The organism is Scandinavium sp. UTDF21-P1B (genome assembly GCF_040750395.1).
Classification (GTDB): Bacteria; Pseudomonadota; Gammaproteobacteria; order Enterobacterales; family Enterobacteriaceae; genus Scandinavium.
The window spans coordinates 56,623-114,293 of the sequence record NZ_JBFLVD010000006.1; the positions used below are offsets into that span (position 1 = coordinate 56,623).

The following is a 57,671-nucleotide window of genomic DNA, read 5'->3' on the forward strand; positions in this document are numbered from 1 at the left end:
TGATACCGGTGCCTACGGCGCGTCAATGTCATCCAACTACAACAGCCGCCCGCTGCTGCCGGAAGTGCTGTACGACAACGGCGTGGCGAAACTTATCCGTCGTCGTCAGACGATTCAGGAGCTGATGGCGCTGGAGCTGTTCTGATAAAACGGGCCGGTGGTGACCGAGTCGCGTAGCACCAGTTTTCCGGTGAAGGGCGGCAGCGTCTCTATCGGCACATCATTGGCGAGTTTGATGGCCTGATCGATGGCGGTGGTAATCATGTTGTCGATCGGCAGATACACCGTAGAAAGCCCAGGCTCAAGCCATTTGGCGCTCGGGGCATCATCGAAGCCAAACAGCGAAATGTCCTGTGGAATCCTTAACCCCGCCTGATGCAGCGCTTTCGATGCGCCCAGCGCCATGTCGTCGTTACAGGCGAACAGCGCGCTGAATTTTACCTTCTCTTCCAGCAGCTGCTGGCAAAGCTCATAGCCGCGCGTCATGCCGGAATCACCGTATTTCACCTTGCTCTGATCCCAGGCGATGCCGTGCTTTTCCAGCGCATTACGGTAGCCCTGCAGGCGCGCTTTGCCCGTTGGCGTGTGGATGGGAACGGTAATGCAGGCGATATCGCGGTGGCCCTGAGTAATCAGATAATCCACCGCCTGAAACGCGGCGTCCTGCTGCTCGAAGAACACGCAGCGATCCCGCATCTGGCTGACGTCGCGGTTGATGACCACCACGGGCATAGGGATGGAGTTGATGAGCTTCATGATTGCTTTTTCGCTCATAAAACGGGTGTAGAGCACGATGGCATCGCACTGGCGATCGGCCAGCATTTGCACGGCTTGCTCTTCACGCTCCGGCGTGTCGTGGCCATCGGTTACGATCAGCTGTTTGCCGTGCGTTTCGGTCTGGCGTGAAGCCTGCTGAAGCAGGCGACCAAAGTAGAAACCGTCAAAAGTCGAGACCACCAGGCCAATGCTGTTGCTGGTCCGGTTCGCCAGCGATCGCGCCAAAAAGTTCGGGCGGTAACCGAGCTCTTCCATGGCTTTGTACACCTGCTTGCGGGTGCTTTCTTTGACCTGACCTGTGCCGTTCAGTACGCGGGAAACGGTCGCCTTCGACACGCCTGCGCGTAGTGAGACATCCAGCATTGTTGCCATTATTCATTCCTGATACCCGATGATGGCAGCAGTTTATCACAGACATTCAGCGCCATATCTGTCGCCATCATGACAAATAACTATCGCGATCACGCTTTTGACAGCGCTTTATCCGAATTTGTTACTATAGCCGCCACTCAGGAAGTGGTCTGGGCATTAACGGCAAGCAGAAACAGGTGAGAGGATGAAAATTCAGCCGCTGTACGAGGTTCCCCAACACGCCCGCCAGGTCACCGACTGGCTGTGGCAGGCGTTTGGCGGCGTGGCGATGCCGCGCGAGTTTTTTGCCAGCATCATCGAACACAGCCAGAAGCCCGACGCGCTGCCGCTCACTTTTGTGATGACCGAGGGCGAACGCGTGCTGGCGACGGTGGGATTATGGCGCTGTGATTTAATCAGCCGTCAGGATCTTTATCCGTGGCTGGCGGCGCTGTATGTCGATGAATCCGTGCGCGGGCAGGGCATTGCTGGGGCGCTGCAGGCGCACGTGATTGACTACGCGCGGATGAAAGGGTTTGAGGAGCTGCATCTCTACTCGGCCTGCCGTGATTTCTACGAGCGGTTCGGCTGGCAGTACATCGGTGATGGCATTGAGTATCCTGCCACCACCGTACATCTCTATCGCTATGAGCTCGGCGCTTCTACCGGGGCAATCACCGAGTGACGGCGTACCAGCGTCGGGCTGAAGAGGTGAGTGATTTCCGGTAGCGGGCGTTTGTCTGCCAGCGCCAGCGCCAGCTCTGCTGCCTGGGTTGCCATGGTGACAATTGGATAGCGCACCGTGGTCAGGCGTGGGCGAACGTAACGCGACACCAGCACGTCATCAAAGCCAATCAGCGAGATTTCTCCGGGCACGTCAATCCCGTTGTCGTTCAACACGCCCATCGCGCCCGCCGCCATTGAGTCGTTATAGCAGGCAACGGCGGTAAAGTGTTTGCCGCGCCCCAGCAGTTCTGTCATCGCCTGTTCTCCGCCGCTTTCGTCCGGCTCGCCGAAGGTGACCAGCCGCTCATTGCACGGCAGGCCGCTCTCTTTCAGCGCGTCGTAATAGCCCTGCAACCGATCTTCGGCATCCGAAATAGCGTGGTTTGAACAGAGATAGCCAATCTTCGTGTGGCCCTGCTGAATCAAATGACGGGTGGCGAGCCATGCGCCATAGCGATCGTCGAGCGCCACGCAGCGTTTTTCAAAACCAGGCAAGATCCTGTTGATCAGCACCATGCCGGGGATCTGTTTCATCAGCCCGGTAAGCTCTTCATCCGGCAATACCTTGGCGTGCACCACGAGTGCCGCGCAACGGTGGCGAATCAGCTGTTCAATGGCCTGGCGCTCTTTCTTCTCATTGTGGTAGCCGTTGCCAATCAGCAGGAAATTGCCGGTATGGTAAGCCACCTGCTCCACGGCTTTCACCATCGCGCCAAAAAACGGATCGGACACATCGCCGACGACCAGGCCGATGGTTTCCGTGGACTGCTGCGCCAGCGCACGGGCGTTAGCGTTCGGATGGTAGTTGAGCGTTTCCATGGCTGAAAAAACCGCCTGACGTGAGGCATCGCTGGCTTTGGGAGAGTTGTTGATCACCCGGGAAACGGTGGCGACGGAAACACCTGCCATCCGGGCCACATCCTTAATTGTCGCCATATAGGGCCTTATGATGAGGGAAAACGGTTACACCCGTTTAGTGTTACGGAAAACCCAGTGCTGTTCAAGGTTAAGCGCATGCAGGCTTATGCAAATGTGATGCAGCGTGGCGCGCGGTGAAAAAAGTTACACAGCACCTCACGGGCAATTGAAAACGAAAAAGGGTAATTCAAACCTTTAGTTACACTTTGCGATTGGCTGTTGCGAATGAGTGCTGGAGGATTTATCAGCGCCGTTGATACTCTGATTATCCCAGAGGTATTGATAGGTGAAGTCGACCCCCTTAGGGAAGGCCACTTGATTACACCAACCTGCGCAGATGCGCAGGTTTTTTTTGTCCTGAATTTCATATCTGTAACAGTAAAGGCTAATCGTAACAGATGGTTGCACTTCGGCTCATTCCTTTGCGTTTTCTCGCTGGCGGGAATCAGGTGCAAAAGCCACAATCTGGATCCCAGAGGTATTGATTGGTGAGAATTCTTTGGTACGATTTTCGTACTTCTCTCTTGCACCGACCTGCGCAGATGCGCAGGTTTTTTTTGCCCGAAATCTGCCGCCGCCCTGCTTTTCCTGCTGCATCTCGTGTACCCTGCAAAAAGTCATTTTTTGCCAAATGGAGTTGATATGCTGCTGGGCTTTTTCCGCTTCCTTTTCAGAGTTCTTTTTCGGGTCAGGCTGACCGGGAATACGGCGGCGCTCCGCCAGTCGAAAGTATTGATAACCCCAAACCACGTCTCTTTTATTGACGGCATTCTGCTGGCGCTGTTTTTACCTGTACGTCCGGTGTTTGCGGTCTATACCTCTATCAGCCAGAAGTGGTTTATGCGCTGGCTGGCGCAGCTGATTGATTTCGTTCCGCTCGATCCGACCAAACCGATGTCGATAAAGCATCTGGTGAGGCTGGTAGAGCAGGGCCGTCCGGTGGTGATTTTCCCCGAAGGGCGCATCTCCATTACCGGTTCACTGATGAAAATTTACGACGGCGCGGCTTTCGTGGCCGCAAAATCTCAGGCCGTGGTGGTGCCGGTGCGCATTGAGGGGGCAGAGCTGACGTTCGCCAGCCGCCTGAAAGGCCTGGTGAAACGCCGCCTCTTCCCCCGTATCCAGCTGCACATTCTGCCGCCGACCACGCTGCCAATGCCGGATGCGCCGCGCGCCCGCGATCGCCGCAAAATTGCCGGGGAAATGCTGCATCAGATTATGATGGAAGCCCGAATGGCGGTGCGTCCGCGCGAAACGCTGTACGAGGCGCTGCTGTCTGCGCAGCATCGCTATGGCGACCGGAAACCGTGCGTCGAAGATATCAACTTTCAGCCGGATAACTACCGCAAGCTGCTGACCAAAACGCTGTTCGTTGCGCGTATCCTCGAAAAATACAGTACGCAGGGCGAAAAAATTGGCCTGATGCTGCCGAACGCCGCCATCAGCGCGGCGGTCATCTTTGGTGCGATTGCCCGCGGGCGTATTCCGGCAATGATGAACTACACCGCGGGCATTAAAGGGCTATCCAGCGCGATAACGGCGGCAGAAATCAAAACGATTTTCACCTCCCGTACCTTCCTTGATAAAGGCAAGCTGTGGCATCTGCCGGAACAGCTGACCCAGGTACGCTGGGTGTTTCTGGAGGATCTGAAGGGCGACATTACGCCGGTCGACAAGCTGTGGATCTTTGGCCATCTGCTGGTGCCGCATCTGGCTCAGGTCAAACAACAGCCGGAAGATGCCGCCATCGTGCTGTTTACTTCAGGCTCTGAAGGTCATCCAAAGGGCGTGGTGCACAGCCACAAAAGCATTCTGGCCAACGTCGAGCAGATCAAAACGATTGCAGACTTCACCGCCCGCGATCGCTTTATGTCCGCGCTGCCTCTGTTCCACTCCTTTGGCCTGACGGTTGGTCTGTTTACGCCGCTGCTGACCGGGGCTGAAGTCTTCCTCTACCCAAGCCCACTGCATTACCGCATTGTGCCGGAGCTGGTCTACGATCGTAACTGTACCGTGCTGTTTGGCACCTCGACCTTCCTTGGCCACTACGCCCGTTTTGCTAACCCGTATGACTTCCATAAAGTGCGCTACGTGGTTGCCGGGGCAGAAAAGCTACAGGAAAGCACGAAGCAAATCTGGCAGGACAAATTCGGCCTGCGCATTCTGGAAGGCTACGGCGTCACCGAGTGCGCGCCAGTCGTCTCCATCAATGTGCCAATGGCGGCGAAGCCTGGTACCGTCGGGCGCATTCTGCCAGGGATGGATGCGCGTTTGCTCGCCGTGCCGGGCATCGAAGAAGGTGGGCGCTTGCAGCTTAAAGGCCCGAACGTAATGAACGGCTATCTGCGCGTGGAAAACCCTGGCGTGCTGGAGTTGCCGACGGCAGAAAACCAGCACGGTGAAGTGGAAACGGGCTGGTATGACACCGGCGATATCGTCCGCTTTGACGAGCAGGGCTACGTGCAGATTCAGGGGCGTGCAAAACGCTTTGCGAAGATTGCGGGCGAGATGGTGTCACTGGAGATGGTTGAGCAGCTGGCACTCGCAGTTTCACCGGATAAGCTTCACGCGACGGTGATTAAAGAGGATGCGAGCAAAGGTGAGGCGCTGGTGCTGTTTACCACCGATGCCGAACTGACTCGCGAGAAACTCCAGCATCAGGCGCGCGCAACCGGCGTACCGGAGCTTGCGGTGCCGCGCGATATTCGCTTCCTCAAACAGCTGCCGGTGCTGGGCAGCGGCAAACCCGATTTTGTCACCCTCAAACAGCAGGTCGATAAGGCGGACGCTACCGATGAGTGAGTCAGTACACACTAACACTTCGCTGTGTTCGAAAGGCATGATGGCGGTGCTCTGCGCCCAGTTCCTCTCGGCCTTCGGCGACAACGCGCTGCTCTTTGCCACCCTTGCTCTGATGAAGCAGCAGTTCTACCCGGACTGGAGCCAGCCGGTATTGCAGATGGTGTTTGTGGGTGCTTACATTCTTTTCGCGCCGTTTGTCGGGCAATTTGCCGACAGCTTCCCGAAAGGCCGGGTGATGATGGTTGCCAACAGCCTGAAGCTGATTGGCGCGGCGTCCATTTGCGTTGGCGTGAACCCGTTTATCGGCTACACGCTGGTGGGGGTTGGTGCTGCGGCTTACTCTCCGGCGAAGTACGGCATTCTCGGTGAACTCACCACCGGCGATAAGCTGGTGAAGGCGAACGGGCTGATGGAGTCTTCGACCATTGCTGCGATCCTGCTGGGCTCCGTGGCGGGCGGCGTGCTGGCTGACTGGCACGTGCTGGCGGCGCTTGGCGTTTGTGCACTGGTTTACGCGGGTGCCGTGGTGGCGAACCTGTTCATTACGCGTCTGCCTGCGGCAAGAGCGGGACAATCCTGGCGCTTCAACGCGATGACCGGCAGCTTCTTCGCTGCCTGTAAAACCCTGTGGCGCAATCGCGAAACGCGTTTTTCTCTGGTCGGCACGAGCCTGTTCTGGGGCGCGGGCGTAACGCTGAGATTCCTGCTGGTGCTCTGGGTGCCGGTGGCGCTTGGCATCACCGACAACGCCACGCCGACCTATCTTAATGCCATGGTTGCCGTCGGGATTGTTGTGGGGGCAGGCGCTGCGGCGAAGCTTGTCACGCTGGAAACCGTTGCCCGCTGTATGCCTGCGGGCGTGCTGATTGGCGTTGCGGTGGTGATTTTCGCGCTACAGCACACGCTGCTTCCGGCCTATGTCCTGCTGTTCCTGCTGGGCGTTTGCGGTGGTTTCTTTGTCGTGCCATTGAATGCGCTGTTACAGGAGCGAGGTAAGTACACGGTAGGAGCCGGGAATGCGATAGCGGTGCAGAACCTCGGTGAAAACAGCGCGATGCTGATAATGCTGGGGCTCTACTCGCTGGCGGTGATGGTGGGTATTCCTGTTGTCGGCGTCGGGATTGGCTTTGGTACGCTGTTTGGGCTGGCGATTATTGCGCTGTGGGTATTTGGAAAAAACGCCCGGTAAAACATTGCCCGGCGGCAAAGATAGAAGTAAGGCCTTCTTTTTGGAAGAAGGCCTTTAGTGTGTGCTCCCTCTCCCTGTGGGAGAGGGCACTCGTTCGCACTTCACGCCGATCATAAAGGCGCCGGGTAGCGTGTAGGCCGGATAAGCGTCAGCGCCATCCGGCATGTCCTTGATTAAGGTGCCGGGTAGGTATAAACCTGATGCACCGCTTCGATTTCTGCTAACACCTCTTCACTCAATTCCAGATGCAGGCTTTCCACATTGGTTTTCAGCTGCTCCATGGTGGTTGCTCCCAGCAACGTGCTGGCGACAAACGGCTGTCGGCGAACAAACGCCAGTGCCATCTGGGCCGGATCGAGGTTGTGGCGCTTCGCGATATCCACGTATGCCGCCACGGCCTTCTGCGACTGCTCGCTGCTGTAGCGCGTGAAGCGGCTAAACAGGGTATTCCGCGCCCCGGCTGGTTTCGCACCGTTAAGGTATTTACCGGTCAGGGTACCGAAGGCAAGGCAGGAATAGGCCAGCAGCTCGATGCCCTCATACTGACTCACTTCGGCAAGGCCGACCTCATAGCTGCGGTTCAGCAGGCTGTAAGGGTTCTGAATAGTGACAATGCGCGGCAGATCGTGTTTATCCGCCAGGTGCAGATAACGCATCACGCCAAAGGCTGTTTCGTTCGACACGCCGATATAGCGAATTTTGCCTGCGCGCTGGAATTCGGTCAGCGCTTCCAGCGTTTCCAGCAGGGTGATCACCGGCTGGGATTCCGTCCACTGATAGCCGAGCTTGCCGAAGCAGTTGGTCGCGCGCTGCGGCCAGTGCACCTGGTAGAGGTCGAGATAATCGGTTTGCAGACGGGTCAGGCTGTTGTGCAGCGCATCGCGGATGTTTTTGCGATCGAGCGCCTGGTTCGGCCGAATGCCGGCATCGTTATTGCGCGACGGGCCGCTGACCTTCGAGGCCAGTACCAGCTTTTCACGGTTACCGTGCTTAGCCAGCCAGTTGCCGACGTAGGTTTCCGTTAAGCCCTGGGTTTCCGGACGGGGAGGGACAGGATACATTTCAGCGACGTCGATCAGGTTGATGCCCTGAGCCACGGCATAATCAAGCTGTGCATGGGCGTCGGCTTCGCTGTTTTGTTCACCAAACGTCATTGTGCCCAGCCCCAGGGTACTGATTTCAAGAGAGCTGTGGGGGATACGGTGATAGTGCATAGCCGCCTTCCTTCATACATTTATATCAACAGCGTCAGGCGCGACGGGCGACCCGACAAAGGAGTATAAACATGGCAGAAGCGGGGAAAAAGCGGAAGTAAAAAATCAAAAGGCCAGCATGGCTGACCTGTTTTCTTTTAGCGTTTAATAATTTGGGAGACGTCGTCACGGTTGATCTGCATTCTGTTTCCCTGCTGATCTTCGTAGCTGATCAAACCGGTATCATCATCAACTTCCGGCTTGCCGTCCGTGAGGATCATACGGCCATCTTTGGTTGCCATAACGTAATCGCTGCTGCAACCGGACACCGCGAAAGCCAAACCAACGGCGGAAATCAATACTGCCCATCTTGTCATCGTTATCACCCTTATATGACCGCAACTCCTATCATTCTAGTAATAACCCGCTGGGCAGTAAGTAAAAAGCAGTAAAATCTTAAAAAGATTGTGGGGCAGCCCTCAATTTGCGGTCTGCCCTTGAATTTAAAGCGGATTCTTTTTGTTTCGCAGCAAATTGAGGCTTTCCACGGCGATGGAGAAAAACATCGCGAAATAGATATAGCCTTTCGGGACATGAATCCCAAAACTTTCTAACATCAGGGTGAAGCCCACCAGAATCAGGAAGGCCAGCGCCAGCATTTTGACGGATGGATGTCGATCAACAAACTCGCCGATAGGCCTTGCGGCAAACATCATCACACCCACTGCGATCACGACGGCCGCCATCATGATAAACAGATGATCCGACAAGCCGACGGCGGTGATCACCGAATCGAGACTAAAGATAATATCCAGCAGCATGATCTGCACGATAGCGCCGAAGAAAGAGTGGACGTTGGTTTTAAGCCCTTCCTCTTCCCCTTCGATAGTTTCGTGGATCTCTTTACTCGCTTTCCAGATAAGGAACAGGCCGCCAAACAGCAGAATCAGGTCACGTGCGGAAAACGCGTGATCGAACAGGCTAAACAGCGGGTGAGTGAGCCTGATGACCCAGGCAATAGAGGCCAACAGCGCCAGACGCATCAGCATTGCGGCGAACAACCCTAAGCGACGGGCGTGATTCCGCTGTGCTGTCGGGAGTTTAGCCACCACCAGAGAGAGAAAAATAATATTATCGATACCCAGCACGATCTCGAGGATCGTCAGCGTGCCAAGCGCCATCCAGGCGTTGGGATCGGTTACCCATGCAAATAACATTGTAAGTCCTGCCAAAAACCAAAACCGCGATTATAAGCCTTAGCGCGGCGTTCCCCCAAACGAATCGTGTCAGAGTAAAAAATGGCGCGAGAGCAGGGCAGCGGTGAAGTTCTTTTTCAGATAAAAGCCGCGCGGAAGGGTCAGGATGGATTCACCTTGCGTGCCAACGGCTTCGGTAAGCGCTTTGCTGTTGGCGGCTTTAGGGCGAAGCTGCAACACTTCACCATGACGGGCGGTTATGCGCTCAACCTGGCCGAGCACGATCAAATCCATCAGCTCTTCCCAGTCCATCCTGAGTTGATTTTCCTCATCTTCGCTCGGGCTCCACAGCAGCGGAGAGCCAACATGGCGCTCGGCCAGCGGGATCTCGCGTTCGCCTTCCACCGGGATCCACAGCACTCTTTTGAGCTTATGCCGAACGTGGCTGGTTTCCCAGGTGACGCCACTGTTCCCTGTCAGCGGTGCGACGCAAACAAAGGTGGTTTCCAGCGGGCGACCAAGCCTGTCGATGGGGATGGTTTTCAGCTCCACGCCGAGCGCTGCAAAGTCCTGCTCCGGCTTACTGCCTGCGCTGGCGCCCAGCCAAATCTCCAGCAGCACGCCGATCCAGCCTTTGTCCCGTTTCAAATCTGGGGGAATGGGCAGATTTGCCATTGCCGCCAGCTCACCCAGCGTATAGCCCGCCAGCTGCTGCGCCTGGGTAAAAAGCTGGGCTTCAGAGTGAGGAGAATGACGCAGCGGAGAGAGTGCAGACATAACAACACGCCTTTGGTTGAAAAATGAGCGGGGTTTATCCCCGTTGTGGAAAGAGTTTACTCCTTTCGGGATAACTAAGCCAATGTGATGATTTTATAGCTTTTTTTGTTTAAATGTGGCGAACATTTTTCGCGCTGAAAAAGCTTTCCCCATTCTGGTCACTGACAATGAACAGGATCTTACACCCTGTTATCCACAGAAAAATGGGATAACTGTGAAAAACCCCCACTACTGTTTCCATTTACAGGCTTGACGTGCGACGAAAATCCAATTTTCACACAAAATGTGTTTAAGTTAGTGGCACAATCTGTGGATAAAAACGACGTTGCTCGATCTTTCATCAGGGCAAGGATCTCCTGTGTGACGATCGTCACGTTGTGGTAGATATCATGAAAAAGAACTATTCTAAGGTTATGAATATCATCACCTTATTTATCTGGTGTCGAACATGCTTTTTAGGCGTGTTCAGGGTTTTCCCGTGGTAATTCCTGACTTCTTCACAACTCTATCCACAGAAAAAGTGAATAAAATGGGCTCGGGGAGCCGGTCTCTGTTTATAACTTTGATGATTACTGTGAGTTATTCAATTGTTATCCGGTGTTATCGCCGCAAGAGAGTGGTTTACCGTTTCCGGCGAGTGTGAAACAATCATTCACATTGAAAATTGTTTAGAGGTAGTCCGGTGATTGATGACGATGGCTACCGCCCAAATGTTGGAATTGTAATCTGCAATCGTCAGGGCCAGGTCATGTGGGCCAGACGCTATGGTCAGCACTCCTGGCAGTTCCCTCAGGGAGGGATCAACCCAGGCGAATCCGCTGAGCAGGCGATGTACCGGGAATTGTTTGAAGAGGTCGGGTTAAGCCGCAAAGATGTGCGGATCCTGGCGTCTACCCGAAACTGGTTGCGATACAAATTGCCAAAACGTTTGGTGCGTTGGGACACAAAGCCGGTTTGTATCGGCCAGAAACAGAAGTGGTTTCTTCTGCAGTTGATCGGTAACGATGCCGATATCAACATGCAAACCAGCAGTACACCGGAATTCGATGGCTGGCGCTGGGTAAGCTACTGGTACCCGGTGCGTCAGGTTGTGTCGTTTAAACGCGATGTCTACCGTCGGGTGATGAAGGAGTTTGCAGGGGTTGTGCTGGCGCTGACGGAAAATACGCCCAGGCCACAAAATACAGCCCCTGCTTATCGACGTAAAAGAGGTTAAGCCACGCACATTATGCTCACCCGGTTGCGAGAAATAGTCGAGAAAGTAGCAAGCGCCCCCCGCGTGAATGAGGCGCTTGATATTCTGGTCACCGACATCTGTCTGGCAATGGAAACCGAAGTCTGTTCGGTCTATCTGGCTGACCACGACAGACGCTGCTATTACCTGATGGCGACGCGCGGGCTAAAAAAGCCGCGCGGACGCACGATTACTCTCGCATTCGATGAAGGCATTGTTGGGCTTGTCGGGCGACTGGCCGAGCCCATTAACCTTGCGGATGCGCAAAAGCACCCGAGCTTTAAATACATTCCTTCCGTCAAAGAAGAAAAATACCGCGCGTTTCTTGGCGTACCCATTATCCAGCGCCGCCAGCTTCTTGGCGTGCTGGTGGTACAGCAGCGCGAACTTCGCCAGTACGATGAAAGCGAAGAGTCTTTCCTTGTCACGCTTGCCACGCAAATGGCGGCGATTCTTTCTCAGTCTCAGCTGACGGCGCTGTTTGGGCAGTATCGCCAGACCCGCATCCGTGCGCTTCCCGCCTCTTCTGGCGTAGCGATCGCGCAGGGCTGGATGGATGCCACGTTGCCGCTAATGGAACAGGTCTACGAAGCCTCGACGCTGGACACAGCGCTTGAGCGCGAACGTTTAACCGGCGCGCTGGAGGAAGCGGCCGGGGAGTTCCGACGCTACAGCAAACGTTTTGCCGCCGGCGCACAGAAAGAAACCGCGGCGATTTTCGACCTCTATTCACATCTGTTATCCGACGCGCGATTGCGCAAAGAGCTGTTCGCTGAAGTGGACAAAGGCTCGGTGGCGGAATGGGCGGTCAAAACCATTATCGAAAAATTCGCCGCGCAGTTTGCCGCGCTGAGCGACGGCTACCTGAAAGAGCGAGCGGGCGATCTGCGCGCGTTGGGTCAGCGCCTGCTGTTCCATCTTGATGATACCGTGCAGGGCGCAAATGCCTGGCCGGAACGTTTTGTTCTGGTGGCGGACGAGCTCTCCGCGACGACGCTCGCCGAAGTCCCGCGGGACAGGCTAACGGGCGTGGTTGTGCGCGATGGTGCAGCCAACTCTCATGCGGCAATCATGGTGCGTGCGCTGGGCATCCCGACCGTGATGGGCGCAGATATCCAGCCTTCGGTGCTGCATGGCCGTATGCTGGTGGTGGACGGCTATCGCGGTGAGCTGTTGGTGGATCCAGAGCCGGTCTTGCTGCAGGAATACCAACGACTGGTCAGTGAAGAAAACGAACTAAGCCGTATCGCCGAGGACGACGTGGAACGCCCGGCGGAGCTGAAAAGCGGCGAGCGCGTTAAGGTTATGCTTAACGCAGGCCTGAGCCCGGAGCACGAAGAAAAACTCGGCAGTCGCATCGACGGCATTGGCCTCTACCGTACCGAAATACCGTTCATGCTGCAAAGTGGCTTCCCCTCTGAAGAGGAACAGGTCGCTCAGTATCAGGGCATGCTGCAGATGTTTAACGACAAGCCGGTGACGTTGCGTACGCTCGACGTCGGGGCGGATAAGCAGCTGCCGTATATGCCGATTAGCGAAGAAAACCCGTGCCTGGGCTGGCGTGGGATCCGCATCACGCTCGATCAGCCAGAGATATTCCTGATCCAGGTTCGCGCCATGCTGCGTGCCAACGCGGCGACCGGCAACCTCAGCATACTGCTGCCGATGGTCACCAGCATTGATGAAGTGGATGAGGCGAAGCGCCTGATTGAACGTGCCGGGCGCGAAGTTGAAGAGATGATTGGCTACGAAATCCCGAAACCGCGTATTGGCGTGATGCTGGAAGTGCCTTCGATGGTCTTTTTGATGCCGCATCTGTCGAGTCGCGTGGACTTCATTTCCGTCGGCACCAACGATCTGACTCAGTATCTGCTGGCGGTCGACAGAAACAACACGCGTGTGGCGAGCATCTACGACAGCCTCCACCCGGCGCTGTTGCGTGCGCTGGCCATGATTGCGCAGGATGCCGAACGTAACGGTCTTGATCTTCGGGTGTGCGGGGAGATGGCGGGGGATCCGATGTGCGTCACGATTCTGATTGGCCTTGGCTTCCGCCATCTGTCGATGAACGGTCGCTCCGTCGCTCGCGTGAAATATCTGCTGCGCAACATTGAACTTGAAGAAGCACAAAACCTGGCCCAGCGCAGCCTGGATGCTCAGCTCACCACGGAAGTGCGCCACCAGGTAGCGGCCTTTATGGAGCGTCGTGGCCTGGGGGGGCTGATTCGCGGTGGCCGATAACTAGATTTTCGGCGGGAGTGAAAACCGCGAACCAGCGAGCTGCCGTTTCGCTTTGCTCACTGATTTTTCGATCTGATGTCTTGACCCTAAATAATTCGAGTTGCAGGAAGGCGGCAAGGGAGTGAATCCTCAGGAGCTTACTTCAGTAAGTGACTGAGGTGAGGGAGTGCAGCCAACGCACCTGCAGCTTGAAGTATGACGGGTATACATATCTTTTACATCTTTCACCGCATCCCCTCCTTTAGCCTTGTGCTATCATTCGCACCTTTGGGGCAGCCGTCCGGCTGCACGTTTCACCCGCTGACCACTTTCGGCGGAATAACAAGCATTTGTGGTGACAGATGAATAGTGGTTATCTGCATTTCCCGGAATTCGATCCGGTGATTTTTTCCATTGGACCGGTCTCGCTTCACTGGTACGGCTTGATGTACCTGGTCGGTTTTATTTTTGCAATGTGGCTGGCGTCCCGAAGGGCAGGTAAGCCTGGTAGCGGCTGGACGAAAAACGAAGTTGAAAACCTGCTCTATGCAGGCTTCCTTGGTGTTTTCCTAGGTGGACGTATTGGCTACGTGCTGTTCTACAACATGCCAGTATTCCTGAGCGATCCGCTTTACCTGTTCCGCGTCTGGGACGGCGGCATGTCATTCCACGGCGGCCTGATTGGCGTTATCGTGGTGATGATTGTCTTCGCCAGACGTACCAAACGCACCTTCTTCCAGGTTTCCGACTTTATTGCTCCGCTGATCCCGTTCGGGCTCGGGGCAGGCCGTCTGGGTAACTTTATCAACGGTGAGCTGTGGGGCCGTGTCGATCCGTCCTTCCACTACACCATGCTGTTCCCGGGATCCCGCGTGGAAGACCTGGCGCTGCTGCCATCACACCCTGAGTGGCAATCTCTGTTCGATCAGTACGGCGTTCTGCCTCGTCACGCTTCGCAGCTTTATGAGCTGGTGCTGGAAGGCGTGGTGCTGTTCATCATCCTTAATCTGTTCATCCGCAAGCCGCGCCCTACGGGCTCCGTTTCTGGCCTGTTCCTGATTGGCTATGGCCTGTTCCGCATCATCGTCGAGTTCTTCCGCCAGCCGGATGCGCAGTTCACCGGCGAGTGGGTGCAGTACATCAGCATGGGGCAGATTCTCTCCATTCCGATGGTGCTGGCGGGCATTATCATGATGGTCTGGGCTTATCGTCGTCGCCCACAGCAACAAGTCTCCTGAGGAAGCATGAAACAGTATCTTGATCTGATGCAGAAGGTGCTCGATGAGGGCACTCAAAAAAATGACCGTACCGGCACGGGCACGCTGTCGATTTTCGGCCACCAGATGCGTTTTAACCTGCAGGAAGGCTTCCCGCTGGTCACCACCAAGCGCTGCCATTTGCGCTCCATCATTCATGAGCTGCTGTGGTTCCTGAAAGGGGATACTAACGTCGCTTATCTCCATGAAAATAACGTCTCCATTTGGGATGAGTGGGCCGACGAGCAGGGCAACCTCGGGCCGGTTTATGGCAAGCAGTGGCGCGCATGGCCGACGCCAGATGGTCGTCATATTGACCAGATCACTACGGTCATTAACCAGCTGAAAAATGACCCGGACTCGCGCCGTATCATCGTTTCTGCCTGGAACGTCGGTGAACTGGACAAAATGGCGCTGGCACCTTGCCACGCTTTCTTCCAGTTTTACGTGGCAGGCGGCAAACTTTCCTGCCAGCTGTATCAGCGCTCCTGCGACGTATTCCTGGGCTTACCGTTCAACATCGCGAGCTACGCGCTGTTAGTGCATATGGTTGCCCAGCAGTGCGATCTCGAGGTGGGTGATTTTGTCTGGACCGGCGGCGACACGCACCTTTACAGCAACCACATGGAGCAGACGCATCTGCAGCTGAGCCGTGAGCCTCGTGCGTTGCCGAAACTGGTGATTAAACGTAAACCTGCCTCTATCTTCGACTACCAGTTCGAGGACTTCGAGATTGAAGGTTACGATCCCCACCCGGGCATTAAAGCGCCCGTGGCGATTTAAATCACCTGAAATCAACCGGCCCACGTGGCCGGTTTTGTTTTTTTCGGCCTTCCTTCCTGATTATCTGCAACGTCCTGCAACGCGTTAAATTTCCCTGAAACGTGCCCGTAAAAATCAACATGCCCGGTCGCATTGCTGATGGTGTAAGGGCAGAGTGCGGGCATGAAACGAGAACAGGGATATACCCTCATTGAAATGCTGATCGCACTGTCGCTGATGATGATTCTCAGTGCCGGAGGGCTCTACGGCTGGCAAAACTGGCAGCGGCAGCAGCGGCTATGGCAAACCGCTTGCCAGATAAGAGATTACCTGAGCATGTTGCGTAATGACGCCAACTGGTACAACCGGGATCGTTTACCACGTCGAGAAAGCGGAGCGTATGGCTGGTGTCTTAGTGCTGTGAACCCTGCACAGAGCGGCTGCGATGCGCAAAATCGCTTTGTGCTCAGGCCACTCTGGCCGGAAGTGATGCTCAGTGATATCACGCCCGCATTGGGGTTTTATGGTCTGCGAAATACGGCATGGCCCGGGCACATCATTCTCAAAAGTGGGGCGGATAGCTGGACGCTGGTTGTGTCCAACTGGGGACGAGTTCGGCTATGCAAAGGGAGCAGCGATAAAGGATGTCAGTGAATCAGCGTGGTTTCTCACTGGTTGAGGTCTTGATCGCCATGGCCATCTCCAGCGCGGTGCTGTTAGCCAGTGCCCGATTTTTGCCCGCCCTGCAGAGGGCAGCTTTACGCCAGACTCAGCAGTTGGCGCTGGAGGAGGAGGTCTGGCAGCGTCTGTTTACCGTTGGTCGATATCTGCAGCGAGCAGGTTTCTGTCAGGGTGTATGCAAAGGCGAAGGACTCACTCTTGCGGACCGGTGCGTATTGATTCGCTGGGACAGCAATCTGAACGGCGTCTGGGAGGACTCGCCGCCGGCGAATGCGGATGTCACAGGGTTTCGGCTCAACGGAGGTGCGCTAGAAACGCTACGTGGGGCGACAAACTGCGCAGGAAAAGGGTGGGAAAGAATGACCGATACAGATTTTGTTATCGTCGATGCCTTCAGCGTGACAAGACATAACCAGAATGAATTTGCGCCTGAATTTGAACTGGTGCTCAACGCACACCTGAGATCTCGTCCGGAAGTGAGCGTCAGCGCGGGCTACGGTGTGACAGGGCATAACCTGTGAGACAGCAAAAAGGGATGTCATCGCTGATGCTGGTATTGCTTATGCTGGTGCTTGGGAGCCTGACGTTACAGGGCATGAGTATGCAGCACCAGTCGCAGCTGAGGCAAACCACCCTTGAGCAGAGGGCTATGCAGGATACGGTAAACGCGGAATCGTTGCTTGAAGAGGGACGAATGTTCGCATGGAAGCCGGAGCCGGGCGATCGGTGTCGGGATGATACTGATTTTGCCGGGCGAGTGTGCCTGCGTATTTTTAGCGATGAGAGTGCCCTGCTTATCGCTAACAGCGGCGAACAATATCGCTGGCAAACCGGTCAGGTGCAAAAAGGCATTTTGCAGTTTAACCGCAGTGGCTGGAGCGATTTCTGCCCGCGCAAGGAGGTCCTGCAATGTCAGCTCCCCTGATGCGTCAGCAAGGGTTCAGCCTCCCCGAAGTTCTGCTGAGCGTGGTGCTGATGGTCATGGTAGTCACAGCCTTGTCCGGTTTGTATAGCCAGCTTGCCGCAGGCGGCGTGCAGCTCAGCCAATATCGGGCCCTCTGGCGTGAGGCAGGGCGACAAATACAGCTGAAATCAGTGGCTGTCCCGGAGGGCTGGACGCAAAACCGCGTACAGACAAGCCGCCAAAGATGTGTCAGCATCACGGCAACGATCACCACGCCATCAGGCAAAAAGGGGCAGCTAACCCGCCTCCATTGTCCGGGCAGTTAATGGTATAACCGCGAGCGTCAGGAGCAATTATGTTAAGGGTCTATCACTCCAACCGTCTGGATGTGCTGGAAGCATTGATGGAGTTCATCGTTGAGCACGACAGGCTTGGTGACCCTTTTGAACCTGAAATGGTGCTGGTGCAAAGTACGGGTATGGCGCAGTGGTTGCAGATGACGTTGTCGAAGCGTTTCGGGATTGCCGCCAACATTACCTTCCCGCTCCCGGCAAGTTTTATCTGGGATATGTTTGTTCGCGTGTTGCCGGACATCCCGGAACAAAGTGCTTTCAATAAACAGAGCATGAGCTGGAAGCTTATGACGTTGCTGCCAGAGATGCTTGAACAGGACGCCTTTGCTCCGCTGCGCCACTATCTGGCGGACGACAGCGATAAGCGTAAGCTGTTCCAGCTTGCCTCCCGTATTGCCGACCTGTACGACCAGTATCTGGTTTACCGTCCGGAATGGCTCACGCGTTGGGAAGCCGATGAATGCGTTGAAGGCATAGACGATGCCCAGCTGTGGCAGGCTCCATTGTGGAAAGCGTTGGTGGAACACACTCAGGCGCTGGGTCAGCCGTTATGGCACCGTGCCAATTTGTATCAGCGCTTTATCTCCGCTCTGGAAGGGAGTGAACAGGCACCTGAAGGTTTGCCTTCCCGCGTGTTTATCTGCGGCATCTCGGCCCTGCCTCCGGTTTATTTACAGGCGCTGCAGGCGTTGGGTAAGCATGTGGATGTCTATGTGCTGTTCACCAATCCATGCCGTTACTACTGGGGCGACATTAAAGATCCGGCATTCCTGGCGAAGCTACTGGCACGCCAGCGCCGACACCACCGCGAACAGCGAGAGCTGCCGTTATTTCGGGACAGCCAGCAGGCTCCGGCCCTGTTTAACGCCGAAGGCGAGCAGGATATAGGCAATCCGATGCTGGCCTCCTGGGGCAAGCTGGGACGCGACTATATCTATTTACTGGCGGGGCTTGAACGCTATCAGGAGCTTGATGCTTTCGTTGATATTGAGCCCGACAATCTGCTGCACAACCTGCAATATGACATTCTTGAGCTGCAAAACAGCGCGGTAGCCGGACGTACTGCCGATGAGTTTGCCCATAGCAACAGCAAGCGGACGCTGGATCCTGACGATCGCAGCCTGAGTATTCACGTCTGCCACAGCCCGCAGCGCGAAGTGGAAGTTTTGCACGATCGTTTGCTGGCAATGCTGGAGGACGATCCCAGTCTTTCTCCTCGCGATATCATCGTGATGGTGTCGGATATCGACAGCTACAGTCCGTTTATTCAGGCCGTGTTCGGCAGCGCCAGCGGCGAGCGTTATGTCCCCTGGGCTATTTCAGATCGCCGGGCAAGACAGTCTCATCCCGCCCTGCAGGCGTTTATCACGCTACTTTCACTGCCAGACAGCCGCTTTGTCAGCGAAGATGTGCTGGCCTTGCTGGATGTTCCTGTACTGGCGGCGCGCTTCAATATTGACGAAGAAGGGCTGCGGTATCTGCGACAGTGGGTGAATGAGTCAGGCGTGCGCTGGGGAATGGACGATGACAACGTCCGCGAATGGGATTTGCCGCCGACAGGCCAGCACACCTGGCGTTTTGGCCTCACGCGAATGCTGTTGGGCTATGCGATGGAAAGCAGCGAGGGTGAATGGCAATCCATCCTGCCGTATGACGAATCCAGCGGGCTTATCGCCGAGCTGGTGGGCTACCTGGCTTCGCTGCTGATGATGCTCAATCAGTGGCGGCATCGGCTTTCCGAAGAGCGTCCGCTGACTGAGTGGCTGCCCGTTTGCCGCGAAATGCTTAACGACTTCTTCCTGCCGGATACCGATACGGAAGCTGCACTGGCGCTGATTGAGCAGCAGTGGCAGGGCATTATCGATCAGGGCCTGGAATCGCACTTCTCAGCTCCAGTACCGCTGTCGCTGCTGCGCGATGAGCTGGCTCAGCGCCTGGATCAGGAGCGCATCAGTCAGCGTTTCCTGGCCGGGCCGGTCAACATTTGTACTCTCATGCCGATGCGTTCTATTCCTTTCAAAGTCGTTTGTCTGCTTGGTATGAACGATGGTATTTACCCGCGAGCGCTTGCGCCGTTAGGGTTTGATCTGATGAGCCAGAAGCCGCTGCGCGGCGACCGCAGCCGCCGCGATGATGACCGCTATCTGTTCCTGGAAGCGCTGATGTCGGCGGAGCAAAAACTTTATATCAGCTATATTGGTCGCTCCATTCAGGACAACAGCGAGCGTTATCCTTCCGTTCTGGTGCAGGAACTGGTGGATTACATTGGTCAGAGCCATTGCCTGAAGGGCGAGGAAGCGCTCAACTGCGATGAAAGCGAGCGTCACGTTAAGCAGCACATCACGCATCAGCACAGCCGGATGCCGTTTGATGCGGCCAATTTCCTGCCCGGAGAAGGGCAAAGCTATGCCCGGGAATGGCTGAAAGCGGCGAGCCTGGAGGGCGAGGCCCACAGTGATTTTATCCAGCCGCTGCCGCCACAGGTTCTGGAAACGCTCCCCTTTGAGCAGCTGCAACGCTTCTGGTCACACCCCGTCAGGGCATTTTTCCAGATGCGTTTACAGGTGAATTTCCGAACTGAAGAGAGCGACATTCCTGAAACCGAGCCGTTTACGCTTGATGGATTAACCCGCTACCAGCTCAATCAGCAACTGGTGAATACGCTGGTCGAAGATCGCGATGCTGGCCTGATGTACCGGCGTTTTCGCGCCGGGGGAGAGCTGCCGTACGGGGCGTTTGGCGATATTGCCTGGGACGACCAGCGAGGCGAGATGCAGGCGCTGGCCGACAGGGTGAACGCCTGCCGCCAGCCTGCAAAAAGTCTGGAAATTGATTTGCAGTGTGACGGGGTCAATATTACTGGCTGGCTCACACAGGTACAGTCGGACGGGCTGCTGCGCTGGCGTCCGTCAATGCAGAAGGTCTCTCAGGGAATGCAACTTTGGCTTGAGCATCTGGTCTATTGTGCCAGCGGTGGAAAAGGAGAAAGCCGTTTGCTGCTGCGTAAAGAAGGGGAGTGGCGTTTCCCGCCGCTTGCCGAACAGGAAGCGATGGCGTACCTGGCGGATCTGGTCGCAGGCTATCGGGAAGGCATGTCACAGCCGCTGTTGCTGCTACCTGAAAGTGGGGGGGCGTGGCTCAAGGCTTGTTATGACCGCGAAAATAATGTCATTTTATGGGATGACGAAACGCAGCAAAAAGCCCGTAGCAAATTTATGCAGGCCTGGGAAGGGAACCAGGTCATACGGGGTGAAGGGGATGACGTCTGGTATCAGCGACTTTGGCGCACCCTTGAGCCCGAAAGCGTTGAGGCGATCCTCAGGCAGGCAGAACGTTATCTGCAGCCCGTTTTTCGCTTCCATCAGTCATAAGGATTGTTTAAAAATTGCGCAGATATCCGGATTCCATTATCATGCGCGACGTATCACGGACTGATGTTTATAAGTGAGGCTGCCATACAGAGCAGCACAGAAGTTTGTTAATGATGAGGTCCGTGAATGCCCCGCAGCACCTGGTTGAATGTTGTATTTATCGTATTGTTCGCCCTCTGGGCGCCCATAAGCCAGGCCGATGAAGGCTGGCAACCGGTAAAAGAAACCATCCGTAAAAGTGAGAAAGATCCGCGTCAGTATCAGGCGATCAAGCTTGATAACGGCATGGTCGTGCTGCTGGTGTCCGATCCGCAGGCGGTAAAATCACTCTCTGCGCTGGTGGTGCCCGTCGGCTCACTTGAGGATCCTGATTCTCATCCGGGTCTCGCGCATTTCCTCGAGCATATGACGCTGATGGGGTCTAAAAAGTACCCGCAGCCGGACAGCCTCGCCGAATACCTCAAAATGCACGGCGGTAGCCACAACGCCAGTACCGCCCCGTACCGCACGGCTTTCTACCTTGAAGTGGAAAACGACGCGCTGGAAGGCGCTGTCGATCGCCTGGCCGATGCGATTGCTGAGCCGCTGCTCGATAAAAAGTACGCTGACCGCGAACGAAACGCCGTAAACTCCGAACTGACCATGGCCCGTAGTCGTGATGGGATGCGCATGGCTCAGGTCAGCGCCGAAACCATTAACCCGGCGCACCCTGGCGCTCGCTTCTCCGGCGGTAACCTCGAAACGCTGAGCGACAAACCGGGCAGCCCGGTGCTGGACGCGCTACTCGCATTCCGTGACAAGTATTATTCAGCCAACCTGATGAAGGCGGTTATCTACAGCAACAAGCCCCTGCCGGAGCTGGCTAAAATGGCCGCAAAAACCTGGGGCCGCGTGTCTGATAAAAATATCACTCGCCCTGAAATTACCGTGCCGGTTGTGACTGACGCGCAGAAAGGCATCATCATTCACTACACGCCTGCTGTGCCTCGCAAAGTGCTGCGCGTGGAGTTTCGTATTGATAACAACACCGCCCAGTTCCGCAGCAAAACCGATGAACTGGTGACGTACCTGATTGGCAACCGTAGCCCGGGAACCTTGTCTGACTGGCTGCAAAATCAGGGGCTGGCCGAGGGGATTCGCGCCGACTCTGACCCGATAGTGAACGGTAACAGCGGCGTACTGGCAATTTCTGCCACCCTGACCGATAAAGGGCTGGCGAACCGCGACCAGGTTGTAGCTGCGATATTCAGCTACCTCAATTTGCTGCGCGAAAAGGGCGTGGATAAACGCTATTTCGATGAGCTGGCGCACGTGCTGGATCTCGATTTCCGCTACCCGTCCATCAACCGGGATATGGATTACGTCGAATGGCTGGCGGACACCATGATTCGCGTGCCGGTGGAACACACGCTCGATGCGGTGAATATTGCCGATCGGTACGATGAGAAAGCGATTAACGATCGGCTGGCAATGATGACCCCGCAAAATGCGCGTATCTGGTACATCAGCCCGAACGAGCCGCATAACAAAACGGCCTATTTCGTGGATGCGCCTTATCAGGTGGATAAAATCAGCCCGCAGACCTTCAGCCAGTGGCAGCAGGAATCGGCCAAAATTGCCCTGCAGCTGCCAACGCTGAACCCGTACATTCCGGATGATTTCTCCCTGATTAAGCCTGAAAAAGTCAGCGACAAGCCGCAGCTTATCGTCGATGAGCCACAGCTGCGCGTTGTGTACACGCCGAGCCGTTACTTTGCCAGCGAGCCTAAGGCTGACGTGACGTTAGTACTGCGCAACCCTCACGCGATGGACAGTGCACGCAATCAGGTCATTTTCGCGCTGAATGATTATCTGGCAGGGATAGCGCTTGACCAGTTAAGCAATCAGGCCGCTGTAGGCGGTATCAGCTTCTCCACCGGGGCCAACAATGGTCTGATGGTCAACGCCAGCGGCTATACCCAGCGTCTGCCGCAGCTCTTTGACGCACTGCTCCAGGGCTATTTCAGCTATCAGCCAACCGAAGAGCAGCTCGCGCAGGCGAAATCCTGGTATGCGCAAATGCTGGATTCCGCCGAGAAGGGCAAAGCGTTCGATCAGGCTATCATGCCGATTCAGATGCTGTCTCAGGTGCCTTATTTCCAGCGTGAAGTGCGCCGTGACCTGTTGCCGTCGATCACCCTGAAAGACGTGCTGGCCTGGCGTGATGAGCTGAAAGCCGGTGCGCGTCCGGAATTCCTGGTGGTGGGTAATATGACGGCCGAAAATTCTGTGGCTCTGGCGCGAAAAGTTCAGAATCAGCTTCATGCGCACGGCAGCGAGTGGTGCCGCAATAAAGACGTGGTGGTGGATAAAAATCAGAATGCCATCTTCGAAAAAGCAGGAAACACCAGCGACTCCGCGCTTGCTGCGGTATTCGCCCCGGCCAAAGCCGATGAATTCAGTAGCTCCGCCGCCAGCGCCATGCTTGGTCAAATTATCCAGCCGTGGTTCTACAATCAGCTGCGCACCGAAGAGCAACTGGGCTATGCGGTATTTGCCTTCCCGATGAACATTGGCCGCCAGTGGGGCGTCGGTTTCCTGTTGCAGAGCAGCGACAAGCAGCCGGATTTCCTCTGGCAGCGCTTTAAGGCATTCTTCCCGACGGCTGAGGCCAAATTGCGGGCCATGAAGCCCGAAGAGTTCGCGCAAATACAGCAGTCGGTGATTGCGCAGATGCAGCAGCCGCCGCAAACGCTGGGTGATGAAGCCTCGAAGCTCAGCAAAGATTTCGATCGCGGTAATATGCGCTTTGATTCACGTGATAAAGTAGTGGCTCAGATAAAACTGCTGACGCCGCAAAAGCTTGCTGACTTCTTCCATCAGACGGTGGTGGAGCCGCAGGGCATGACCGTCCTTTCTCAGGTCTCCGGCAGCCAGAACGGGAAAACAACCTATGTTCACCCGAAAGGCTGGAAGGTCTGGGAAAGCGTCAGCGCGTTGCAGCAATCCATGCCGCTGATGAGAGAGAACGAATGACCGAGACCGCCGAGTCCTTAAATCCCCTGCGCTTGCCGTTAACGGGTGAGCGCCTGATTGAAGCCTCAGCGGGCACCGGAAAAACCTACACTATCGCCGCACTCTATTTGCGGCTGCTGCTTGGACTGGGCGGCGAAGCCGCCTTTGTCCGTCCTGTCGACGTTGAAGAACTGCTGGTGGTGACCTTCACAGAAGCGGCCACCGAAGAGCTGCGCGGCCGTATCCGCAGCAATATTCACGAACTGCGCATCGCCTGCCTGCGTAACCGCACCGATAATCCGCTTTATGCCAGCCTGCTGGAAGAAATCCCGAACAAAGAACAGGCTGCGGAAGTGCTTTTGCTCGCCGAACGCCAGATGGATGAAGCTGCCGTCTTTACCATCCACGGCTTTTGCCAGCGTATGCTGAGCCTCAATGCCTTTGAATCGGGCATGCTGTTCGAACAGCAACTGATCGAAGACGAGTCCCGGCTGCGCTTTCAGGCCTGTGCGGATTTCTGGCGGCGTCACTGTTACCCGCTGCCGCGTGAGGTGGCCGAGGCTATCCACGCCAGCTGGATGGGTCCTCAGGAACTGCTGAAATCCATCGATCGCTACCTTCAGGGCGAAGCTCCGCAGCTTAAATCGCCGCCGTCAAACGAGACGCTGATCGCCCGGCATCAGCAAATTGTGGCACAAATCGCGGACATAAAAGCCCAGTGGCTTGCGGCCGCAGGCGAGCTGCCGGAGATCATCGAAAACTCCGGCATTCAGCGAAACAAATACAACCGGGCCAATCAGGGGCGCTGGCTGGATGCCGTAACCGACTGGGCCCGAGAAGAACAGGCCGGATATCAGCTTGCGGAGCATCTGGGTAAATTTTCTCAGACTTTTTTAATCTCCCGGACCAAAGAGGGAGGCGAGCCGCCGCGGCATGCGCTTTTTGAGACGATCGATGCGATCCTGGCCGCACCGCCGTCGCTGAACGATCTTGTGATTTCAAGGGCGATGACTGAAATCCGTGAGGCGGTCGCCCGGGAGAAACTGCGACGCGGGGAGATGGGCTTTGACGATATGCTCAGTCGCCTGGACCAGGCGTTGCAGAGTGAAAGCGGCGAGGCGTTAGCCGCAGCGATCCGCCAGCGTTTCCCGGTGGCGATGATTGATGAATTTCAGGACACCGATCCGCAACAGTACCGCATTTTCCGCCGCATCTGGCGACAGCAGCCGGATACCGCGCTGCTGCTGATTGGCGATCCGAAACAGGCTATTTACGCCTTCCGCGGTGCAGATATTTTTACCTATATGCGCGCCCGCAGCGATGTGACTGCGCACTACACGCTTGATACTAACTGGCGCTCCGCACCTGGCGTGGTGGAAAGCGTCAATCAGCTGTTCAGCACTGCTGATAACCCCTTCATGTTCCGTGATATCCCTTTTCTGCCTGTAAAGTCTGCCCCCAAAAATCAGACGTTACGCTTTGAGCTCAAAGGTGAGAGCCAGCCCGCGATGCGCTTCTGGCTGATGCCGGGCAATAGCGTGGGGGCTGGAGATTATCAGGCTTTTATGGCGCAGCTCTGCGCGGGTCAAATTCGCGACTGGCTGAGCGCCGGGCAGCGTGGCGATGCTCTGCTCTGGCGAGGTGAACAGGCTCGTCCGGTTCAGGCTTCGGATATCACCGTACTGGTGCGTAACCGCCAGGAAGCTGCGCTGGTGCGCGATGCGCTGAATGTACTTGGCATTCCGTCCGTCTATCTCTCTAACCGCGACAGCGTGTTTGAAACGCCTGAAGCGCAGGAGCTGCTGTGGCTGCTGCAGGCGGTGCTTGCGCCGGAGCGGGAAAGCAGCCTGCGTAGCGCGCTGGCCAGTTCACTTTTCGGCCTGAATGCGCAGGATATTGAAGGGCTCAACCTGGATGAGCTGGCGTGGGATGCGCTGGTGGAAGAGTTCAGCCAGTATCGCCAACTCTGGCAGCAGCGCGGCGTGATGGCGATGCTGCGGGCGCTGATGGCAGCCCGCAATATCGCGGAAAACCTGCTGGCGACCCACGGCGGCGAGCGGCGTCTGACGGATATCCTGCACCTCAGCGAGCTGCTCCAGGAAGCCGCCGGGCAGCTTGAAAGTGAGCACGCACTAATGCGCTGGCTGGCACAGCAGATTGTCGATCCGAACAGCGGCGCCTCCGGGCAACAAATGCGTCTGGAAAGCGACAAGCACCTGGTGCAAATCGTCACGGTGCATAAATCAAAAGGGCTGGAATACTCGCTGGTCTGGCTACCGTTTATTGCCCGCTATCGTAAGCAGGATCAGGCGTTCTATCACGATCGCAGCTCCTTTGCCGCGGTGCTTGATTTGCACAACGGCGAGGAGAGCCTGGAGCTCGCCGAGGCAGAACGCCTGGCCGAAGACTTGCGTTTGCTCTACGTGGCGTTGACCCGTGCAATCTGGCATTGCAGCCTGGGTATTGCTCCGCTCAGCCCGCGTCGGAGTGATAAAGCGACCGACACAGAACTGCATCACAGTGCCCTGGGGCGCCTGGTGCAAAAAGGTGAGGCCAAAGACGCCGCCGGGCTTGAGACCTGCCTGCGCGAACTTTGTAATGAACATGTAGATTTGCAGATCGCCGTACTGCCCGAGGGGGGCCGCTGGCAGGCTCTCACGCCTGAAATGCCGGAGCTGTGCGCCCGGGAAATGCAGCGTCGCATCAATGACGACTGGCGAGTGACCAGCTATTCCGGTCTCCAGCAGCGCGGTCATAGCGTGGCGCAGGATTTGCTGCCGCGTCTGGATATTGACGCGGCGGGCGTGGCGGAGGTCATCGAAGACGCCGAATTAACGCCTCATCATTTCCCCCGTGGTGCATCGCCAGGTACCTTCCTGCACAGCCTGTTCGAAGAGATCGACTTCACTCAGCCCGTGTCTGAAATGTGGATGCAGGAACAGCTTGAACGTAACGGCTTCGAGGCAAAATGGGCTCCCGTTTTAACCCAGTGGCTGGGCGTTGTGCTGCAAACGCCGCTGTCAGGTGCCGGGATCTCGCTGAGTCAGCTGACGGCCAGGGACAAACAGGTTGAGATGGAGTTTTATCTGCCGATAGAGCAGCTGCTGGTACCGCAGAAGCTGGATACGCTGATTCGCCAGTATGATGCGTTATCCGCCGGTTGTCCGCCGCTTGATTTCCGCCAGGTCAGCGGAATGCTGAAAGGTTTTATCGACCTCGTGTTCCGCCACGATGGGCGCTACTACCTGCTGGACTATAAATCGAACTGGCTGGGGGAGAACAGCGAAGCCTACACCCAGGCGGCGATGGCGCAGGCGATGCAGTCGCACCGCTATGATTTGCAGTACCAGCTTTACAGCCTTGCGCTCCACCGCTATTTGCGCCACCGGCTGCGGGATTATGACTATGATGCGCACTTTGGCGGCGTGATTTATCTGTTTTTACGCGGCGTGGATGGGGGAGAAAGCGGGCAGGGCATGTATGCCACGAGGCCCGATAAAGCCCTAATCGATGGTATGGACAAGCTGTTCGCGGGCGATGCACAGGAGGTGAAAGGATGAACATGAAGACCCTGCTGATGGAAGCCGCTCAACAAAAGCTGCTGCGCCCGTTAGATGTTCAGTTTGCCCTGATGGTTGCAGAGCACGATAACCCCGCCGTCCTGCTGGCGGCAGCGTTACTTAGTCGGGATGCGGGAGAAGGACACGTTTGCCTGCCGCTGTCTCACTTTCAGCCCGATGAGCAGGCCCCGGACCGGGCGCAGGCGCTCTGGCAACAGCTGTTTGCGTTGGCAGGTCCGGTGGACAATATTGAATCGCTGCTACGGGTGTCCCCTGCCGTCAGCGATGGCACAGAAGCGACGCCGCTGGTGCTGAGCGAAGGGCGGCTCTACCTTAATCGCCTGTGGCAGAACGAGTCTGCCATTGCCCGATTCTTTAGCCAGGCCGGGCCTCTGGTATCGACAGATGAAGCGCTGCTGACGACAACGCTAAGTGCCCTTTTCCCGCCTTCAGGTAAAACCGACTGGCAGAAGGTGGCTGCAGCTGTTGCGTTAACCAGACGAATCTCTGTGATTTCTGGCGGTCCGGGCACCGGGAAAACGACCACGGTTGCGAAACTGCTGGTGGCGCTGATCCAGACCAATACCCAGCCTAAATGTCGTATCCGGCTGGCGGCTCCGACGGGCAAAGCGGCAGCACGCCTGACAGAATCGTTAGGTACTGCCCTGCGAGAGCTGCCGTTAACCGACGAACAGAAGAAATGGCTGCCGGCGGAGGCAGGAACGCTTCACCGTCTGCTGGGTGCCCAGCCGGGCAGTCAGCGCCTGCGCTACCACGCGGGCAACCCGCTGCATCTCGACGTACTGGTCGTGGATGAAGCCTCAATGATCGACCTGCCGATGATGGCGCGGTTGATTGCGGCGCTGCCTGAACACGCCAGGGTGATTTTCCTGGGCGATCGCGATCAGCTGGCCTCGGTTGAAGCCGGCGCGGTGCTCGGCGATATCTGTGCCTGGGTTAACGCCGGATATACGCCAGCAAGGGCGCAGGAACTAAGCCGAATCACCGGCTTCCCGGTTCCTGCAGGCGAAGGTACGCAGGCAGGTGCGCTGCGCGACAGCCTGTGCCTGCTGCAAAAAAGCTACCGCTTTGGCAGCGATTCCGGCATAGGTCAGCTGGCAAAAGCGGTGAATGCAGGCGATCCGCAGGCGATGAACGCCGTCTTTGCCGAGGGCTTTTCCGACATCGAACTCAAATCGCTGAAAACCACCGCAGAGTATGACGATATGCTCAACGCTGCGGTGGCGGGTTACGCAGATTATCTGTCGCTGTTGAAGGCTTGCGCTGAGCCGGCAGACGTTCTCGGCGCATTTTCGCAATATCAGCTGCTTTGTGCGCTGCGTGAAGGGCCGTATGGCGTCAGTGGCGTGAATGAACAGCTGGAGCAAACGCTCGCCCGCCAGAGGCGTATTACGCCTTCACGGCATTCCCGCTGGTACGAAGGGCGACCGGTGATGATCGCCCGCAACGACAGCACGCTCGGGTTGTTTAATGGGGATATCGGCGTGGCGTTAGATCGCGGCACAGGGCTGCGCGTCTGGTTCCCGATGCCGGATGGCAGCATCAAATCCGTGCAGCCGAGCCGCCTGCCGGAGCACGACACCGCCTGGGCGATGACGGTGCATAAATCACAGGGCTCGGAATTCAACCACGCGGCGCTGATTTTGCCTTCGCAAAGCGTGCCGCTGGTGACGCGGGAGCTTGTCTATACCGCGATTACGCGTGCCAAAAAGCAGCTGTCGCTGTATGCGGATAAGAAACTGCTGGCGAAAGCGATTACGGTAAGGACCGAGCGGCGAAGCGGGCTGGCGGCGTTATTTGCCAGAATGTAGGCCGGGCAAACCCATTGCCGCCCGGCAGCTCATTCGTCAGGTTAAATCCGCCATCAGCACCTTCGAACGGCGCTGATAGTTGTACATCTCTTTTTTACTCTCCGGCAGCAAATCCACTTCGACAGGCGTGAATCCGCGCTCCTGGAACCAGTGAATGCTGCGGGTGGTCAGGACAAACAGCTTACTGAGCCCCATCTGCCGGGCCTGAGCGGCAACGCGCTCCAGCAGCACTTCACCGCGCGACGAGCTGCGATAGTCGGGATGGACCGCCACGCAGGCCATCTCGCCGATGCGTTCTTCCGGAAAAGGATAGAGTGCGGCGCAGGCGATGGTGGTGTTATCGCGCTGAATAACCGTGAACTTGTCGATTTCCATTTCGAGCTGCTCGCGCGAACGACGCACCAGAATGCCCTGTTGCTCCAGGGGCTCGATAAGCTCGAGGATCCCGCCGATGTCGTTGATGGTGGCGCGACGAATTTGCTCGGCGCTTTCCATCACAATCTGCGTACCGATGCCGTCGCGGGAGAAGAGCTCCTGCAGCAGCGCACCGTTTTCCTGGTAGCTGATGAGGTGACAACGACGAACGCCGCTGCGGCAGGCCTTCACCGCGCCGCGCAGGAAACGTACCGTACCGGAGTAATAGTCGCCTTCCGTTTCCAGAGCTTCAACACGCGCCTGCGCTTCGTTCGGGAACAGTTCAGAGATTATCTCGCCTTCGGCATTCAGTACGCCCTGCGAGGAGCAAAAGCCGATCATTTTTTCCGCTTTCAGCTTGATGGCGAGCTGTGTGGCAATTTCTTCCGAGGTCAGGTTGAAGCTTTCCCCGGTCACGGAGACGGCCACCGGGCCCATCAGCACGATGGCGCCGCTGTCGAGCTGGCGATGAATGGCTTCTTCGTCAATGCGGCGAATACGCCCGCTGTGACAGTAATCAATGCCGTCATCGACGCCCAGCGGCTGCGCGATAATGAAATTACCGCTGACGACGTTGATATGCGCGCCCTGCAACGGCGTGTTGTTGAGGCTCATTGACAAACGGGCGGTGATGTCGAGTTGCAGCATCCCGGCGGCCTGCTTCACCAGGTCGAGGGTTTTGGCGTCAGTCACTCGGGTATTTTTGTGGTACAGCGGCTCGTGATGATGCTGTGCCAGATTGGCGTCAATCTGCGGGCGGGCACCATACACCAGTACCAGGCGAATGCCCAGACTGTGTAGTAAGCCTATATCATTGACAATGCTTGAGAAATTTTCATGCTCAATGGCTTCACCACCAAGCATGATGACAAACGTCTTGCCGCGGTGGGCGTTAATGTAGGGAACAGAATGACGAAATCCCTCAACCAGTTCGGTTTTACGTTCCTTCACCACAGTACAACCTCTATGCATGATTATTCGTAATTATTGTATTTTTATTCTGTTTTTCTTCCGGACGCAAGCAGCAATTTCAACCAATGGCTTGATAAAGCATGCGAGAAATCGGATTTAAACAGGATTGTTTACCCTTTTATAGATGACAGTTTATGCGCCTTTGGTTAAAGTTTTCGGTCAAACCAGCCGTTTACTTTGCTAAATCGATTTTTTTTGCCTGGGAGAAGCATGTCGGGAAGTCAGTCAGGAATAACGCGTCGCGGCCTGTTAAAAGGGGCCGGGGCAATGTGGTTACTCAGCGTAAGCCAGGTGGGGCTTGCCGCTGAAAGCCGGGTGGTCGCCGTACGCGTCTGGCCTTCGTCGACTTATACGCGCGTGACGCTGGAATCCAGCCACGAGCTGAAATACAAACAGTTTGCGTTGAGCAATCCTGAGCGGCTGGTGGTCGATCTCCAGGGGGTGAACCTCAATTCCGTGCTTAAGGGCATGGGCGGTCAGATTCGTAGTGACGATCCTTACATCAAGTCCGCCCGCGTCGGGCAGTTTGACCCGCAGACGGTGCGGATGGTCTTCGAGCTCAAGCAAAACGTCCGGCCGCAGCTGTTTGCGCTGGCGCCGGTAGCAGGCTTTAAAGAACGCCTGGTGATGGATCTTTACCCGTCGACCGCGACGGAAGTGCAGGATCCGCTGCTGGCGCTGCTTGAGGATTACAACAAAGGTGACCTGGATAAACAGGTTCCTCCGGCCCAGAGTGGTCCACAGCCGGGCAAAGCCGGGCGCGACAGGCCGATTGTCATTATGCTTGACCCGGGCCACGGCGGTGAAGACTCCGGCGCGGTGGGAAAATACAAGACGCGTGAGAAAGACGTGGTGCTGCAAATCGCCCGCCGCCTGAAGGCGCTCATCGACAAAGAGGCCAATATGAAGGCCTACATGACGCGCAATGAAGACATCTTTATTCCGTTGAAAGTACGCGTTGTAAAGGCGCAGAAACAGCGTGCTGACCTGTTCGTTTCCATTCATGCAGATGCCTTCACCAGCCGTCAGCCAAGCGGTTCTTCGGTGTTTGCGCTCTCGACCAAAGGTGCGACCAGCACTGCAGCAAAATATCTGGCGCAGACTCAGAACGCCTCCGATCTGATCGGCGGCGTCAGCAAGAGCGGTGACAGATACGTCGATCACACCATGTTCGATATGGTGCAGTCGTTGACGATTAACGACAGCCTGAAATTCGGTAAGGCGGTGCTGGGCAAGCTCGGTAAGATCAACGATCTGCACAAAAACCGGGTTGAACAGGCCGGATTTGCGGTACTGAAAGCGCCGGATATCCCGTCTATTCTGGTGGAAACCGCGTTTATCAGTAACGTGGAAGAAGAACGAAAACTGAAAACGGCAACCTTCCAGCAGGAAGTCGCAGAGTCGATTCTGGCGGGAATTAAGGCCTACTTCGCCGATAGGGCAACCCTCGCGCGCCTCAGTTGAAACGGCAGGAAACAAAGGAATGGCGCTGAAAAGCGTCATTTTTTTGGCTGGATTACAGATTTCAGATACAAAAAAACACCCGTTAAGGTGCTTAGTGTTTTATGAAGTGGTTGCGGGAGCCGGATTTGAACCGACGACCTTCGGGTTATGAGCCCGACGAGCTACCAGGCTGCTCCATCCCGCGCCTGAGCGCTTATCTCTATAAGATAAACTTGATACTTCATATTTTATTGGTTGCGGGGGCCGGATTTGAACCGACGACCTTCGGGTTATGAGCCCGACGAGCTACCAGGCTGCTCCACCCCGCGTCCGTCTGTTTACCCTTCCATCAGGTAAACCTTTTACTTCATATTTTAATTGGTTGCGGGAGCCGGATTTGAACCGACGACCTTCGGGTTATGAGCCCGACGAGCTACCAGGCTGCTCCATCCCGCGTCCGTGGATGCGCACTATACGCGGGTCTGGATTTGATGCAACCCCTTTTTAGCATAAATATCAAAGAGTGGGTAAAAACAAAACGCATAGGTGATTTTTTGCGCAAAATAGGGCCTGTGGCACGTTATCACATTTCAATACCCCTGGCGGTTTGTTATCTTCATCCCGCATTCGGCATAAGAAAGAAGACGAGATACCATGAAAGGACGTTGGGCTAAAATTCTGGCAACAGGCGCGCTGATGACGCTGCTCGCCGCCTGTTCCTCCAAACCGACCGATCGCGGTCAACAATATAATGACGGAAAGTTCAGCCAGCCTTTTTCTCTGGTGAACCAGCCGGACGCCGTGGGCGCGCCGATTAACGCCGGTGACTTCGCTCAGCAGGTGAATGAAATTCGCAATGCCTCCCCGCGACTGTATGGCAATCAGAGCAACGTCTTTGCCGCCGTTCAGCAGTGGCTGCAGTCCGGAGGAGATACCCGCACCTTAAAGCAGTACGGGCTTGATGCGTGGCAGATGCAGGGGGCAGATAACTACGGCAACGTGCAATTCACGGGCTATTACACGCCGGTGATTGAAGCACGTCATACACGTCAGGGTGCATTTCAGTACCCAATCTACCGTATGCCACCTAAGCGCGGCCGTCTGCCTTCCCGTGCGGAGATTTATGCCGGGGCGCTGAGCGACAACTACATTCTGGCTTACAGCAACTCTCTGATGGATAACTTCATCATGGACGTGCAGGGCAGCGGCTATATCGATTTTGGCGACGGCACGCCGCTGAACTTCTTCAGCTACGCCGGGAAAAATGGCTGGCCGTACCGCAGCATCGGCAAGGTGCTGGTCGATCGCGGGGAATATAAGAAAGAAGATATGTCGATGCAGGTCATTCGCCACTGGGGTGAAACCCATAGCGAAGCAGAGGTACGTGCCTTGCTTGAGGAGAACCAGTCGTTCGTTTTCTTTAAGCCACAATCTTTCGCGCCGGTGAAAGGGGCGAGCGCGGTGCCGCTGATTGGTCGCGCGTCGGTTGCCTCTGACAAGAGCATTATCCCACCGGGTACCACGCTGCTGGCAGAAGTCCCGCAGCTGGACAACAACGGTAAATTCAACGGTCAGTATGAGCTGCGTTTGATGGTTGCGCTGGACGTTGGCGGGGCGATCAAAGGCCAGCACTTCGATATTTATCAGGGCATTGGCCCTGACGCGGGTCATCGCGCCGGATGGTACAACCATTACGGGCGCGTGTGGGTGTTACGCAATACCGGCAACGGTTACGTATTTAGCGGTTAATAAAGTCGTTTGAGGTTTTATGTCAGTTGTTCTTAGCGATGCCTGGCGTCAGCGTTTTGGCGGCACGGCCCGTTTATACGGTGAAAAAGCTTTGCAGGTGTTTGCCGATGCGCACGTGTGCGTGGTCGGGATCGGTGGCGTCGGTTCCTGGGCGGCGGAAGCGCTGGCCCGCACCGGCATTGGCGCCATCACGTTGATTGATATGGACGATGTCTGCGTCACCAACACCAACCGGCAAATTCATGCGCTCGGGGGTAACGTCGGGCTTGCCAAAGCTGAGGTGATGGCGGAGCGCATTCGTCAGATCAACCCGGAATGCCGCGTCACGGTAGTGGATGATTTCGTCACCCCGGCCAACGTCGCGGAATATATGGGGGCCGGCTTCAGCTACGTGATTGACGCCATCGACAGCGTGCGCCCGAAAGCAGCGCTGATCTCCTTCTGCCGTCGCTACAAGGTGCCATTGGTCACTACGGGCGGTGCGGGTGGTCAGATCGATCCGACACAAATCCAGGTCGCGGATCTGGCGAAAACGATCCAGGATCCGCTGGCGGCAAAGCTGCGCGAACGGCTGAAAAGCGATTTCGGCGTGGTGAAGAACGGCAAAGGTAAGCTCGGCGTGGACTGCGTGTTTTCGACTGAAGCGCTGGTGTATCCGCAATCGGATGGCTCAGTGTGTGCGATGAAAAGCACCGCCGAAGGGCCGAAGCGCATGGATTGTGCTTCCGGTTTTGGCGCGGCAACAATGGTAACCGCGACCTTTGGTTTTATCGCTGTGTCTCATGCGCTGAAGAAGATGCTGGCGAAAGCCGAACGTCAGGCTTAAACCTCGCGAGCGGCGCTTAACACGGCATCCCGCAGCGCGTTCAGCCCCTGGCTACGGGACGCGCTGAGCTGGGCACGCAGACCAAGCTCATCAAAGAAATCAAGCGGATCGCTGGCTTTCAGCTGATCCGCCGTTTTCCCTTCAATGGTCGTCAGCAGCACGGCCAGTAAACCACGAACGATCCTGCCTTCACTGTCGCCGTAAAAGTGCAATTTGCCCTGCGGCAAACGGGTAAAACCAAGCCAGACGCGGTTTTCACACCCGGCAATTTCCTGAGCCTGAGCTTTAAAATCCTCCGCAAGCGCGGGAAGCTGTTTCCCCAGCAGGATCAGCTGACGGTATTTGTCTTCCCACTGCGTCAGCGGGCCAAAAAGCTCGCGTAGCGATGCTTCAGAGACGGTTGTGCCGAACGGGTGTCCGGCGAGTGCTGGGCTTGTCATTTAATCCACCAGTAATTCGAGGGCCCGATCCACGGCGTGCACCAGAGCGTGGACATCTTCCTGAGTATTATAAGGGGCGAAAGAGGCGCGCAAAGTTCCGCTGACGCCAAGTGCCGCCAGCAGCGGCTGGGCGCAGTGCTGTCCGGCCCGCAGCGCGATGCCATATTCAGCCAACAGCGTGACCATATCGCTGTGGTGTACCCCGGCGAAATCAAAGGCCAGCAGACTCGAGTCCTGACAGCGGAACGAGCGAAAACCCGGGCGACGAGACAGCTCATCTTCCGCAAGCGTGGCCAGGCCTCGGCTCCAGGTTTCTGACTGCACCACATCCACGTTATTCAGCCATTCCAGCGCCGCGCTGAGGCCAATCACGCCCGCAACGTTCGGCGTGCCGGCTTCCAGACGATACGGCACCGGCTGGGTTTTAAAGCCGTCGAAGGTCACTTCGGTAATCATCTTGCCTCCGCCAAGCCACGGTGACATGCCCTCGAGCAATTCCGCTTTGCCATAAAGCACGCCGATGCCCGTCGGGCCATACAACTTGTGGGCGGAGAAGGCATAGAAGTCGATATCCAGCGCCTGCACGTCCGCCGGGAAATGCACTACACCTTGTGCTCCGTCGACCATCACGACCATATCGGCAGCGTGCGCCAACCGGATGGCGCGAGCCAGATCCGGACAGCCGCCGGTCACGTTGGACATTTGCCCCAGCGCCAGGATGCGGCTTCGGGGGGTGATTAGTGAGGAAAGTTGCTCAACGTCCGGAATACGATCTGCCCGCAGCGGGAGCTGAACGATCTTCGCGCCGGTTTGCTCTGCAACCATCAGCCACGGCACGAGGTTAGCGTGGTGTTCCGCTACGCTGACGATGATTTCGTCTCCGGCCTGCAAGCGTGGTCGGGCATAGCTTTGGGCCACCATATTGATGGCTTCCGTAGTTCCGCGGGTCCAGACGATGTTTTTACCGTCCGGCGCATTGATAAGCGCGGCGACCTGTTCGCGAGCGGCTTCATACCGGGCGGTGAGCTTTTGCGCCTCCACAAACTGGCTACGGTGCACGTTACCTGCGCTCAGGCTGTAAAACTGTGTGGTCGCATCGATAACAGCCTGCGGCTTCAGCGCAGTGGCGGCGCTATCAAGATAGACTCCGGCATCGCTGAGGGCCGGAAACTGGGCGCGAAAATGCGCCGGGTTGAATGTGTGCATGATTTTCCTCATTCCAGTGTGGCGATCGTCGCGCAAAACGGGCAGCAGGGCAAGACGCGGCTTGTCCCTCGGAATTGTCCAGGAATAGTGGCAGCTTTGTGGCAGTGCGTTATGCTGAAATAAGTCAGGAGACTATTTTTGCTTGTTAATTGTAGCTCGATATCCAGCATTAATTGCTAAAGGAGAAGAATATGAAAAAGACTGCCGCACTGATTTCTGCCTGTATGATGACTTTTGCTCTGAGCGCTTGTTCTGGCCCTAACTACGTGATGCACACCAATGACGGGCGAACAATTATCGCCGACGGGAAACCGCAGACCGATAATGATACCGGCATGATTTCGTACAAAGATGCCAACGGTAACAAGCAGCAAATCAACCGTACTGACGTGAAAGAAATGGTCGAAATGGATCAGTAACGATTGAATTGAAAGCAAAAAAAAGCACCGCAATTTGGCGGTGCTACATTAATCACTATGGACAGACAGGGTAAATGTACAGGAAGTGAAAAGGGGGTAGTCTCGCTACCGAGGTCTGAATTCCAGACCAATTGCAAACACAACAACACAACATCACAACCGTAAGCCAAAAGCCCATCAGAACACGCATTCCGAAAAAAGCTCTTCGTTCCGGCTCAGGAAGTGCCGCCACTATAGGTATTTGCTGGTAGAACCTCAACGGACAAATTATAATGGCTCAGATAAAAAAAACTAATAGGTTACGTGATGTAATCTAATTGTTAAATTCAGTTAACATCTAAGCCAAAACAACCATGTCGAAGCGTTTACCTCCTCTGAATGCATTACGTGTATTTGATGCCGCCGCCCGTCATCTCAGCTTCACTCGCGCCGCAGACGAGCTCTTCGTTACCCAGGCCGCGGTGAGCCATCAGATCAAGTCACTCGAGGATTTCCTGGGCTTAAAGCTCTTTCGACGCCGCAATCGTTCCCTGCTGCTGACGGAAGAAGGTCAGAGCTATTTTCTCGATATCAAAGAGATCTTTTCGCAATTAACCGAAGCAACGCGTAAACTTCAGGCCCGCAGCGCCAAAGGGGCGTTGACGGTCAGCATGCTGCCGAGTTTTGCCATTCAGTGGCTGGTGCCGCGCCTTGCAAGCTTTAACTCAGCTTATCCGGGAATTGACGTCAGAATCCAGGCAGTAGATCGCCAGGAGGATAAGCTTGCGGACGACGTCGACGTGGCGATTTTCTATGGTCGCGGTAACTGGCCGGGGCTGCGCGTCGAAAAGCTTTATGCGGAATATCTGTTGCCCATTTGCTCGCCGTTGCTGCTCACTGGCGAGAAGGCATTGAAAACGCCCGCAGATCTGGCGCAACATACGCTGTTACACGATGCTTCCCGCCGCGACTGGCAAACCTATATTCGCCAGTTGGGCTTAAACCATATCAACGTTCAACAGGGACCGATTTTCAGCCACAGCGCGATGGTGCTGCAGGCGGCTATCCATGGACAAGGGATCGCACTGGCCAATAACGTGATGGCGCAGTCCGAAATTGAGGCAGGCCGGTTGGTTTGCCCGTTTAATGATGTTCTGGTCAGCAAGAACGCGTTTTACCTCGTTTGCCATGACAGCCAGGCGGAACTGGGTAAAATAGCTGCTTTCCGGCAGTGGATCCTGGCGAAAGCGGCAAGCGAGCAAGAAAAATTTCGTTTCCGTTACGAACAATAAATGACTTCAGGAAAATGACATGACCAGTCGCTTCATGCTGATTTTTGCCGCTATCAGTGGCTTTGTGTTTGTTGCCTTGGGTGCGTTCGGCGCACATGTATTAAGCAAATCGCTCGGCGTGGTGGAGATGGGCTGGATCCAGACCGGCCTTGAATATCAGGCGTTCCACACCCTGGCGATTTTCGGTCTGGCGGTGGCGATGCAGCGCCGCATCAGCATCTGGTTCTACTGGAGCAGCGTATTTATGGCGCTGGGAACCGTATTATTCAGCGGCAGCCTCTACTGTCTGGCGCTGTCGCATTTACGCCTTTGGGCATTTGTCACCCCGGTCGGCGGCGTGAGCTTCCTCGCCGGTTGGGTGCTGATGCTGATTGGCGCTATTCGTTTAAAGCGTAAAGGTATCGCGCATGAATAAGGTTGTCCTCTACAGCCGTCAGGGTTTTGAGAAAGAGTGCGCAGCAGAGATTTCTGACAAGGCGTCCCGCCTTGGCGTATATGGTTTTGCCCGGGTGAAAGATAACTCGGGCTATGTGATTTTTGAGTGTTATCAGGAAGGTGAGGCGGAAAAGCTGATCAAAGAGCTGCCGTTCAGCTCGCTGATTTTTGCCCGCCAGATGTTTGTGGCCTGCGAGTTATTAACCGATCTTCCGCCAGAAGATCGCATCACGCCGGTTGTCGGCATGCTCACGGGCGTGGTGGAAAAGGGCGGTGACTTACGCGTTGAAGTGGCAGACACCAACGAAAGTAAAGAGCTGATGAAGTTTTGCCGCAAGTTCACCGTGCCGCTCCGTGCGGCGCTGCGTGAAGCGAAAGTGCTGGCCGCGTATGAAACGCCGAAGCGCCCGGTGGTGCACGTGTTCTTTATCGCGCCGGGCTGCTGTTATGTAGGTTATTCGCTCACGACCAACAACTCGCCTTTCTATATGGGCATTCCGCGCCTGAAGTTTCCATCCGATGCGCCAAGCCGCTCCACGCTCAAGCTGGAAGAAGCTTTCCACGTATTTATTCCCGCCGACGAGTGGGATGAGCGCCTGGCAAATGGAATGTATGCGGTGGATCTGGGCGCCTGTCCTGGCGGCTGGACCTATCAGCTGGTGAAGCGCAATATGTGGGTGTCGTCAGTGGATAACGGCCCGATGGCGCAAAGCCTGATGGATACCGGGCAGGTGACCTGGCTGCGCGAAGACGGTTTCCGCTATCGACCAAACCGCAGCAACATCTCCTGGATGGTGTGCGATATGGTTGAGAAACCGGCGAAGGTTGCCGCGCTGATGGCGCAGTGGCTGGTCAACGGCTGGTGCCGCGAAACCATCTTTAACCTCAAGCTGCCGATGAAAAAACGCTATGAGGAAGTGTCGCAGAACCTGGCTTACATTCAGGCACAGCTGGATGAGCACGGCATTGCGGCGCAGATTCAGGCTCGCCAGCTTTATCACGATCGTGAGGAAGTGACCGTTCACGTGCGGCGCATGTGGGCTGCGGTCGGTGGTCGTCGCGACGAGCGGTAATTTTTACCCTCACCCTAACCCTCTCCCTGAAAGGGAGAGGGAACCGATCGAGCCGTTCTGGATTTTGATTTTCTTCCCCGCATTTCCGCATGAAGAAGGGACAACCGAATACGTTTTGGTTTTCTCTCTCGCCCCTCTGGGAAGAGGGCCGGGGTGAGGGGTAATTACTTCACCAGTCTTAGCTGCTGCAGATTCCCGTCCAGCTGTAAATCCGTCTGTAATGTCGCCACTTCCCGGCAGATAAACGCCATCTCCTGATGCTCGGCGAGCTTTTTGCGCCACTTCTCTGGCACGTCGTCCAGATGCTGATAAATCGCTTCGAGGTTGGGAAACTGCGCCAGCAGCTCGGTGGCGCTCTTGGGGCCGATGCCTGCCACGCCCGGTACTTTCGAACTGCTTATTCCGGCCAGTCCCCAATAATCCGGCAGCTGCTGCGGCGTGACGCCAAACTCCTGGGCGATGAAGGGCGCGTCCAGCCAGCGCTTCTGGAAATAGTCGCGGATGCGAATGGTGGGGGAGAGCAGCTGGCAATAGCCTTTATCCGTGGAAACAATGGTCGCCTGATGCCCGGCTTCTGCCACTTTTACCGCGAGCGTGGCCGCGAGATCGTCGGCTTCATTTCCGGCTGAACCCCAGCAGCATACGCCATTCTGTTCAAAGACATGACGGATGTTATCCATTTCGGCATGCAGATCGTCCGGCATCGGTGAGCGCCCGGCCTTATAGTCCGGCAGGCGCTGATGTCGCCAGCCCTGGTTGCGGGCTTCGTCGTCGAACACGGCCACGGCGTGCGTCGGCTGGCTGTGAATAATCAGCTGTTGCAGCGCATGCAGGCAGGTGTCGGCACAGGGCGAGCCCTGAACGGCATGAATGCGACGAATCAGATTCAGCGCATCGACAATAAGCAGATGTACGGCCATGAGTTCCCTCCCGAATAGCAAGGCGCTTAGGGTAACATCGGGAAGAAGGTGAGGCGAATGGATGAGTGAAATCAGGAAGACGCCTCGCAAAACGAGGCGTCTGTTGCAGGGTCAGTCGCAGGTAACGATTTTCATCGCCAGGCCGCCGCGAGAGGTTTCGCGGTATTTGGCGTTCATGTCTTTCCCGGTTTCGTACATGGTTTCGATGACTTTATCGAGGCAAACGCGCGGCTCGCTGGTCCGGCGCAGCGCCATACGTGCAGCGTTGACGGCCTTGACGGACGCAATCGCGTTACGCTCGATGCACGGCACCTGAACCTGGCCTGCAACCGGGTCGCAGGTTAAGCCGAGGTTATGTTCCATGCCGATTTCTGCGGCGATGCAAACCTGCATCGGGCTGCCGCCCAGCAGTTCTGCCAGACCCGCCGCCGCCATGGAACAGGCCACGCCGACTTCGCCCTGACAGCCCACTTCCGCACCAGAAATGGAGGCGTTCATCTTGTAGAGCGAGCCAATGGCGCTGGCGGCCAGCATGTAGCGGGCAAGCGAGTTGGCGTTCACTTCGCGGATGAACTTGTCATAGTACGCCAGCACAGCAGGCACAATCCCGCAGGCGCCGTTGGTTGGAGCCGTCACTACGCGGCCACCGGCGGCGTTCTCTTCATTCACCGCCAGCGCAAACATGTTGATCCAGTCCACGACTGCCATCGGATCGCTGGTGGTTTTGTCCTGGCTGACCAGCATACGGCGCAGCGCAGCCGCACGACGCGGTACGCGCAGTTTGCCCGGCAGCACGCCTTCGGTGGTGATCCCGCGCTCAATGCCGGATTTCATCACATCCCACACGGCAGCAAAGTGCTGCTCCAGCTCTGCTTTGCTGTGCAGCGCCAGCTCGTTCTGCATCATCAGTCCGGAGAGCGAGAGGCCGCTTTCCTGGCAGTGGCGCTGTAGATCGGCCGCATTTTTATACGGATACGGCACTTCCAGAGGGGCGCTGTTGCTCAGGCCAAAATGCGCTTCATCGACGATAAACCCACCGCCAATGGAGTAATACGTCTGGCTGTAAACGGCTTTGTCGCCGCTCAGGGCCGTGATACGCATCCCATTTTCGTGCAGGGAAAGGTTATCGGCATGGAAGTTCATGCAGTGGTCTACCGGGAACTCAACTTCATGTTCACCGTTCGCCAGCAGCAGGCGACCGTGCGTGTTCACGTCCTGGATGAAAGCCGGGATGGCGTCGATATCGACGGTGTCCGGCAGGTTGCCTGCCAGGCCCATGATAATGGCGATATCGGTATGGTGGCCCTTGCCGGTCAGGGAAAGCGAGCCGTAAATATCCACCACCACGCGGGTAACGTCCGTGAGAATATTGCGTGCAATCAGGTCATCCGTGAATTGCTTGCCCGCTTTCATTGGCCCGACGGTGTGCGAGCTGGAAGGACCAATGCCGATTTTGAAAATATCGAATACGCTGATCATGATGCGTCCATTGCTGTAAAGAAAAACGCCGCCCGGAGGCGGCGCCAGGGATTAACCGAAGAGGGAGTAGAAAATCGCGGAGATGGCGATGAGGCCCATGATGACCACGAACACGTTGCTGATGTGGCCGCTGTACTTACGCATTGCAGGTACTTTCTGGATGGCGTACATCGGCATCAGGAACAGGATCATCGCGATAATCGGACCACCCAGGGTCTCAATCATGCCGAGGATGCTTGGGTTCAGGGTTGCCACAATCCAGGTGGTCACCAGCATGAACACCGCAGTCATCTTGTTCAGGCGGCTCACTTCAATGGTTTTACCGCGGCTACGCAGGGACTTGATCACCATGCCGTTAAAGCCTTCACGTGCGCCAAGGTAGTGGCCGAGGAAGGATTTAGTGATGGCGATAATCGCAATAATCGGTGCCATCCAGGCAATCAGCGGTGCGTTAAAGTGGTTTGCCAGGTAAGACAGGATAGAGATGTTCTGCTCTTTCGCGGACGCCAGGTCTGCCGGGGAGAGGCTCAGCACGCAGCTGAACACGAAGAACATCACGGTCAGCACCATCATGATGTGAGCGAAGGCCAGAATTTTGGAGCACTTCTTCTCTGCATCCACGCCGTACTCTTCACGTTTTGCCACGGCAAAGGAGGAGATGATCGGGGAGTGGTTAAAGGAGAACACCATGACCGGAATTGCCAGCCACAGGGTCATCCACAGGCCGTTACCGGTAGAAGATGCGCTGCTCAGCGACAGCGTTTCCAGCGCGGCACCGTTCCACTGTGGGATCAGGTAGCAGGCCAGCAGCATCAGGGCAACTACAAATGGGAACACCAGAATGCTCATCGCTTTGACGATCATCTGCTCGCCGAAGCGCACGATGGTCATCATGCCGACAATCAGGATCAGGGACAGGATCGCACGCGGCGGCGGCGTCATGCTCAACTGGTGAGTCATAAAGCTTTCGACGGTGTTGGTGATTGCTACGCTGTACACCAGCAGAATGGGGTAAATTGCGAAGAAGTAGAGCAGGGTAATCAGCTTACCTGCGCCAATACCGAAGTGTTCTTCAACTACTTCAGTGATGTCTTCGCCCGGGTTTTTACCGGACAGCACGAAGCGGGTCAGGCCGCGGTGTGCGAAATAGGTCATCGGGAAAGCAAGGATTGCCATGATGATAAGCGGGATCATCCCGCCGACGCCGGCATTGATCGGCAGGAACAGTACGCCCGCACCGATCGCCGTGCCGTAAAGGCCCAGCATCCACATTGTGTCCGTTTTACGCCATCCGCTACGACTTTCAGCCGAGGCAATGGTGCTGGTCTGAATGGTTTCCATCTGTATCTCCTGGAGGAAGCAAATTGTCAGTTATTTGGTCAAATCCAATGAATAAATGACTGACGGTAAAATAAATTCGTGCCAAACGGGGTTTTATTATGATTTTCACCCGTGATTGTATGGGGCCGGAAAGATACATTTAAGTTATCAATGTATCAGTGATCGCGATCTCAAATGCGATAAAACACTTCCTGAAAGAAGGTTTTTAGACCATCAGACTGCTTTTTGCGAGTTAACGGCCGTTTATTGGCGCGGAGACTATCATTGGCAGTATGAGCAGGGAACGTTTGCCATGATGAAAACGTATGTTTTGCTGGAAAAGGTAGCGAAAATAGCGCTTTAAATCGCTTTAATATAATTTATGTGAATATTTAACGCTTTCGACAGGGGGCGTTTTTTCTGATCGACAGGAAAAGATAAGGGCGGCTTATGCGCCGCCCTGAAGTCAGGAGAGGGTTTCTCAGGAACAGATTTCGTAGCAGGGGATATAGGCGGAGCCCGGCAGCTTCATGCGGTGCTGCGCCACAAAGCTTTGCAGCAGCTTGTCCATCCGGCGCATCATCTCACTGTCGCCATGAATTTTGTACGGGCCAAATTCTTCAATGGCCCGGATCCCCACTTCCTTCACGTTACCGGCGACAATACCTGAGAAGGCACGGCGCAGGTCAGCCGCCAGCACTTCGACCGGCTGATCGGGATAAAGCTTCAGGTTCGCCATGTTCTCATGGGTCGGTTCGAAGGGCTGCTGCAGATCCGGCGCGATACGCATCGACCAGTTGAAGCTATAGGCATCGCCCGTGTCGCGGCGATTCTCTTTCACCAGCGGCATCGCTTTCTTCATCTGACGCGCCACTTCCGCAGGATCGTCCACGATAATGCGATAGTGACGGCGAGCGGCTTCCCCAAGCGTATGCACGATAAAATCGTCCAGCACGCGGAAGTAGTCCTCGCTCTCTTTCGGCCCGGTCAGGATCAGCGGCAGGACCTGGTTTTTGTTCGCCGGGTTCATCAGGATACCAAGCAGATACAGCAGCTCCTCCGCAGTGCCTACGCCGCCCGGGAAGATGATGATCCCATGGGCGATGCGCACGAATGCTTCCAGGCGCTTTTCGATATCCGGCATGATGATAAGTTCGTTCACCAGCGGATTTGGCGGCTCGGCGGCGATGATCGACGGTTCGGTCATGCCGATAAAGCGCCCTTCTTTATAACGCTGCTGCGCGTGGCCAACGGCGGCGCCTTTCATCGGCGCTTCCATCGCGCCCGGACCGCAGCCAGTGCAGATATTCAGTTCGCGTAGGCCAAGCTGGGTGCCGACGCGACGGGCATAAAGATATTCGTTTTCATTAATGGAGTGACCGCCCCAGCAAACGACCATACTCGGTGCTTCACCCACGTGCAACGCGCGGGCGTTACGCAGAATTGAGAACACGAGGTTGGTAATGTGGGCAGAACTTTCCAGATCAAGATTCGGGAAGCGGACGGTGTTATGGATCTGACCGTAGACGAACAGAATATCGCGCAGAACGGCAAACAGGTTGGCCTGCAGCGAGCGAATGATGCGACCGTCAACGAAGGCGTCTTCCGGCGGGTTAATCAGTTCCAGCTTCACACCGCGCTCGCGGCGCAGCACGTTGATGTCGAAACTTTCAAAGCGGGACAGCAGTTCCTTGCTGTTATCGGTGAGACTGCCTGAGTTGAGTACAGCCAGTGAACAGTTGCGGAACAGCTGGTACAGGTCGCTGCTGGCATTGCTTTTTAGCATGTCGACTTCCAGCTGCGACAGCATATCCATTGAGCCAAGCGGGCTAATATGTGTAATCAAGTGAGCTCCTTACGGGACGAGTATCGTCTTCCCTGATGATTACAATAGCCTTGCCTGTTTGCTTTCCACAAGAAAAAGCGCGGCAGAGGCCGCGCTTCAGTTCATGGACAAAAGAAGGAAAAAGCGTGGTTTTTCCTTCTTTGCCGTTATCAGCCGAAAATCAAAGAATTGATTTTCCTTGTTTTTTGCCGAGTGACTGATGATAAATGTTTACCTGTCAGAGGCTTGTCATCAGTCTCAAGCGCGGCAGAGGCCGCGCTTTATTTTGCAATGATTTATGTTACTGGCGCACCAGACGCCCGGTGGCGGGGACGAAGTCGGTGTTGCTGCGCCAGGGATTGATATCCAGCCCGCCGCGGCGCGTATAGCGCGCATAAACGCTGAGGAACTCCGGCTGGCAGAAGCGCTGAATGTCGCTAAAAATGCGTTCTACACACTGCTCATGGAACTCATTGTGATGGCGGAAAGAGACCAGGTAACGCAGCAGCTTTTCCCGGTCGATTTTCGGCCCGCGGTACTGAATCTGCACTGAGCCCCAGTCCGGCTGATGGGTAATCAGGCAGTTGGATTTCAGCAGATGGCTGACCAGCGTCTCTTCAACGATTTTGCCGCTGGCGGCATCCTGGAGATGGTCGGCGCTGAACTCATAGCTGTCGATCTCAATGTCCTGATCGTCAATGCAGGTGCCGTGGAAATGGGCAATTGGCTGGCCTTCTGTTTCCTCCAGGCGGAACAGCGCGACGCTGACGTCACCTTGCGCACATTCGCGAAGATCGCGTTCGAGCGTGGCACGCACCTCTTCCCAACTGGCAAAACGAGTCTGGTTGAAGCTGTTGAGGTAGAGCTTAAAACTTTTCGATTCAACCAGATTAAGGCTGGTGTCGCTCAGCTCAACGTGGCCGACCGCCACCTGCGGCAGGCCTCTCTCGTTCAGCCAGGAGAGTTCGTACAGCGTCCAGATATCACCGCCGTGAAAGGGCAGGTTGTCGGCGTGCAGGCCAAGCGGATCGCGATTGAGGCTGCGCGGCACGGGCTGCAGCAGGCTGGCGTCGTAAACGTCCCGGTAATCAGTTGATTTGCCGAGCGTCAGGCCGGAGAGCGCCTGGTGGTTATCATAAGAAGACATGTTTCACCGTCATAAAGCAGGTAGACTAATAGGCTCAGTTTATCCTGGTTGACCTGGAGAGAGAAAGCAGTGGATCAGCAGACCGCAACAGCCTTACAGGCGTTTACCCAACGTTATTGTGATGCCTGGCAGCAACGTCATGGCACCTCACCGCGCAGTGAAGAGCTGTACGGAGTACCTTCCCCATGCGTGACGGGTACAGAAGAGGAGGCGGTATTCTGGCAGCCTCAGCCGTTTAGCCTGACGCCCACGCTGGAAGCGGTTGAAAGGGCGCTGGATATTGTGGTACAACACCCGCTTCAAACTTATTATACCAGTCAGTTTGCGGGTGACATGCCTGCGACGTTTGGCGAACGCCAGCTCACGCTGCTGCAGGTCTGGAGCCCGGATGATTTTCGCCGCGTGCAGGAAAATTTGATTGGGCATCTGGTCACCCAGAAGCGCCTTAAGCTTTCACCGACGCTGTTTATCGGCACGCTCGATAGCGAACTGGACGTCATTTCCGTCTGTAATCTGACGGGCGAAGTGCTTCTTGAAACGCTCGGTACCCGCAACCGCACCACGCTTTCCGCCTCCATGGCAAGCTTCCTGAGTCACCTTGATCCTCTTGTGTAATCCATTGGCCTGGCATCTCTGTGAGAGATCTCTTACAGGCCTTGTGAGAGATCGCCACCTTGTAAGACTGACATTGCCGCTGCGCTTTTGAAATTATCTCATTTAATCAAGCAGTTATGTTCTCTCTTTGCGGCTTTCATATGAAATTAAGCTTACCGGATGCCCTACAAGAGCCTTGTAAGACGAGGCGGAATAAGGGATTCTATACACGTCGACAGGGAGTCGCACAACGAAACGAACATCAGGATGATGACGTTTCAGCAGGACACACCAGGACGGTGCTGCAAGGACAGGCTTGAGGATGCAAGCAAAAGGATGACGCAGGACGCGTTAAAGGACACCTCCAGGATGGAGAAAGAGAGCCGGTCAGGATGGTCGGTGGATCAGGAAGATCGGGACACGCTTACGGATAAGTGAAATCGCATCGGGGTGGTGCGAGCAGGACGCGGAAGTTTACGGATGAACTGGTCAGGAGACCGCAGGAAAAGTTGTCACGGATGAGCAGGGAGCACCAAAAGTAGCTGGATTGCTGCGAAACGAACCGGGAGCACTGTGTAAAAACAGTGCTCCCTTTTTTTATTTCCCTTTCTACCGATGGTATCCTGCGCCGCAGATTTCCATTTCGACGTCTCATTCGAGGTTTTCATGAGCCATCACGACAGCGTGCGCCTGCGCCTGCACGCGATTGAATCACTGCTGCGCGAACATCAGCACTGGCAGGACTACGCGCCGGATGCCAGCGTGTTCGAAAGCACACAGCCTTTCTGTATGGATACGCTGGAGCCGCTCGAATGGCTGCAATGGGTGCTGATCCCCCGTATGCACCAGCTTATCGAGAGCCAGCAGCCACTGCCGCAAAGCTTCGCCGTGGCGCCCTATTATGAAATCGCCCTTGAGGCGGGCCACCCGTTCCGTGCGATCATCCTGCCGGAGCTTGAGCAGCTCGATGCGCTGTTTGCTGGTGTTGACGACTGATGCTGGAAATCCTCTACCAGGATGAGTGGCTGGTCGCAGTCAATAAACCTTCCGGCTGGCTGGTTCACCGTAGCTGGCTCGATCGCGATGAAAAAGTGGTGGTGATGCAGACCGTACGTGACCAGATTGGTCAGCACGTATTTACCGTGCATCGTCTGGACAGACCAACATCCGGCGTATTGCTGATGGGATTATCGAGCGAAGCAGGCCGCCGTCTTTCGCTGCAGTTTGAGCAGCATCAGATTCAGAAGCGCTATCATGCCATCGTGCGCGGCTGGCTGACGGAGGAGGCGGTGCTTGATTATCCGCTGGTGGAAGAACTGGATAAAATCGCCGACAAATTTGCTCGTGAAGACAAAGAAGCCCAGGCCGCGGTAACGCATTATCGCGGCCTGGCGACGGTAGAGATGCCGGTTGCTACCGGGCGCTATCCTACCACCCGCTACGGCCTGGTGGAGCTCGACCCGAAAACCGGGCGCAAGCATCAGCTGCGTCGCCACATGAGTCATCTGCGTCATCCGATCCTCGGCGACAGCAAGCACGGCGATCTGCGCCAGAACCGCAGCGCGGCGGAACATTTCGGCTGTAATCGCTTAATGCTGCACGCAAGCGAACTGCATTTGACGCATCCTTTCACCGGTAAGCCGCTGGTGATACGTGCAAGACTTGATGACGTCTGGATGCAGGCATTGTCACATTTCGGCTGGCGCGGCCTTCTCCCTGACGTTGAAAGGGTTGAGTTTGCGCCGGACAACGGTCAGGATGACCGCATAACTGAATGATTCAGGGAGAAAAGTAATGGCGGAAGTGGGTATTTTTGTTGGCACCATGTACGGGAATGCACTGCTGGTGGCGGAAGAAGCAGAAACCCTTCTCAAGGCACACGGCCATCAGGCGACGGTCTTTGAAGATCCGGAAGTTGACGACTGGGCATCATACCAGGGGAAATATGCCCTTGTCGTGACGTCCACCACCGGGCAGGGCGATCTGCCGGACAGCATCGTGCCGCTGTATGAAGGCATCAAGGACATGTATCAGCCTCATCTGCGCTACGGCATTATTGCGCTCGGTGACAGCACCTATTCGCACTTCTGCGGCGGCGGCAAAAAATTTGATGCGCTATTGCAGGAGCAGGGCGCGCAGCGCATCGGCGAGATGCTGATGATTGACGCCAGCGAAGATCCTGAACCGGAAAGCGTTTCCAACCCGTGGGTTGAACACTGGGCTACGCTACTCAGTTGACCGTCAGTGCCCTTCAGCCGAAGGGTACCTCTTTTCCGTCCTGAACGGATTTCGTGAACCAGCCCCCATCCTCCTGGGCATAAGCCCCAAAACACCTTTTCCCACTCCATGAATGCTGTGTGTATGCACGGTGAGCCCGTGAGTGCGCGTTTTTATACTTATCTCCGCCGGTAAATAAAACGTGGCAAACCTCCGGGCGATGCCGCCATAAAAACAGACATCATTCTGATTACCCTACAGGTTGCGTTGTTCAGAATGAGGGAAGCCTCAGGAGTACAACAATGAGTTCACTAAGTCAGGCGACGGCGGCTGCTGAAAAGCGGACTAACGCGCGCTACTGGATTGTGGTGATGCTGTTTATCGTCACCTCCTTCAACTACGGCGACCGCGCCACCCTCTCCATTGCCGGGTCTGAAATGGCCAAAGATATTGGCCTGGATCCGGTCGGTATGGGATATGTTTTCTCTGCTTTTTCATGGGCCTACGTGATAGGTCAAATCCCCGGCGGCTGGCTGCTTGATCGCTTCGGGTCCAAACGAGTCTATTTCTGGTCGATCTTTACCTGGTCGATGTTCACCCTGCTGCAGGGCTTCGTCGATATCTTCAACGGTTTCGGCATTATCGTGGCGCTGTTTACGTTGCGCTTCCTGGTGGGCCTCGCTGAAGCGCCGTCCTTCCCGGGCAACAGTCGCATCGTCGCGGCGTGGTTCCCCGCGCAGGAGAGGGGCACCGCGGTAGCCATTTTTAACTCCGCCCAGTATTTCGCAACGGTGATCTTTGCGCCAATCATGGGCTGGCTGACTCACGAGGTGGGCTGGTCGCACGTGTTCTTCTTTATGGGCGGGCTTGGGATCCTGATTAGCCTCCTGTGGCTGAAGATGATCCACGAACCCAACCGGCATCCCGGCGTGAACCAGAAAGAGCTGGATTACATTGCCGAAGGCGGGGCGCTGATCAATATGGATCAGAAAAAGACCACGCAGCATGTGCCGATGCGTGACAAATGGGGGCAGATTAAGCAACTGATCGGCTCGCGCATGATGATTGGCATCTATCTGGGCCAGTACTGTATCAACGCCCTGACTTACTTTTTCATCACCTGGTTCCCGGTGTATCTGGTGCAGGCGCGCGGCATGTCGATTCTCAAAGCGGGGTTTGTCGCCTCCATTCCGGCGGTGTGCGGCTTCGTCGGCGGCGTGCTGGGCGGGATCGTTTCTGACTGGCTGATGCGCAAAAGCGGTTCGCTGAACGTGGCGCGTAAAACGCCAATTGTGCTCGGCATGCTGCTGTCGATGACCATGGTCTTCTGTAACTATGTTAACGCGGAGTGGATGATCATCGGCTTTATGGCGATGGCCTTCTTTGGCAAAGGCATTGGTGCGCTGGGCTGGGCGGTGATGGCAGATACGGCACCGAAAGAGATAAGCGGCCTTAGCGGCGGTCTGTTCAATATGTTCGGTAACGTCTCCGGCATCGTGACGCCTATCGCCATCGGTTACATCGTGGCGACCACCGGATCGTTCAACTGGGCCCTTATCTACGTCGGTATTCATGCGCTGGTGGCGGTTCTGAGCTATCTGGCGCTGGTGGGCGACATCAAACGTATCGAACTTAAACCTGTCGCGGAGCGTACGGCATGAATACTCAGGCAAGCCCAATTATCACTGACATGAAGGTTATCCCCGTTGCGGCGCAGGACAGCATGCTGATGAATATCGGCGGCGCGCACCATGCTTACTTTACGCGCAATATCGTGGTGCTCACCGATAACGCCGGGCATACCGGCGTCGGGGAGGCGCCCGGCGGGGAAGTTATTTACCAGACGCTGGTGGAGGCCATTCCGCAGGTTGTCGGCCAGGAAATTGCGCGCATGAACCGGGTCGTGCAGCAGGTTCATAAAGGCAATCAGGCCGCGGATTTCGATACCTTCGGCAAAGGTGCCTGGACGTTCGAACTGAAGGTCAACGCCGTGGCGGCGCTGGAGGCCGCATTGCTGGATTTGCTCGGTCAGGCGCTGAACGTCCCCGTTTGCGAGCTGTTAGGACCGGGCAAACAGCGCGATGCGGTGACGGTGCTGGGATATCTGTTTTACATCGGCGATCGCAACAAAACGGATTTGCCGTATACCGAAGGGCGGCGTGACGGCCACGACTGGTATCACCTGCGCCATCAGGAAGCGCTCTCGTCTTCTGCCGTAGTGCGACTGGCCGAGGCGGCACAGGACAGGTATGGCTTCAAAGATTTCAAGCTTAAGGGCGGCGTGCTGCCGGGCGAGCAGGAAATTGAGACGGCGAAAGCGCTCAAAAAGCGTTTTCCTGATGCGCGTATCACAGTCGATCCGAACGGCGCATGGCTGCTTGATGAAGCCATTTCATTGTGCAAAGGCATGCAGGATGTTCTGACCTACGCTGAAGATCCCTGTGGCGCGGAGCAGGGTTTTTCCGGGCGTGAAGTGATGGCGGAATTTCGCCGGGCGACGGGCCTGCCGGTGGCAACGAACATGATCGCCACTAACTGGCGTGAAATGGGGCACGCGGTGATGCTTAATGCCGTTGATATCCCGCTGGCAGACCCGCATTTCTGGACGCTTTCAGGCGCGGTACGCGTGGCACTGCTTTGCGACGACTGGGGGCTGACCTGGGGCTGCCATTCGAATAATCACTTCGACATCTCGCTTGCCATGTTTACCCACGTCGGTGCGGCAGCGCCTGGCAAGCCGACCGCCATTGATACACACTGGATCTGGCAGGAAGGCGATGCCAGGCTGACCAAAAATCCACTGCAAATTGAGAACGGCAAAATCGCCGTGCCGGAGGCGCCAGGGCTCGGGGTTGAGCTTGACTGGTCACAGGTTGAAAAGGCGCACGATGCATACAAACGCCTGCCCGGAGGGGCGCGCAATGACGCGCTGCCGATGCAGTATTTGATCCCAGGCTGGACATTCGATCGCAAACGTCCCGTTTTCGGTCGCTCAAACTAAAAGGATTGCATGATGACGCTTCAACACTCCACGCCAATCGTGACCTCAATGCAGGTGATCCCGGTTGCCGGGCACGACAGCATGCTGATGAACCTGAGCGGGGCGCACGCGCCGTTCTTCACCCGCAATATCGTTCTGATTAAGGATAATGCCGGGCATACCGGCGTCGGCGAAATTCCCGGTGGTGAGAAAATTCGTCAGACCCTGGAAGATGCCGCGGCGCTGGTGGTGGGTAAAACCCTTGGCGAATATAAAAACGTTCTCAACCTTGTGCGCACTGCCTTTGCCGATCGCGACTCTGGCGGCCGTGGCATGCAAACCTTCGATCTGCGTACCACTATTCACGTGGTGACGGGCATTGAAGCGGCGCTGCTGGATTTACTCGGTCAGCATCTGGGCGTCAACGTCGCATCCCTGCTGGGCGACGGGCAGCAGCGCAGCGAAGTGGAGATGCTCGGTTATCTGTTCTTCGTCGGCGATCGTCAGCGTACGCCGTTGCCGTATCAGAGCCAGCCGGATGACAAATGCGACTGGTACCGCGTGCGCCACGATGAAGCGATGACGCCGGATGCGGTCGTGCGCCTGGCGGAAGCGGCCTATGAAAAATACGGCTTCAATGATTTTAAACTGAAAGGCGGCGTGCTGAGCGGCGAGGAAGAGGCCGAAGCGGTGACTGCGCTTGCCGGACGCTTCCCGCAGGCGCGCATTACGCTCGACCCGAACGGGGCCTGGTCGCTGGATGAAGCGATAAAAATCGGCAAGCAGCTGCGTAACGTGCTGGCCTATGCGGAAGATCCGTGCGGCGCGGAGCAGGGCTTCTCCGGGCGAGAAGTGATGGCGGAATTCCGCCGCGCGACCGGCCTGCCGACGGCCACCAACATGATTGCGACGGACTGGCGGCAGATGGGGCACACGCTTTCGCTCCAGTCCGTGGATATTCCGTTGGCGGATCCGCACTTCTGGACGATGCAGGGCTCGGTGCGCGTGGCGCAGATGTGTCATGAGTTTGGCCTCACCTGGGGCTCGCATTCCAATAATCATTTCGATATTTCGCTGGCGATGTTCACCCACGTGGCCGCTGCTGCTCCGGGCAAAATTACCGCCATCGACACTCACTGGATTTGGCAGGAGGGCAATCAGCAACTGACCAACTCACCGTTTGAGATCAAAGGCGGCATGGTTCAGGTGCCCTCCACGCCTGGCCTCGGCGTTGAGCTGGATATGGACCGCGTTATGCATGCTCATGAGCTGTATCGGAAACACGGGCTCGGCGCACGTGATGATGCCATGGGGATGCAGTATCTTATTCCAGGATGGACGTTCGACAACAAGCGCCCGTGCATGGTGCGCTAATGGAAAAATGCCGTAACCCCGTTAAGGACAGCCTATGAAAATCGTGATAGCCCCGGATTCATACAAAGAAAGCCTGAGCGCGCTGGAGGTGGCCTGCGCCATTGAGGCAGGCTTCAGGCAGATATTCCCCGATGCTGAGTACGTCAAAATTCCGGTGGCGGATGGCGGTGAGGGCACCGTGGAAGCGATGGTTGCCGCTACCCGGGGGCGCGTTATCACGGTGGACGTTACCGGCCCGTTGGGCGAACCGGTGCAGGCGTTCTACGGTATTTCCGGCGATGAGCACACCGCGTTTATCGAAATGGCGGCCGCCAGCGGTCTGGAAAGCGTGCCGCCCGCGAAGCGTAATCCGCTGAAAACGACGTCGTGGGGCACGGGCGAACTGATTCGCCACGCGCTGGATGCGGGAGTGAAAGAGATAATCATCGGTATCGGCGGCAGCGCCACCAACGACGGCGGAGCCGGAATGGTGCAGGCGTTAGGCGTGAAGCTGCTGACTGAAAATGAGCAGCCAATCCCGCCGGGAGGGGAAGGGCTGGAGCAGCTGGCAAAGATTGAGCTTTCCGGGCTGGATCCGCGCCTGGCAGAGTGCCACATTCACGTCGCCTGCGACGTCACCAATCCGCTGACGGGGAAAGAGGGCGCTACGGCCGTGTTTGGGCCGCAAAAAGGCGCGAATGCGGAAATGATCCCGCGGCTGGATGCGGCGCTGACGCACTATGCCACGCTTATTCAACGTGATTTAAATATTGATGTACTGCGCCTTGAAGGCGGGGGCGCGGCAGGCGGTATGGGCGCCGCGCTGTTTGCCTTTTGCGGCGCAACGCTGCGCCCGGGCATTGAGATTGTGACCGAAGCGCTCCAGCTGGCGGAAAAGGTGGCCGACGCCACGCTGGTTATTACCGGCGAAGGACGAATCGACAGCCAGACCGTTCACGGTAAGGTTCCCGTTGGCGTCGCGAAAGTGGCAAAGCGTTTTAACATCCCGGTGATTGCCATTGCCGGTAGCCTGACCGACGACGTTGAGGTTGTGCATCAGCACGGTCTGGATGCGGTATTCAGCGTGCTCTGTCAGGTGGGTACGCTTGAAGACGCGCTGGCGGGTGCGCAGGAGAACGTCAGACGCACGGCGCGCAACGTGGCGGCGGTGCTCAGGATGGGGTCAGTTTATTGAGCTGCCCCTCTCCCAAAGGGAGAGGGTAGCCGTGAATTTACATTACCCCAAAATCTCGCGGGCTTCCCGGGCGACGTTGTCCATCTCGTCCAGCAGCTCCAGCAGCTCGGGCTCCAGATCTTCCGGCGAGGCACCATTGCGCAGCTGGCCTTCAATCAGGTGGCACAGATTTTTTAGCCGCGGCACGCCGCTGTAGCCGCAGCTGCCGTGCAGCTTATGGATGGCATCGACCAGGTCCTCCGGCTTTTCGCCCACCAGCTGTTCTTCCACCTTGTTGCGGATTTCCGGCAGGAACTCCACCAGCATTTGCAGCATATCCCGCGCCAAATCCTGCTTATTGGCTGCCTGACGCAGCGCCAGCGCCCAGTCGAACGTGGTATCGATATTCACCGGCGGATGCGATTCCGGAACCTCAACGGACGGGGCGCTCATCCCTGGCTTGTAGCGCAGCAGCAGGTTATGCAGCTTGCTCTCTTCAATGGGCTTCGCCAGATAGTCATTCATCCCGGCGCTCAGAAGCTTCTCTTTCTGGCCCGCCATGGCATGTGCGGTCACCGCAATCACCGGTGTTTGCTGCTGGTGCGGCAGCTGGTGAATCAACTCACAGGCGCGAATGCCGTCCATATCCGGCATCTGAATGTCCATTAAAATCAGGTCGAACTGCATCTGCTTCGCCCGCTCAATTGCCTGCAGGCCGCTGTCGCACAGCTCGACGTTTTGCACCTGATCTTCGAGCAGGGCGCCGATAAGCTTCAGGTTGGCCGGGTTATCGTCCACCGCCATCACTGACATACCGAGGCGCGAATCGGCAGGGATCGCTTCTTCCGGCGTCTGGTTAATCCGGCAATACTCCGTCAGCGCTGGCAATAAGCGAGTGGCGGTGAGTGGCTTCAGCAGGCAGGCGGCAGCGCCCGCTTTTTTCAGCGCTTCGGCGTTTACCTGAGCATGACACGGGAGCCCCAGCACGAGGAAATCGGACATGGAATAGGCGCGTTCAAGCTTATCGGTGTGAAGGCTAAGGTCCCGCATGGACACGGGCACCCCAATCAAGAGAATGTCGTAGCGCTCTTCCGGTAAAGCGGAGAAGGTCGGGCTATAAACCACGTCCAGCGGCGTAGTCGCCAGTAAATCCAGCGTGGACTGCGCCGCGGCAGCGTTGGCTTCAACGTATGCCAGCCGTTTCCCGGCCAGGCACGCGGTGGCCAGACTATCGGAAGCCACGTTGGGGTTCAGATCGAGATTGATATGGAACCAGAAGGTCGAGCCGCGGTTCGGCTGGCTGTGGAAGGAGATATCACCGCCCATCTCTTTGACCAGCTTCTGGGTGATAACAAGACCCAGCCCGGTACCGCCATGACGTCGCGAAATGCTGGCGTCTGCCTGACGGAAGGCCTGGAATAGGCGGGACTGATCGCGCTCAGGAATGCCGATGCCGGTGTCGCGAATCTGTACCTCAATCTGCGCTTTGTTGTGGCTCATCGAGCGCTTCTCTACCAGCACGTCGATATTGCCGTTTTCAGTGAATTTAATCGCGTTACCGACCAGGTTTGTAATGATCTGCTGCAGGCGCAGCGGGTCGCCAATCACGTTATCCGGCACGTCGTTTTTGATGTTCAGCGTCAGCTCAAGGTCTTTATCGTGGGCAGAGTGAGCAAGCAACGTGACAACCTCATCCAGCGAATTGCGCAGCGGGAACGGAATGCTTTCGAGCACCAGCTTGCCCGCTTCCAGCTTCGAGAAGTCCAGCACGTCGTTGATGATGGAGAGCAGATTATGCGCTGAACGTTCAATGGTATTGAGGTGATCTCGCTGGGTTGGGTTGAGATCGGTTTTCAGCGTCAGGCGCGTAAAGCCAATCACGCCATTCAGCGGCGTTCGCAGCTCATGCGACATATTGGCGAGGAATTCAGATTTAATGCGCGCCGCTTCCTGGGCACGCTTTTTGGCGAGATCCAGCTCGACGTTCTGGATTTCCATCTGCTCCAGGGTTTCGCGCAGATCGGAGGTCGCCTGGTCGACGTTGTGCTGCATCTCTTCGTGATAGGCGGCAAGCGACATCGCCATCGAGTTGATGCCGTTTTTCAGCATGTCGAGTTCGCCGAGCATGAAGCCTTCCACGCGGCTGTCGAGCTGACCACGCCGGATACGGTCGACGGTATTCACCATATTGCGTATTGGCCCGGTGACATCGCGCATCAGACGCCAGCCGAATATCAGCGCGATGCCTATACAGAACAGCATCATCACGCTGGAGATGAAAATCTCTTTGTACTGCTGCAGACGAACCGATCTCAGATCCAGCTCCAGCGCCACGTAGCCGAGCATATTGATCGGCGTTTTGGCATCCGACGACGGCGACTCATCCGGTGAATAGCTTTCGGAAATGATAGGCGTACGCAGGATCATCAGATCGCCGCTGCGGTGAACGTTTAACTTGCGGGGGAGCGGCGCGCCCTTCGGCAGCTGGAGTTCGCTCGGATCGAGATGGTAATTCGAGGTAACAAACAGCCGGTTGTGTTCGTCGTAAACCGAAATTGCCCGCACGATGTCCGAATGGCGGCGGTGCAGGACGCTAATTAGCTGCCCAATTGACTCGCGGTTTTGCAGGTTCATGCCATATTCACTGGATACCGCGAGCGGCTCAATGATGCTGGCTCCGGCATCTTCCAGCTGACGCTGCAGATCGTGGTAGCGGTGAACGACAAAGAAGATGCTGAGCAGCAAACCGATGAGCACGGTCGGAGCCAGAATCAGGATCATCATGCGCGCGCGAAGGCTGTAGTTGGTCATGGAGGTCCGTTATGGGAGAATCAGGGTTAATACATTACGTTTGAGAAAAATCTCTGAATGGCGCAATTCTACTCTGCAAAACGCCGCGTGACGACGCGCGAGATCATAACCGTAACGGTAAACGACCTGGATCCTTTCGGCCAGGGCGTGGCGCGCCACAACGGAAAAACACTGTTTATCAATGAATTATTGCCTGGTGAGCGGGCGGAAATCCGTATTGCTGAGGATAAAAAACAGTATGCGCGCGGGCAGGTAAAACGTCGACTTAGCGACAGCCCGGAGCGTGAAAAGCCCCGCTGTCCGCATTTTGGCGTCTGCGGTGGCTGCCAGCAGCAGCATGCCAGCGTCGCGCTACAGCAGCGCAGCAAGCAGGCGGCACTGGCGCGACTGATGAAGCGGGACGTGGATGAACTCCTCTCTGCCGAACCCTGGGGCTACCGCCGCCGTGCTCGTCTGAGCCTGAATTACCAGCCAAAAACCCAACGCTTACAGATGGGTTTTCGCAAG

At 56.3% G+C, this 57,671-nt stretch carries 48 protein-coding genes, 3 tRNA genes and 1 pseudogene (2 of these 52 only partly in view); 33 read left to right on the forward strand and 19 right to left on the reverse strand.

Going from position 1 to position 57,671, the window contains the following annotated elements; translation table 11 throughout:
* Positions 1-145, forward strand: the 3' portion of a protein-coding gene (lysA, locus tag AB1287_RS03100) for a diaminopimelate decarboxylase (protein ID WP_435616910.1). 1,118 nt of this gene lie to the left of the window's left edge; the window shows 145 of its 1,263 coding nt (coding positions 1,119-1,263); its start codon lies off the left edge, out of view; its stop codon occupies positions 143-145.
* On the opposite strand, the gene AB1287_RS03105 is transcribed toward lysA, so the two are convergent.
* Positions 115-1,149: a LacI family DNA-binding transcriptional regulator gene (locus AB1287_RS03105; protein WP_312628553.1), complete on the reverse strand. Its 1,035-nt coding sequence runs from the start codon at positions 1,147-1,149 to the stop codon at positions 115-117. The two genes, lysA and AB1287_RS03105, sit on opposite strands and share 31 nt — an antisense overlap.
* 184 nt (positions 1,150-1,333) lie before the next feature.
* Here AB1287_RS03105 and AB1287_RS03110 point away from each other — a divergent pair, with 184 nt between their 5' ends.
* Positions 1,334-1,813, forward strand: coding sequence for a GNAT family N-acetyltransferase (locus AB1287_RS03110; RefSeq protein WP_435616911.1), 480 nt, complete (start codon positions 1,334-1,336; stop codon positions 1,811-1,813).
* Here the strand turns inward: AB1287_RS03110 and galR are convergent.
* Together galR and AB1287_RS03120 are read right to left on the reverse strand one after the other, a co-directional pair.
* Positions 1,774-2,790: an HTH-type transcriptional regulator GalR gene (galR, locus tag AB1287_RS03115; RefSeq protein WP_312628548.1), complete on the reverse strand. Its 1,017-nt coding sequence runs from the start codon at positions 2,788-2,790 to the stop codon at positions 1,774-1,776. The genes AB1287_RS03110 and galR overlap by 40 nt on opposite strands.
* 396 nt (positions 2,791-3,186) lie before the next feature.
* Positions 3,187-3,522 (reverse strand): hypothetical protein, encoded by a 336-nt coding sequence (locus AB1287_RS03120; protein WP_435616984.1) that lies wholly within the window; start codon positions 3,520-3,522, stop codon positions 3,187-3,189.
* Between AB1287_RS03120 and aas the strand changes: the two genes are divergently transcribed.
* Both aas and lplT read left to right on the forward strand, forming a co-directional pair.
* Positions 3,415-5,574 carry a bifunctional acyl-ACP--phospholipid O-acyltransferase/long-chain-fatty-acid--ACP ligase gene (aas, locus tag AB1287_RS03125; RefSeq protein WP_312628547.1) on the forward strand — a complete coding sequence of 720 codons (2,160 nt, stop codon included), beginning with the start codon at positions 3,415-3,417 and terminating at the stop codon, positions 5,572-5,574. The genes AB1287_RS03120 and aas overlap by 108 nt on opposite strands.
* A complete protein-coding gene (gene lplT / locus AB1287_RS03130) occupies positions 5,567-6,763 on the forward strand; it encodes a lysophospholipid transporter LplT (protein ID WP_435616912.1) in 1,197 nt (398 codons plus the stop codon). Before aas ends, lplT begins: the two co-directional genes overlap by 8 nt.
* Before the next feature lie 173 nt (positions 6,764-6,936).
* Here lplT and AB1287_RS03135 read toward each other — a convergent pair whose 3' ends face one another.
* The 4 genes from AB1287_RS03135 to mutH form a co-directional block, all read right to left on the reverse strand.
* The gene (locus AB1287_RS03135; protein WP_312628543.1) at positions 6,937-7,977 is read right to left on the reverse strand and encodes an NADP(H)-dependent aldo-keto reductase; all 1,041 of its coding nucleotides are present in this window, start codon (positions 7,975-7,977) and stop codon (positions 6,937-6,939) included.
* Between the two features lie 137 nt (positions 7,978-8,114).
* Positions 8,115-8,333, reverse strand: coding sequence for a YgdI/YgdR family lipoprotein (locus tag AB1287_RS03140; protein ID WP_312628541.1), 219 nt, complete (start codon positions 8,331-8,333; stop codon positions 8,115-8,117).
* A 126-nt stretch (positions 8,334-8,459) separates the two neighbouring features.
* On the reverse strand, positions 8,460-9,173 hold the full coding sequence (locus AB1287_RS03145; protein WP_312628538.1) for a TerC family protein: 714 nt from the start codon (positions 9,171-9,173) through the stop codon (positions 8,460-8,462).
* A 69-nt stretch (positions 9,174-9,242) separates the two neighbouring features.
* Positions 9,243-9,929, reverse strand: coding sequence for a DNA mismatch repair endonuclease MutH (mutH, locus tag AB1287_RS03150; protein WP_435616913.1), 687 nt, complete (start codon positions 9,927-9,929; stop codon positions 9,243-9,245).
* A gap of 186 nt (positions 9,930-10,115) precedes the next feature.
* Between mutH and AB1287_RS03155 the strand changes: the two are divergent.
* From AB1287_RS03155 to recD, 13 genes and pseudogenes are all read left to right on the forward strand, one after another.
* Positions 10,116-10,247: pseudogene (locus AB1287_RS03155) on the forward strand (hypothetical protein); the annotation flags it as partial.
* A 364-nt stretch (positions 10,248-10,611) separates the two neighbouring features.
* The gene (rppH, locus tag AB1287_RS03160) at positions 10,612-11,145 is read left to right on the forward strand and encodes an RNA pyrophosphohydrolase (RefSeq protein ID WP_312628534.1); all 534 of its coding nucleotides are present in this window, start codon (positions 10,612-10,614) and stop codon (positions 11,143-11,145) included.
* Between the two features lie 12 nt (positions 11,146-11,157).
* Entirely contained in the window at positions 11,158-13,404 is a 2,247-nt protein-coding gene (ptsP, locus tag AB1287_RS03165) for a phosphoenolpyruvate--protein phosphotransferase (RefSeq protein WP_312628533.1), read from the forward strand.
* Positions 13,405-13,745: 341 nt separating this feature from the next.
* Positions 13,746-14,621 (forward strand): prolipoprotein diacylglyceryl transferase, encoded by an 876-nt coding sequence (gene lgt, locus AB1287_RS03170; protein ID WP_312628531.1) that lies wholly within the window; start codon positions 13,746-13,748, stop codon positions 14,619-14,621.
* Between the two features lie 6 nt (positions 14,622-14,627).
* Positions 14,628-15,422: a thymidylate synthase gene (gene thyA / locus AB1287_RS03175; protein WP_312628529.1), complete on the forward strand. Its 795-nt coding sequence runs from the start codon at positions 14,628-14,630 to the stop codon at positions 15,420-15,422.
* A gap of 162 nt (positions 15,423-15,584) precedes the next feature.
* Positions 15,585-16,055, forward strand: coding sequence for a prepilin peptidase-dependent protein (locus AB1287_RS03180; RefSeq protein WP_435616914.1), 471 nt, complete (start codon positions 15,585-15,587; stop codon positions 16,053-16,055).
* The gene (locus AB1287_RS03185) at positions 16,046-16,603 is read left to right on the forward strand and encodes a prepilin peptidase-dependent protein (protein ID WP_312628527.1); all 558 of its coding nucleotides are present in this window, start codon (positions 16,046-16,048) and stop codon (positions 16,601-16,603) included. Before AB1287_RS03180 ends, AB1287_RS03185 begins: the two co-directional genes overlap by 10 nt.
* Complete coding sequence (locus tag AB1287_RS03190; RefSeq protein ID WP_435616915.1) at positions 16,600-17,007, forward strand: DUF2509 family protein; 408 nt, start codon at positions 16,600-16,602, stop codon at positions 17,005-17,007. Before AB1287_RS03185 ends, AB1287_RS03190 begins: the two co-directional genes overlap by 4 nt.
* Complete coding sequence (locus AB1287_RS03195; protein ID WP_435616916.1) at positions 16,992-17,312, forward strand: prepilin-type N-terminal cleavage/methylation domain-containing protein; 321 nt, start codon at positions 16,992-16,994, stop codon at positions 17,310-17,312. Before AB1287_RS03190 ends, AB1287_RS03195 begins: the two co-directional genes overlap by 16 nt.
* 29 nt (positions 17,313-17,341) lie before the next feature.
* A complete protein-coding gene (gene recC, locus AB1287_RS03200) occupies positions 17,342-20,710 on the forward strand; it encodes an exodeoxyribonuclease V subunit gamma (RefSeq protein WP_435616917.1) in 3,369 nt (1,122 codons plus the stop codon).
* Positions 20,711-20,836: 126 nt separating this feature from the next.
* On the forward strand, positions 20,837-23,725 hold the full coding sequence (gene ptrA / locus AB1287_RS03205; protein ID WP_435616918.1) for a pitrilysin: 2,889 nt from the start codon (positions 20,837-20,839) through the stop codon (positions 23,723-23,725).
* On the forward strand, positions 23,722-27,264 hold the full coding sequence (recB, locus tag AB1287_RS03210) for an exodeoxyribonuclease V subunit beta (protein ID WP_435616919.1): 3,543 nt from the start codon (positions 23,722-23,724) through the stop codon (positions 27,262-27,264). Before ptrA ends, recB begins: the two co-directional genes overlap by 4 nt.
* Entirely contained in the window at positions 27,261-29,096 is a 1,836-nt protein-coding gene (gene recD, locus AB1287_RS03215) for an exodeoxyribonuclease V subunit alpha (protein ID WP_435616920.1), read from the forward strand. Before recB ends, recD begins: the two co-directional genes overlap by 4 nt.
* 36 nt (positions 29,097-29,132) lie before the next feature.
* Here recD and argA read toward each other — a convergent pair whose 3' ends face one another.
* Positions 29,133-30,464 (reverse strand): amino-acid N-acetyltransferase, encoded by a 1,332-nt coding sequence (gene argA / locus AB1287_RS03220; RefSeq protein WP_435616921.1) that lies wholly within the window; start codon positions 30,462-30,464, stop codon positions 29,133-29,135.
* 228 nt (positions 30,465-30,692) lie between these two features.
* Between argA and amiC the strand changes: the two genes are divergently transcribed.
* Positions 30,693-31,946, forward strand: a complete 1,254-nt coding sequence (gene amiC, locus AB1287_RS03225; RefSeq protein WP_435616922.1) for an N-acetylmuramoyl-L-alanine amidase AmiC — start codon at positions 30,693-30,695, stop codon at positions 31,944-31,946.
* Positions 31,947-32,053: 107 nt separating this feature from the next.
* Here amiC and AB1287_RS03230 read toward each other — a convergent pair.
* The 3 genes from AB1287_RS03230 to AB1287_RS03240 form a co-directional block, all read right to left on the reverse strand.
* A tRNA-Met gene (locus tag AB1287_RS03230) sits at positions 32,054-32,130 on the reverse strand.
* Positions 32,131-32,177: 47 nt separating this feature from the next.
* Positions 32,178-32,254, reverse strand: a tRNA-Met gene (locus AB1287_RS03235).
* 50 nt (positions 32,255-32,304) lie between these two features.
* Positions 32,305-32,381 (reverse strand) — tRNA-Met (locus AB1287_RS03240).
* A 198-nt stretch (positions 32,382-32,579) separates the two neighbouring features.
* Between AB1287_RS03240 and mltA the strand changes: the two genes are divergently transcribed.
* Entirely contained in the window at positions 32,580-33,674 is a 1,095-nt protein-coding gene (gene mltA / locus AB1287_RS03245) for a murein transglycosylase A (RefSeq protein WP_312629846.1), read from the forward strand.
* A gap of 19 nt (positions 33,675-33,693) precedes the next feature.
* Positions 33,694-34,500 carry a tRNA cyclic N6-threonylcarbamoyladenosine(37) synthase TcdA gene (tcdA, locus tag AB1287_RS03250; protein WP_312629844.1) on the forward strand — a complete coding sequence of 269 codons (807 nt, stop codon included), beginning with the start codon at positions 33,694-33,696 and terminating at the stop codon, positions 34,498-34,500.
* On the opposite strand, the gene csdE is transcribed toward tcdA, so the two are convergent.
* Together csdE and csdA are read right to left on the reverse strand one after the other, a co-directional pair.
* Positions 34,497-34,940: a cysteine desulfurase sulfur acceptor subunit CsdE gene (gene csdE, locus AB1287_RS03255; protein ID WP_312629843.1), complete on the reverse strand. Its 444-nt coding sequence runs from the start codon at positions 34,938-34,940 to the stop codon at positions 34,497-34,499. The genes tcdA and csdE overlap by 4 nt on opposite strands.
* On the reverse strand, positions 34,941-36,146 hold the full coding sequence (csdA, locus tag AB1287_RS03260) for a cysteine desulfurase CsdA (protein WP_435616923.1): 1,206 nt from the start codon (positions 36,144-36,146) through the stop codon (positions 34,941-34,943). It abuts the gene before it with no gap.
* Between the two features lie 191 nt (positions 36,147-36,337).
* Here csdA and AB1287_RS03265 point away from each other — a divergent pair, with 191 nt between their 5' ends.
* From AB1287_RS03265 to rlmM, 4 genes are all read left to right on the forward strand, one after another.
* Entirely contained in the window at positions 36,338-36,565 is a 228-nt protein-coding gene (locus AB1287_RS03265; protein ID WP_312629840.1) for a YgdI/YgdR family lipoprotein, read from the forward strand.
* Positions 36,566-36,918: 353 nt separating this feature from the next.
* On the forward strand, positions 36,919-37,836 hold the full coding sequence (gcvA, locus tag AB1287_RS03270) for a glycine cleavage system transcriptional regulator GcvA (RefSeq protein ID WP_312629838.1): 918 nt from the start codon (positions 36,919-36,921) through the stop codon (positions 37,834-37,836).
* Between the two features lie 19 nt (positions 37,837-37,855).
* Positions 37,856-38,251 (forward strand): DUF423 domain-containing protein, encoded by a 396-nt coding sequence (locus tag AB1287_RS03275; protein WP_312629836.1) that lies wholly within the window; start codon positions 37,856-37,858, stop codon positions 38,249-38,251.
* Complete coding sequence (rlmM, locus tag AB1287_RS03280) at positions 38,244-39,344, forward strand: 23S rRNA (cytidine(2498)-2'-O)-methyltransferase RlmM (protein ID WP_312629834.1); 1,101 nt, start codon at positions 38,244-38,246, stop codon at positions 39,342-39,344. Before AB1287_RS03275 ends, rlmM begins: the two co-directional genes overlap by 8 nt.
* A gap of 164 nt (positions 39,345-39,508) precedes the next feature.
* Here rlmM and xni read toward each other — a convergent pair whose 3' ends face one another.
* The 5 genes from xni to queF form a co-directional block, all read right to left on the reverse strand.
* Positions 39,509-40,264 carry a flap endonuclease Xni gene (gene xni / locus AB1287_RS03285; RefSeq protein ID WP_312629832.1) on the reverse strand — a complete coding sequence of 252 codons (756 nt, stop codon included), beginning with the start codon at positions 40,262-40,264 and terminating at the stop codon, positions 39,509-39,511.
* A 111-nt stretch (positions 40,265-40,375) separates the two neighbouring features.
* Positions 40,376-41,743: an L-serine ammonia-lyase gene (locus tag AB1287_RS03290; protein WP_435616924.1), complete on the reverse strand. Its 1,368-nt coding sequence runs from the start codon at positions 41,741-41,743 to the stop codon at positions 40,376-40,378.
* Between the two features lie 51 nt (positions 41,744-41,794).
* A complete protein-coding gene (locus AB1287_RS03295) occupies positions 41,795-43,084 on the reverse strand; it encodes an HAAAP family serine/threonine permease (protein WP_312629829.1) in 1,290 nt (429 codons plus the stop codon).
* A gap of 460 nt (positions 43,085-43,544) precedes the next feature.
* The gene (gene ppnN / locus AB1287_RS03300; protein ID WP_312629827.1) at positions 43,545-44,909 is read right to left on the reverse strand and encodes a nucleotide 5'-monophosphate nucleosidase PpnN; all 1,365 of its coding nucleotides are present in this window, start codon (positions 44,907-44,909) and stop codon (positions 43,545-43,547) included.
* A gap of 280 nt (positions 44,910-45,189) precedes the next feature.
* Positions 45,190-46,035 carry an NADPH-dependent 7-cyano-7-deazaguanine reductase QueF gene (gene queF / locus AB1287_RS03305; protein WP_312629826.1) on the reverse strand — a complete coding sequence of 282 codons (846 nt, stop codon included), beginning with the start codon at positions 46,033-46,035 and terminating at the stop codon, positions 45,190-45,192.
* Between the two features lie 69 nt (positions 46,036-46,104).
* On the opposite strand from queF, the gene syd reads away from it, so the two are divergent.
* From syd to AB1287_RS03345, 8 genes are all read left to right on the forward strand, one after another.
* Positions 46,105-46,650: a SecY-interacting protein gene (gene syd / locus AB1287_RS03310; protein ID WP_435616925.1), complete on the forward strand. Its 546-nt coding sequence runs from the start codon at positions 46,105-46,107 to the stop codon at positions 46,648-46,650.
* 645 nt (positions 46,651-47,295) lie between these two features.
* Positions 47,296-47,625 (forward strand): YqcC family protein, encoded by a 330-nt coding sequence (locus AB1287_RS03315; protein WP_435616926.1) that lies wholly within the window; start codon positions 47,296-47,298, stop codon positions 47,623-47,625.
* A complete protein-coding gene (truC, locus tag AB1287_RS03320; RefSeq protein ID WP_435616927.1) occupies positions 47,625-48,407 on the forward strand; it encodes a tRNA pseudouridine(65) synthase TruC in 783 nt (260 codons plus the stop codon). Before AB1287_RS03315 ends, truC begins: the two co-directional genes overlap by 1 nt.
* 16 nt (positions 48,408-48,423) lie before the next feature.
* Positions 48,424-48,867, forward strand: coding sequence for a flavodoxin (locus AB1287_RS03325; protein ID WP_312629819.1), 444 nt, complete (start codon positions 48,424-48,426; stop codon positions 48,865-48,867).
* A gap of 281 nt (positions 48,868-49,148) precedes the next feature.
* Complete coding sequence (locus AB1287_RS03330; protein WP_435616928.1) at positions 49,149-50,507, forward strand: MFS transporter; 1,359 nt, start codon at positions 49,149-49,151, stop codon at positions 50,505-50,507.
* Positions 50,504-51,847: an enolase C-terminal domain-like protein gene (locus AB1287_RS03335; protein ID WP_435616929.1), complete on the forward strand. Its 1,344-nt coding sequence runs from the start codon at positions 50,504-50,506 to the stop codon at positions 51,845-51,847. The genes AB1287_RS03330 and AB1287_RS03335 overlap by 4 nt, the downstream gene beginning before the upstream one ends.
* 12 nt (positions 51,848-51,859) lie before the next feature.
* Entirely contained in the window at positions 51,860-53,200 is a 1,341-nt protein-coding gene (gene gudD, locus AB1287_RS03340; protein WP_435616980.1) for a glucarate dehydratase, read from the forward strand.
* Between the two features lie 34 nt (positions 53,201-53,234).
* Positions 53,235-54,374, forward strand: a complete 1,140-nt coding sequence (locus tag AB1287_RS03345; RefSeq protein WP_312629815.1) for a glycerate kinase — start codon at positions 53,235-53,237, stop codon at positions 54,372-54,374.
* Positions 54,375-54,416: 42 nt separating this feature from the next.
* Here AB1287_RS03345 and barA read toward each other — a convergent pair whose 3' ends face one another.
* On the reverse strand, positions 54,417-57,164 hold the full coding sequence (barA, locus tag AB1287_RS03350) for a two-component sensor histidine kinase BarA (RefSeq protein ID WP_435616930.1): 2,748 nt from the start codon (positions 57,162-57,164) through the stop codon (positions 54,417-54,419).
* Between the two features lie 57 nt (positions 57,165-57,221).
* Here barA and rlmD point away from each other — a divergent pair, with 57 nt between their 5' ends.
* On the forward strand, positions 57,222-57,671 hold the 5' portion of the coding sequence (gene rlmD, locus AB1287_RS03355) for a 23S rRNA (uracil(1939)-C(5))-methyltransferase RlmD (protein WP_435616931.1). The gene runs 849 nt beyond the window's last position; the window shows 450 of its 1,299 coding nt (coding positions 1-450); its start codon is at positions 57,222-57,224; its stop codon lies off the right edge, out of view.

Coding starts and splice junctions, on each gene's coding strand:
- lgt (WP_312628531.1), top strand. CDS start 13,746: ATGAATAGTGGTTATCTGCATTTCCCGGAATTCGATCCGGTGATTTTT.
- csdE (WP_312629843.1), bottom strand. CDS start 34,940: ATGACAAGCCCAGCACTCGCCGGACACCCGTTCGGCACAACCGTCTCT.
- AB1287_RS03265 (WP_312629840.1), top strand. CDS start 36,338: ATGAAAAAGACTGCCGCACTGATTTCTGCCTGTATGATGACTTTTGCT.
- AB1287_RS03180 (WP_435616914.1), top strand. CDS start 15,585: ATGAAACGAGAACAGGGATATACCCTCATTGAAATGCTGATCGCACTG.
- AB1287_RS03135 (WP_312628543.1), bottom strand. CDS start 7,977: ATGCACTATCACCGTATCCCCCACAGCTCTCTTGAAATCAGTACCCTG.
- AB1287_RS03145 (WP_312628538.1), bottom strand. CDS start 9,173: ATGTTATTTGCATGGGTAACCGATCCCAACGCCTGGATGGCGCTTGGC.
- AB1287_RS03140 (WP_312628541.1), bottom strand. CDS start 8,333: ATGACAAGATGGGCAGTATTGATTTCCGCCGTTGGTTTGGCTTTCGCG.
- recB (WP_435616919.1), top strand. CDS start 23,722: ATGACCGAGACCGCCGAGTCCTTAAATCCCCTGCGCTTGCCGTTAACG.
- AB1287_RS03345 (WP_312629815.1), top strand. CDS start 53,235: ATGAAAATCGTGATAGCCCCGGATTCATACAAAGAAAGCCTGAGCGCG.
- AB1287_RS03315 (WP_435616926.1), top strand. CDS start 47,296: ATGAGCCATCACGACAGCGTGCGCCTGCGCCTGCACGCGATTGAATCA.
- queF (WP_312629826.1), bottom strand. CDS start 46,035: ATGTCTTCTTATGATAACCACCAGGCGCTCTCCGGCCTGACGCTCGGC.
- AB1287_RS03295 (WP_312629829.1), bottom strand. CDS start 43,084: ATGGAAACCATTCAGACCAGCACCATTGCCTCGGCTGAAAGTCGTAGC.
- ptrA (WP_435616918.1), top strand. CDS start 20,837: ATGCCCCGCAGCACCTGGTTGAATGTTGTATTTATCGTATTGTTCGCC.
- mutH (WP_435616913.1), bottom strand. CDS start 9,929: ATGTCTGCACTCTCTCCGCTGCGTCATTCTCCTCACTCTGAAGCCCAG.
- recC (WP_435616917.1), top strand. CDS start 17,342: ATGTTAAGGGTCTATCACTCCAACCGTCTGGATGTGCTGGAAGCATTG.
- mltA (WP_312629846.1), top strand. CDS start 32,580: ATGAAAGGACGTTGGGCTAAAATTCTGGCAACAGGCGCGCTGATGACG.
- amiC (WP_435616922.1), top strand. CDS start 30,693: ATGTCGGGAAGTCAGTCAGGAATAACGCGTCGCGGCCTGTTAAAAGGG.
- AB1287_RS03195 (WP_435616916.1), top strand. CDS start 16,992: ATGTCAGCTCCCCTGATGCGTCAGCAAGGGTTCAGCCTCCCCGAAGTT.
- rlmM (WP_312629834.1), top strand. CDS start 38,244: ATGAATAAGGTTGTCCTCTACAGCCGTCAGGGTTTTGAGAAAGAGTGC.
- truC (WP_435616927.1), top strand. CDS start 47,625: ATGCTGGAAATCCTCTACCAGGATGAGTGGCTGGTCGCAGTCAATAAA.
- AB1287_RS03185 (WP_312628527.1), top strand. CDS start 16,046: ATGTCAGTGAATCAGCGTGGTTTCTCACTGGTTGAGGTCTTGATCGCC.
- AB1287_RS03110 (WP_435616911.1), top strand. CDS start 1,334: ATGAAAATTCAGCCGCTGTACGAGGTTCCCCAACACGCCCGCCAGGTC.
- barA (WP_435616930.1), bottom strand. CDS start 57,164: ATGACCAACTACAGCCTTCGCGCGCGCATGATGATCCTGATTCTGGCT.
- AB1287_RS03275 (WP_312629836.1), top strand. CDS start 37,856: ATGACCAGTCGCTTCATGCTGATTTTTGCCGCTATCAGTGGCTTTGTG.
- galR (WP_312628548.1), bottom strand. CDS start 2,790: ATGGCGACAATTAAGGATGTGGCCCGGATGGCAGGTGTTTCCGTCGCC.
- AB1287_RS03325 (WP_312629819.1), top strand. CDS start 48,424: ATGGCGGAAGTGGGTATTTTTGTTGGCACCATGTACGGGAATGCACTG.
- csdA (WP_435616923.1), bottom strand. CDS start 36,146: ATGCACACATTCAACCCGGCGCATTTTCGCGCCCAGTTTCCGGCCCTC.
- recD (WP_435616920.1), top strand. CDS start 27,261: ATGAACATGAAGACCCTGCTGATGGAAGCCGCTCAACAAAAGCTGCTG.
- lplT (WP_435616912.1), top strand. CDS start 5,567: ATGAGTGAGTCAGTACACACTAACACTTCGCTGTGTTCGAAAGGCATG.
- AB1287_RS03105 (WP_312628553.1), bottom strand. CDS start 1,149: ATGGCAACAATGCTGGATGTCTCACTACGCGCAGGCGTGTCGAAGGCG.
- gcvA (WP_312629838.1), top strand. CDS start 36,919: ATGTCGAAGCGTTTACCTCCTCTGAATGCATTACGTGTATTTGATGCC.
- ptsP (WP_312628533.1), top strand. CDS start 11,158: ATGCTCACCCGGTTGCGAGAAATAGTCGAGAAAGTAGCAAGCGCCCCC.
- AB1287_RS03335 (WP_435616929.1), top strand. CDS start 50,504: ATGAATACTCAGGCAAGCCCAATTATCACTGACATGAAGGTTATCCCC.
- aas (WP_312628547.1), top strand. CDS start 3,415: ATGCTGCTGGGCTTTTTCCGCTTCCTTTTCAGAGTTCTTTTTCGGGTC.
- AB1287_RS03290 (WP_435616924.1), bottom strand. CDS start 41,743: ATGATCAGCGTATTCGATATTTTCAAAATCGGCATTGGTCCTTCCAGC.
- gudD (WP_435616980.1), top strand. CDS start 51,860: ATGACGCTTCAACACTCCACGCCAATCGTGACCTCAATGCAGGTGATC.
- AB1287_RS03330 (WP_435616928.1), top strand. CDS start 49,149: ATGAGTTCACTAAGTCAGGCGACGGCGGCTGCTGAAAAGCGGACTAAC.
- xni (WP_312629832.1), bottom strand. CDS start 40,264: ATGGCCGTACATCTGCTTATTGTCGATGCGCTGAATCTGATTCGTCGC.
- tcdA (WP_312629844.1), top strand. CDS start 33,694: ATGTCAGTTGTTCTTAGCGATGCCTGGCGTCAGCGTTTTGGCGGCACG.
- thyA (WP_312628529.1), top strand. CDS start 14,628: ATGAAACAGTATCTTGATCTGATGCAGAAGGTGCTCGATGAGGGCACT.